The sequence below is a fragment of the Micromonospora sp. CNZ297 genome, assembly GCF_007827625.1.
This window is the reverse complement of record NZ_VISU01000017.1, coordinates 54,347-112,017: the sequence shown is the minus strand read 5'-3', so window position 1 is coordinate 112,017 and position 57,671 is coordinate 54,347. Positions and strand designations below refer to the sequence as shown.

Genomic DNA, 57,671 nt, shown 5'->3' with positions numbered 1-57,671 from the left:
GGGCGTGCGGCAGCCGCATCGGCAGCGCGCAGGCCAGCGCCACCGCCTCCGCGTCGTAACGGTGCAGGTAGGACACCAGGTGCGCGGCCGGGACGCTGGCGCCGAGGAAGACGACCTGCCAGCCGCGCAGCCGCAGCACCTCGGCCACCAGCCGGGCCGGCAGCGCGTGCCACTCACCGTCCATGCAGGCCATCACGATCCGCCCGCGGGTCGGGCGGGGATCGGCGTACGCGGCCACAGCGGCCACCACCCGCTCGCTGATGTGGGTGGCGGCGTGCTCCTGGGCGACGCTCCACTCGTTGCGGGCCCAGCGTTCGCCCACCTCGGCCTGGGCCGGGGCGACCAGATCCAGCAGCACCCGCTCGGCCGGCACGCCCGCCTCCAGCAGCCCGCGGGCCACCGACACGGCGGCGGACTCGTCGGCGTCGGCCAGGCACTCCAGATAGCGGGGGAAGGCGTGGCCCGGGTCGGCCTCGACGGTCGGCACGGTCACGCGAACAGCTCCCTCGTTCGTTCGGTCACGGCCGGATCCGGCACCGCGTGCAGGTGCCGCGGCGCCCGCCCGGCCGGGCCGGTGGCCCGCAGCGCCAGCACGGCGATGTCGTCGTGGTCGCCGTGCGCGAGCCAGTCGCAGGTCACCTGCTCGACCCGCTCGGCGAGCGCCGGCGCGGGCATCCGGTGGCAGCCGGTCACCGCGTTGAGCAGCCGCTCGGCGCCGAACTGCTCGTCACCGCGCCGGCCGCCGCGCGCCTCGGTCACTCCGTCGCTGTAGAACAGGCAGGTCTCCCCCGGCGCCAGGTGCACCGTCACCTCGCCGATGCGGGGATCGGGCACCACACCGATCAGCATGCCGCGCAACGGCACCACCTCGACCTCGCCGGACTCCCGCAGCACCAGCGGCGGCAGGTGCCCGCCGCCGGCCAGGGTCAGCGTCAGGCCGCCGTCGCGGTGCGGCCGGGCCACGCCGAGCACCATGGTGGCGAACCGGCCCTGCCCGTGCGCCTGCGTGGTCTCCAGCAGCGCGTCGTTGAGCAGCTTCAGCAGCCGTCCCGGCTGGGTCTCGACCCGGTGCAACGCCTGGAGGCACTGGCGCAGCTGACCGGTGAACACGGCCGCCTCCACGCCCTTGCCCGACACGTCGCCGAGGAAGAAGACCGAGCCGCCGTCGGCGAGCCGGTGCGAGCCGTAGAAGTCACCGCCGATGCGCAGCCCGGCCTGCGCCGGCCGGTACGCGGTGCCCCACTGCACCCCCGTCGCCGAGGCCGGCTCGACCGGCAGCAGGCTGGCCTGCAACGTGTCGGCGACCTCGGCCTGGTCGCGGTAGAGCATGGCGGTGGTCAGCGCCGCGCCGGCGCGGGCCGCGAACGCGCGGACCAGGTCCACGTCGGCCTCGTCGTACCAGCGGTCGGCGCGCCGGGCCACCAGCAGGGCCCCGGCCGGCGCCTCCCGGCCGGGCAGCGGCACCACCCGGGCGGTGGCGCCGGAGGTGTCCAGGCCGGGCAGCCAGCCCGCCTCGGCGGCCTGCTCGACCAGCCAGTCCAGCTCGTGCGGCTCGGCGCCGGCCAGGCCGGCCTCGATGGCCACGGGGAGCGCCGTGGCGGGCAGCACCCCGCTGTCCACCACCGGCGGCCGGTCGTCCGCGCGTACCGCCCGCCACCAGCGGGCGCGGCCGGAGCGGGGGGCGAGGACGAGGACCGCCACGTCGGCCGCCGTGGGTACGGCCAGGCGCACCACGGCGGCGGCGGCCCGGTCCGGGTGCAGCGGGTTGCCGAGCTTCTCGCCGACCACGGCGAGGAACGCCGAGCGGGCCCGCTCGGCGAGCAGCGCGTCGGCCCGGCTGACGCTCTCGGTGACGTCGTCGACGTACCAGCAGCGCCGGCGGTGGGACAACGCCACCGGGCGTACGCGCAGCCGCCGCCCGTGGTGGGTGAACTCGGCCGGGCCGTCGCCGCGCAGCGGGACCGGGCCGGCCGCGGCCAGCAGCTCGCCGGGCGTCACCTCGGGGATCAGCCGCTCCGCGACCGGGCTCACGTGCTGGACGACACCGTCGGCGTCGCAGACGACCAGGCCCTCACGGAAGTGCTCGACCACCTCGGACCAGTTGGGAACGGTAAGGTCGTGGTCGGCTGCCAGCGGCGGCAGGGCGGACGGCACCGGCGCGGCGGCGGACCACGCCGGAGCCCGTGCGGCGCTCGGCGTGGAGATCCGTCCGTCGCCCGGGTCGGCACCCCTGACGTCGGCAGCAGTCACCAGCTGAGCCCCACTCTCCTCGTCGACACCCGGGGGCGCCGGACCCGGCGCCTGTGGTCACGTATCACCGCCCACCCTACGCCGGTATGCCGGGACCGCCACCCCACGGCGCTGCGGCCCGCTCGCGCATCCAGCGAGGTGATGGCGCTGTTGTTACGATCCTGTCAATACCGGCCCGACCGGCAACCCCGCGGAAAGGCGTGACGTGGTTCCTCAACGGAGAAGGCCCGAGGCGAGCCCGCTGAGCATCTCCGTGGATCGATCGAACCCGGCCGTCCCGGTGGTCGTCGTCGGCGGCGACCTGGCGTACGCCACGGCGGGCCCGCTGCGCGCCGAGATCGACCGGCTGCTCACCGCGCGTCCGACGACGCTGGTGTTCGACTTCGGCGGTCTTCAGTTCATGGACAGCACCGGCCTGTCCGTGATCGTGCACGCCTGGCGGGAGGGCCAGCACGCAGGCACCGCCATCGAGCTGCGGTCGGTCCCCCGGTTCCTGGAGACCATCCTCGACCTGACCGGCGTCACCGGTCTGCTCGACCGCTCGCCGGTCGACGACGCGCCGGGCCTCGCCGCGCCGGGTTCGACAGCGTCCGCGTGACCCCGGGGGTTTCCCGGCCGTGCCCGGCTGGGAACATGGGAACGTGCCCTCCCAGATGTTGACCATCGAGGTGGACCGGCTCGACGCCGGTTCCGCCCGGGTGCGGCTGGCCGGGGAGCTGGACTTCGACACCGCGCCGGAACTCGTCGACGCCGTGGCCGGACTGCGCCGCGACGGTCACCAGGAGCTGGAACTCGACTTCGCCGGGGTGGACCTCTGCGACTCCTCGGGCCTGAGCGCGCTCGTGGTGATCCACCGGGCCGGCACCGGGGCGATCCGCCTGCTGAACCTGAACCCGCAGATCAGGCACCTGCTGGACCGCACCGGCCTGGCCGAGTTGCTGGCCGCCCCGCCGCAGGAGCTGACCGGCGGCGCCCGCGAGGCGGGCTGACCCGGCCGGCGCCGCCCGCGAGACGGGCGGACGCCCCGCGGACAGGGGTGGCCCCCGACCCTGGGACCAGGGGCCGGGGGCCGGGAGGATGGCTCAGACGGCGGGCGCGGCCTGCCGGTGCGGTGCTTCGTCGCGCGACTGCCCCGCGACTGGAGGCTCGACGTCCTCCGGCGCGCCGGAATCGGGCGTCTGGAACAGATAACGGACGAAGTCCCCGCTCATGTCGTCGTCGTCCGCTCCGGGCCACTGCCCGACGCAGTCGACGCCGACCACCTCGCGTCCACTGCCGTCGTGGTGCTCCAGCAGCGCCCAGAGGGTCACCGGGTAGGAGCGGGTGTCGTCCGGGCCGATCCGCCAACGGGCGTACCAGCCGGGACGGGCGGGGACGATCTCCACGATCCGTTTCATGTCGACCTGCCCTTCCGCGTGCGTCGGAAGTTGTCCGGTCCGTCCGAGCCTGCCGCCCGCCGGGGTGAGCGCTCCTCACCCGCAGCGAATGAAGCGTCCGCCGGGCGGTCCGCCGTTACCTTCCCGGCAGCGCCGGGAACGCGGTCGGCGCAAGCGCAACCGACCCAGGAACGAGGTGCGACAATGCGCAAGCAGATGGAGGGCGACAACCAGCGCCGCCGGGCCCTGGCCCGCGAGGCCCGCGAGCGAGGGCTGCGGCCGAGCCAGACCGGCGCCAGCCTCAGCGCGTCCAAGCAGGTCACCTCGCTGGACCAGCACGACCGGTCCGGCCCGCCGCCGGCCGGACGGCACAAGCCGGACACGACCCGGGGTGGCCCCGCGCCGCCGCCGGCCGCGGTCGCGGAGCGGCCGCGCCCGCTGCCGGACCCGACACCGTCACCCGGGGTCTCGATGGGCTACCGGGATCTCGTCGACGACGTGAGCCGGCGTGCGGGGGTGGACTTCTCCGCGGCCAGGGTCGCGGCGGAGGCCACCGTGCTGGCCCTGGCCCGGGCGCTGGACGAGACGGAACGGGAGCGGCTGCTGGAGGCGGTGCCGCTGACCCTGCACGACGTGGTGCCGGCGCACGGCATGGAACGCCGCCGCGACCTGCCCGGCTTCCTGGCCGAGGTCGGCCGGTACAGCCGCCTCACCCCGGAGCAGGCGCGGTACCAGGCCGAGGCGACGCTCGCCGCGCTCGCCGAGGCCGACGCGGATCTGGTCGAGTCGCTGCGCGTACCCGACGAGTTGCGTGACCTGCTCGGGCCGGCCGACTTCGGCGGCGGCCTGGTGGGCGCGTCCTCGGCCACCGCGCCGCTGACCGAGGCGGAGCTGCGCGACGCGCTCGCGACGCTGCCCTACTGGTCCAGTGACAGGCGTTCGCTCGTGCGCACGATCGAGCTCCCCGGCGGCAACCTGGACCGGGTGCTCGACCGGCTGGACCGGCTCAAGTCCGACGTCGGACGCTCGCCGCAGATCGGGCGTCCCGACCCGGACAACGCCGTGCTGACGGTCCGGACCCAGCAGGTCGACGGCGTGACGGCGGCGGACGTGGACCTCGCGCACCGGGTGGACGCGGCAGTCGACGAGGCCGGCGCCGGGATGGCGGCCGGCTGACCCGGCGGCGGAACGGCCCCGGTCCCATGCGGGCCGGGGCCGCCCGTGGCCGCGCGGTACCGTGTCCCGCCGTGGATCACGACGACACCGAGACCCTGGAGATCGTGGTGGACCCGGCCCGCCCGTCCGGGCGCACGCTGCTGGCCGACGGGGTCGAGCAGTCGTACGTGGACGTGGCCGACGCCCGGTACCTGCACTTCGAGTACGTGCGGCGGATCGCCGCCGCGATCGACCTGGCCGCCCCGCGCGGCGCGGCGCTGACCGCGCTGCACCTCGGCGGCGGCGCGCTCACGCTGCCGCGCTGGCTCGCGAGCACCCGGCCCGGTTCGGCGCAGCGGGTGATCGAGCGCGATCCGGGCGTGGTCGAGCTGGTCCGGCGGAAACTGCCACGGCTGCCACCGGAGGTGGTGGTGGCGCTCGGCGACGCCCGGGAGGCGGTCGCCGAGGAGCCGTCCGGGACGTACGACGTGGTGGTGGCCGACGTGTACCGGGCGGCCCGGATGCCGCCACAGGTGGCGGCGGTCGAGTTCGCGGCGCAGGTGGCCCGGGTGCTGCGCCCGGACGGCCTCTACCTGATCAACCTCACCGACCTGCCGCCACTGGCGCACACCCGGTCACAGGTGGCGACGCTGCGGGCGGTGTTCGCCGACGTCTGCCTGGTCGCCGACCGGCGGATGCTGCGCGGACGCCGCTACGGCAACGTGGTGCTCGCCGCCACGCCCGCGGCGGGCCGGATCCCGGTGATCCGGCTCGCCACCCGCGTCGCCGCCGACCCGGTGCCCGGAACGGTGCTGCACGGCGCGACGCTCGACGCGTTCGCCGCGGGTGCCCACCCGGTCACCGACGCCGACCTGGGCTGAGCCGGGTTTCCGTACCCCGAGCACGGGTAGCCGCGCCGGATGAGCGCCGCCGACGATCGGTCCATCGCGCGCCGGACGCTGATCGTGATCGGTCTGGTCCTCGCCACCGGGGTCGGGCTCGCGCTGGTCTGGGCCACCCGGCGGGTGCTGGTGTGGGGACTGGTGGCGGTGTTCTTCGCGGTCGCCCTCAAACCGCTCGTGGACCGTCTCGAACGTCGGGTACGCCGCCGCGCGCTCGCCACGCTGCTGGTGTTCCTGGCCGCGTTCGCGCTGTTCGCCGCCGTCGGCGCGCTGATCGTGGTGCCGCTGGTGGACGAGGTGGGCCGCTTCGCCGACCGGGCGCCGGACATCGTACGCGAGGCGCAGGCCGGGCAGGGGCCGCTCGGGCGGCTGCTGGACCGCTTCCACCTGCTCCGCTACGCCGAACCCGGCCAGCTGCGCCGGTACGGCGCCCGGCTCGGCGACCCCACGGTAGGGGTGGTCCGCAGCGTGGCCCAGGCGGTCGCCGCGCTGGTCACCGTGGTGGTGCTGGCGTACCTGATGGTCCTGGAGGCGCCGAAGATCGTGGCCGCCACGCTGCGGCTCACCGGCGACGGCGCGGCGGCGCGGCTGCGGCGGATCGGGCGTGACTCGTCCCGGATCGTCACCGGCTACCTGAGCGGCAACCTGCTGATCAGCGTGATCTGCGGCGGTCTGACGTTCGTCGTACTGTTCCTGCTCGGTGTGCCGTTCGCCGCGGTGATCGCGCTGACGGTCGCCGTGTTCGACCTGATCCCGCTCGTCGGCGCCACGCTCGGCGCGCTCGCCGCGGCCGGCGCGGCGTTCCTGCACTCCCCCACCGCCGGCCTCGTCGTGCTGGTCTTCTTCGTGGTCTACCAGCAGGTGGAGAACCATCTGCTGCAACCGGTCATCATGGGCCGCGCGGTCCGGTTGAACCCGCTGACGGTGCTGGTCAGCGTGCTGCTGTCGGTCGAGCTGGCCGGGCTGGTGGGGGCGCTGCTGGCGATCCCGGCCGCCGGCATCGTCCAGGTGCTGCTGCGCGAGTTCGCGCCCGCCGGGCGGCAGGCGCTGCCGCAGCCCGCCGACGGCGAACCGGCCGACCCAGGTGCGGCCGGTAGCGCCGGAGCACCGGAACGGCCGCCGGCCGGCGGGTGAGAGCCGGCCGGCGGGTGCGTGCGGCGATCAGTGGCGGCGGGCCAGCTCCGGTGACTCGCTCTCCAGCGGCACCGCGTTCGCGGGGACCAGCCCGAGCTGCACGGCGGGCCGGGGCAGCGTCGCGTCCAGCGCCCAGTCCGCCGCGACCCGGGGCCGGTTACCGGGCATGGCCAGCAGGTGGTAGCCGCGGGTGACGGCCTTGGCCGGCAGCCCTGCGAGCGGCACCTTCAGCGGGTTCGCCGCCGCGTCCTTGCCGCCCAGGTCCACCACCCAGCCCAGGTCATGGTGCTTGTACGACTTGCGCACGCCCTGACCGTACGAGGCGGCGATGTTGTGCGCGGCCAGCTTGCCCTGCCGCTGGGCGTGCTGCGCGGTCATCGCGCACACCTGCCCGGGGCGGGTCGGGTCGGGCACGGCGGCGGCGTCGCCGCAGGCGAACACCTCGGGGTAGCCGGGGACGTTGAGGAACTCGTCGACCACCAGCCGGCCCTTCTCGGTGCGCAGGCCCAGTTCGGCCACGAACGGGTCGGGGCGTACGCCCACGCACCAGACGAGGCTGCACGTCGGGACGTACTCGCCGTCGGTGAGCATCACCCCGTCCGGGGTGGCCTCGGCGACCGAGGTGCCCATCCGCACGTCCACGCCGCGTTTGCGCAGCACCCGGTCGGCGGTGACCGACATCCGCCGGTCCAGTTCGGGCAGCACCCGGGGCGCCACGTCCAGCAGCATCCAGCGCGGCCGGACCTTCAGGTGCGGACGCTGGGCCATCAGCCGGTCGGTGAACAGCTGCCCGTGCGCGGCCACCTCGGTGCCGGTGTAGCCGGCACCGACCACCACGAACGTGGTGCGGGCCCGCTGCTCGGCCGGGTCCTGGGTCAGCTCGGCCAGCTCGACCTGCCGGACCACGTGGTCGTGCAGGAACAGCGCCTCGGGCAGGCCGCGGAAGCCGTGGGCGTACTCGGTCACGCCGGGGATCGGCAGCAGCTTGTTGACGCTGCCCACGCTGAGCACGAGCCGGTCGTACGCGAGCTGCCCGTGGTCGCCCTCGACGGAGCGGTAGCCGACCCACCGGTTCTGCAGGTCGACCCGGTCGGCCTCGCCGATCACCACGCGGACGCCGTCGAGCGTGCCGGCGAGCGGCACCGCGATCCGGGTCGGCTCGACCACACCTGCCGCCACCTCGGGCAGCAGCGGCAGGTAGAGGAAGTAGTCGGTCGTGTTCAGCAGGACGATCTCGGCCCGGTCGCGGGCCAGTCGGCGCAACGTCTTGGCCGCGTGGTACCCGGCGAACCCGGCCCCCACGATCACCACCCGTGGTTTCGTCATGCCTGCTGCCGTTCCCGGGCAGACCTGCGACAAACGTGCCCGTGATCCATCCATCAACGGCTATATGGACATTCCTCGTGATCGGCGCGAGGATGCCGGGATGGGAAACCACGAGACCGCCGAGGGTCGGCCCACGAGGTCCAGCCGGCGTACCTTCCTCACCGCCTCCGCCGCGGCCACCGCCGCCGCCGTCGCCACCCCGCTCACCGCCGCCCCGGCCGCCGCCGCGACCGGCACTCCCCCGGGCCCGGGCCGTCCGGCCCGGCCGCAGCGGCCCGGCCGCGAGCTGACCGCGCTGCTGCGCGAGATCGACGGCCGCCGGATCGAGGCCGTCGTGCGCCGGCTCGCCGCGTTCGGCACCCGCCACACCCTGTCCAGCCAGACCGATCCGGTACGCGGCATCGGCGCCGCCCGCGACTGGATCCACGCCCAGCTCTCCGGGTACGCGGCCGCGTCCGGCGGCCGGATGACTGTCGAACTCCAGTCGTACGTCCAGCAGCCCGCCTCCCGCATCCCCGTCCCGACCACCATCACCAACGTGGTGGCGACCCTGCGCGGCGACGTCACGCCCGAGCGGGTGTACGTCATCACCGGCCACTACGACTCCCGGGCGACCGACGTGATGGACGCGGTCAGCGACGCACCAGGCGCGGACGACGACGCCTCCGGCGTGGCGGTGGTGATGGAGCTGGCCCGGGTGCTGTCCACCCGCCGCACCGAGGCCACCATCGTGCTCGCCGCCGTCGCAGCCGAGGAGCAGGGACTGTACGGCTCGGCGTACCTCGCCTCGCAGTTGAAGGCGGCCGGCGCCGATGTCCAGGCCATGTTCAGCAACGACATCGTCGGGTCCAGCACCGCCGACGACGGCACGCGCGACCCGCGTACCGTGCGGTTGTTCGCCGAGGGCGTGCCGACCGCCGAGACCCCGGCCGAGGCGAGCGTGCGGCAGTCCGTCGGCGGCGAGAACGACTCGCCGTCGCGGCAGCTCGCCCGGTTCGTCACCGACGTGGCCGGGAACTCCGCCACCGGCATGGACGTGCGCGTCATCTACCGGCGGGACCGCTACCTGCGCGGCAGCGACCACATCTCGTTCCTGCGCGAGGGCTGGCCGGCCGGCCGGTTCACCGAGCCGAACGAGGACTTCGCCCACCAGCACCAGGACGTGCGGGTCGTCGACGGGGTGCAGTACGGCGACCTGCCGGAGTTCTGCGACTTCGGCTACATCACCCGGGTGGTCCGGGTGAACGCCGCGACGCTGTGGTCACTGGCCCAGGCGCCCGGCACACCCAAGGGCGTCACCGTGGTGACCACGAACCTGACCAACGACACCACGTTGCGGTGGCAGCGCGGGCCCGAGCCGGACCTGGCCGGGTACGAGGTGGTGTGGCGGGAGACCACCGCCGACCAGTGGCAGAAGGTGCTGCCGGTCGGCGACGTCACCGAGGTGACCATCGACCTGTCCAAGGACAACGTGTTCTTCGGCGTACGGGCGGTCGACCGGGACGGGCACCGCAGCCCGGTCGCCTTCCCGAAGCCCGGCAGCTGAGACCGGCCGGTCACCATCCTCCGGCGCCGCACTCAGTCCGGCGCCGGGGCGGTGATCGCCCAGCGTTCGTGGTCGCGCCACGCGCCGTCGATGAACAGGTAGTCCGGGGAGAACCCCTCCAGCCGGAAGCCGAGCCGGCGCGCCAGCCGCTTCGACGGCTCGTTGCCGGGCTGGATGTTCGCCTCCAGCCGGTGCAGACCGAGCGGCCCGAACGCGTACTCGATCACCAGCCGCACCCCGGCCGAGGCGTGCCCGGTGCCCGCGTACGGGCGGAACGCCGCGTATCCGAGGTAGCCGCCGCGCAGCGCGCCCAGCACGATGCCGCTGATGTTCGCGTATCCGGCGATCTGCCCGGTGGCCCGGTCGCAGAACAGGAACCCGGCGCTGTCCCGCCCCCGGATCTTGCGCAGGTACGCCGCGTAGCGCTGCGCGTCATCGGGCGCTGAGAGCCACGGATGGTGCAGGTCGCGGCTGCGCCGGACGGCGGCGACGAACTCCGCCTCGTCAGCCGGACGGGGACGGCGGATGGCGACGCGTCCGTCACTGCGCAGATATCGCACAGCGCCACTCTCCGCCACCGCGTCCACCCCACCGCATCCGGGGGTGCACTCCCCCTCCGCCACACGGCCCGCCGCGTCCGGAGTGCGCGTTTCCGCGCCGGCGCCCACTTCCGGCACGACCTCCCCGCCCCCTGTCCCGCCCCGACGTGAGGCGACCCGTCCCAGCCCGGACGTGAGGCCGCCTGCCCCGGCACCGACGTGAGGCCGCCCGCCCCGGCCCCGACGTGCCGCCCGTCCCGGCCGGTCCACCGCCCCGGGAAGGCGGGCCGCGACGCCGCTTCCGCCTCGCCCCAGGCGGGGCCCGTAGATCTTGGTAGGAAACGGCCCTCATGGGGGCCCTTTCGTACCAAGATCTCCCCGGCTCCCATGATGTGGCCTGCCGATCTCATTGTGCGGGAACGACGCCTTGTAGCCCCGCACGGCACCTTTTGGCTCCTGTGCGGCACAGGTGACGGACCGACGTGCCCACTCGATCTTGCACTTGGCGCCCCAGGTATGCCCGCTTTGCGAGGTTCGCCGGGCACCAAACCAAGATCGCGTGGGCGGGCGGGGTGGAGCTGTGACGACCGGCGTCGAGGCTGACCTCGGACGGATCCGTCCGCGCCTCGGACGGGACCATCGGCACCCGGTCGGGTGGTTCGGTCCGCGGTGTCCGGTTCGCTGCGCTGAGCCTGGCGGGGCTGTGGTCGGTGCCACCGTGGGGGTGGAATCGGTGGCGGGCGCGAGGCGTTGTACATGGCTGACGGCCCAGGCACCAGGTCGAGCGCCGGGCACCGGCCCGCCAGGGGCGCCCGGATAGGTCAGGGAATCGGCCCGGCCCGGTCGTCGTTACATCCCCGGACGACGGGCACCCCGCCGTCCCCCGGAATGGCCGCCGGCCGGACGCCGTTACCTCCCCCAGGTCGTCGCCCCGGCCGAGAGCCACGGAATGACCCCGGCCCGCCGGTCGTTACATCCACCGGGCCGAACCGCGAGGCCACGCCGCCGGACAGGCCCCATCGGGCCGTACCGCCCCGACCGGGTGAGCCACGGTCGGCGGGAATGACCCCGGTCCGCAGGTCGTTACATCCCCGAGCCGCGTAGAGCAGGCCCTCCGAGCCGCCCGCGTGCCAGCCCTCTCTCCACGGGCACCCCCAAGACTTTCCCCCTCGCGGCATCCCCCCCTTTGCCGCGTCATCCCCCACTTCAGGGAGGCAACCATCATGGCTACCACTCTGCTGCGCAAGACCGTTCTGACCGCTGCTGGTGTCGTCGCCACCGCTGGTGGCATCGCCGGCCCCGCCATCGCCGCCCATGCCGCCCCCACCACCGGCACCACGAGCGTGGTGGCCGACCGCAAGGGCCACGGCGAGCGGGAACTCGACGTGCGCTACGAGGCGCAGCCCAACTTCTACTTCTGCGGCCCCGCCGCCGCCCGTAACGCGCTGAGCGTGCAGGGCAAGAACATCGACGTGCACGCCATGGCCGAGGAGATGGGCACCACCGAGGCCGGCACCAACTCCATCAACGACATCACCCCGGTGCTGAACAAGGAGACCGGTAAGGACGTCTACAAGTCCACCGAGATCCCCGTGGACAAGGCCCGCGACCGCGACAAGGTCGACAAGCTGCGCGCCGACGTGGTCAAGACCGTCGACGACGGCCGTGCCGTGGTGGCCAACATCGCCGGCACCGCCACCGACACCGACGGCAACGCCCACTCCTTCGAGGGTGGCCACTACATCAGCGTGGTCGGCTACCGCGACGGCGGCAAGGTCGTGACGATCGCCGACTCGGCCAACCCGAACCAGGCCTCCTACCGGATGGACGTCGACGAGCTCGCCCGCTGGATCGCCAGCCGCGGCTACAGCTCCTGACCGAACGACCATGACGAAGGGCCCGACCCCCACCACGGGGTCGGGCCCTTTCGCGCGTATCCAACGGCTGCCTTCCGGTCACCTCGCCGTCACGCCGGTGTCGTCACCCGGACGGCTCGCTCCACCACGCTGGGTCGCGCCGGATCGTCCGGGCGACCGTGAAGGAGCAGCTGTGGCAGCCGAGGAGGCGACGCACCGCCCACCGACCACGCCCCGCCCAGCCGCGCCGAGCCGCCCCGACGTGAGCGTGGTCGTGCCTGTCTACAACACGCTGCGCTACCTGCGGTCCTGCCTCGACTCGGTGCTGCGGCAGACGATCGGGCCGGGCCGGATGGAGATCGTGGCGGTGGACGACGGGTCCACCGACGGCAGCGGCCGCCTGCTGGACCGGTACGCCGCGAAGCACCCCGGCACGGTGCGGGTGGTCCACCAGCCCAACTCCGGTGGCCCGGCGTCGCCCTGCAACCGGGGACTGGACCTGGCCACCGGCCGGTACGTCTTCTTCCTCGGCTCGGACGACCGGCTCGGTCCGGAGGCCCTCGAGCGTCTGATCGCCGCCGCCGACCGGTACGGCTCGGACGTGGTGCTCGGCAAGGTGGTCGGGGTCAACGGCCGGCACGTGTTCTCCGACGTGTTCGCCGACGGCAACGCGGTCGACGTGAGCCTGTTCGACTCGGCGCTGCCCTGGTCGCTGGCGAACACGAAGCTGTTCCGGCGCGACCTCGTGGACCGGCTCGGGCTGCGGTTCCCGGAGGACATGCCGGTGCTCAGCGACCAGCCGTTCACGCTCGCCGCCTGCTACCACGCCCGCCGGATCTCGGTGCTCGCCGACTACGACTACTACCACGCGGTGCGCCGGCTGGACGCCCGCAACATCACCTACCACAGCCGGGTCGAGCAGCGCCTGGTCAGCGTGGAGCGGCTGTTCGCGTACGTGGCCGACCTGATCCCCGCCGGGGAGCGCCGGGACGCGGTGCTGCGCCGTCACGCCGGGCTGGAACTGGCGAACCTCGTCGGCGACGACTTCCGGCACCTGGACCGGGCCGCGCAGGAGCGGGTGCACGCGACGGTCGCGCGGCTGGTGCGGCGGCACGTCACCGACGGTCTGCGGGACCGGCTCGACATCGAGGCCCGGCTGCGCCTGGGCGCGGTGACCGCGGGCGGAGTCGACGACCTGCTGGCGGTGATCGAGCAGGACAGCGGCCGGGGCGTGCCGGCGACGGTGTTCGCCGGTGACCGCTGGCACGCGGGCTACCCGGGTGCCCCGGCCCGGTGGACCGACGTCACCGACGTGCGCGCCGACTGGCTGGCGCGGCTGGACACCGTCGACGTGAGCTGGGTCGACGGGCACACGTTGACGGTGACGACGCGCAGCCCGTACCCCCGGTTCGCCACGGAGGCCGGGCCGGTGCGGATGCTGGCCGGTCCGGTCGTGGGCGCCACCCGGATGGACGCCGGCGATCCGACCGGCCGCACGCTCCGCACGGACTTCGCACTCGACCGGCTCCTGGCGGCAAGCTCCGCCAGCGGGCAGCGCCATCCGGTCCGCGCCGAGGTGGACGGCGGTCACGGGCGCGGCGGGGCCGCGGTGCGCGCGCCCCGGCTCGCCGCCGGGCGGCCCCGGCTGCTGCGGCACGGCGCCCGGCTGTACGGGGTGGCGGCGACAGTCGACCCGCGCAACGGTCAGCTCGTGCTCTCCGTGGTGCCGGTGACGGTGGGTCAGCTCGTCGGGCGGCTGCGCCGGCGCGGCAGGCGCGGTCCAGTAACGGCGCAGACGTCAGGGCGCGGCCCGGAAACCCTGCTCGGCCGGCATGGGCACCTGGAGGTACGTGGTGCCGCGCAGGTCCAGCCAGGCCCGCTGCGGCGCGCGGACCAGCCGCACCATCACCCCGGTGCAGGCGGGGCAGCGCCCGACCAGGCCCGGGGCGTGCGAGTAGACGTGTAGCCCGGCCATCGGGCCGGTCGTCCCGCAGGTGTCGCAGCGGCCGGTGGTGGCGCTCAGGTCGACGGCGAACAACTCACGCAACGGCCCGTCGAGCATGTTGCCGTCCACGTAGGACAGGTCGGTCATACGCCCTCCTCGGGTTCTCAGCCGGTCGGGCCGAACCGTTCGGTCCGCACGCGCCGGGTCGGGTGACCCAGCCCCACCAGCAGGTCGGCCACGGTCTCCACGAATCCGGTGGGGCCGCACACGTAGCACAGCGGCTCCAGGTCGGGCGGCCAGCCGTGGCTGTTCACGTCGGCCAGGCCGATCCGGTGCGGCTCGCCGCGCCAGCCCTCGGGCGCGGACCTGGTGTAGACGTACGCGACGTCGAGGCCCTGGTCGTCGCGCGCGCGGCGGCGCAGCTCGTCGGAGTAGATGACGTCGTCGGGGGTGCGCACCGAGTAGACGAGCCGGAACGGCGTGCGGCTGCCCGCGGCGCGGCGCGCGCGGATCATCGCCATCAGCGGCACCACGCCGGATCCGCCGCCCACGAGCAGCACCGGCGCGGTGTCGTCGGTACGCCAGACGAACCAGCCGCCGACCGGGCCGCGTACCTCCAGCGGATCGCCCTCGGCGTAGGTGTCGGTCAGGTACGGCGACACCTCGCCGTCGGGCACCCGCTGCACCGTCACCTCGATCCGCTCGCCGTCGGCGGGGCCGGCCAGCGAGTACGACCGGGCGGCCTGGTAGCCGTCCTCGGCGGTGAGGCGCAGGTCGACGTGCTGCCCGGGCAGGTGCCCGGGCCAGCCGGGCACGTCCAGCACCAGCGTCTGCGCGGTGGGCGTCTCGATCCGCCGCTCGACCAGCCGGGCGACCCGCCACATCAGCGGCGCGACGCGGCGGCCCTCGGCCTGGGCCGTCACCTCAGTCGCCCTGGTAGCGCTGCTCGCGCCACGGGTCGCCGTAGTCGTGGTAGCCGGCGGTCTCCCAGAAGCCGGGCCGGTCGTCGGCGAGCAGCCGGATGCCGTGCACCCACTTGGCCGACTTCCACAGGTACAGGTGCGGCACGAGCAGCCGCGCCGGTCCGCCGTGCTCGGCCGGCAGCGGCCCCCCGTCGTACGTGTGCACCACCCAGGCCCGACCGCCGCGCAGGTCGTCGAGCGGCAGGTTGGTGGTGTAGCCGCCGTAGGAGTGCGCCAGCGCGTACCGGGCCTCGGTGTCGACGCCGTCGAGCAGCGTGTCCAGGGAGACGCCCTGCCAGGTGGTGCCGAGCTTGGACCAGCGGGTGACGCAGTGCAGGTCCACAGTCGGGGTGTCCTGCGGCAGGCCCATCATCTCGTCCCAGGACCAGCGGTACTCCGCGCCGGTCTCGCTGGTCAGCACGAACTCCCAGGTGTCCAGCGGCACGCGCGGCGTCGGGCCCGCGGAGAGCACCGGGAAGTCCTCGGTGAGGTACTGCCCCGGCGGCAGGTCGGGCGCGGACGTACGGGGCCGGCCCTGGAAGCCGGGCGAGACGATTCCCACCCGTCAGTCGTACCACCGCCGGTCCCGCCGGGGCAGGGGTTCCCACCGAGTCAGGCGGAACCTCCACCCTGCACCTCGTGCACGACGGTGCGCTTGCCGTCGCCGCTGTTGCGGGTGGCCCGCAGGCTGGTGATGGTGACGATCACCAGGACACCGATGATCACGCCGAGCGAGGCGAGCGTCGGGATCTCCGGCACGCCTTCCCAGATGCCGTGCGCCCAGTGCAGGCCGAGCTTGACGCCGATGAACGCCAGGATGGCGGCCAGGCCGTAGCTGAGGTGCACGAGGCGGCTCAGCGCGGCGTGCAGCACGAAGTAGAGCGCCCGCAGGCCCAGCAACGCGAAGGCGTTGGTGGCGAAGACCAGGTACGGGTCCTCGGTGATGCCGTAGACGGCCGGCACCGAGTCGACGGCGAACACGATGTCCGTGGCCAGCACGGCGACCACGACGAGCGCGAACGGGGTGAGCGCCCGCCGGCCGCCCTGCCGGATCGTCATCCGGGTGCCGTGGTAGTCGTCGACCACCGGCATGATCTTGCGGAGCAGGCGTACCGACCGCATCTTGTTGATGTCGACCTCCTGCTCGTGCCCGGAGAGGGCGTCGCGCAGCAGCTTGACCGCGGTGGCGATCAGGATGAGCGCGAACAGCAGGAAGGCGAAGTCGAGCGTCTGGAGCGCGGCGGCGCCGAGCGCGATGAACACACCGCGCAGCACCAGGGCGCCCGCGATGCCGTAGAGCAGCACCCGCTGGGCGAGCACGGCGGGCACCGCGAACGCGGCCAGCAGCAGCATGAAGACGAACAGGTTGTCGACCGAGAGGGACTTCTCGACCAGGTAACCGGTGAGGTACTCGATGCCCTGCTGGCTGCCGTAGCGGGACCAGATCCAGGCGCCGAAGGCCAGCGGCAGGGCGATGTAGAAGGCCGACCAGCCCAGGGCCTCACGGATCGAGACCTCGTGCGGCTTTCTGGTGACCAGGAAGTCGAGCACCAGCAGGACGAGCACGCCGACGATCGTCACGACCCACAGCGTGGGCGTGCCGACAGACGACAACCCGGCCGCGGCCAGGGGCGACAATTCGGGCATGGAGCCTCCTCGAACACCGTGTCATGTTCGAGGTCTCCTTCACCCACGTTTTCGTGGGCAACCACCCGGGGCTCGCCTCGGCGGCTTGCCGTACTGACCGGAATGATTCGTGGGAAGTACTCCCCTCGCCTGCACAAGGCTAGGTCACCGCCGGACCGGACGCCAAGTCGGGACACGGTTGATTGCCCTGGTCAACCGCTGTGCGGTGGTGGAGGGCATGGCGCCAGGTCACCGGGCACCCTATGGTGACGCGGGTGACCAACCAGGGACCACTGACCGGCGTACGGGTGATCGAGCTGGCCGGGATCGGCCCCGGTCCGTTCGCGTCGATGATGCTGGCCGACCTCGGCGCCGACGTGGTGCGCGTCGACCGGCCCGGCGGCGGCGGGTTCGGCGCCTTCCCCGGCGACCTGCTGAACCGCAATCGCCGCTCGATCGCCGTCGACCTCAAGCAGCCCGAGGGGCGTGACCTGGTGCTCGACCTGGTCGCCGGCGCGGACGCGCTGGTGGAGGGCTTCCGGCCGGGGGTGACCGAACGACTCGGCCTCGGCCCGGACGACTGCCTCGCCGCCAACCCCAAGCTGGTGTACGGGCGGATGACCGGCTGGGGGCAGGACGGGCCGCTGGCGCAGCGCGCCGGGCACGACATCGACTACCTGGCGCTGACCGGCGCGCTGCACGGCGTGGGCCGGGCCGGGGAACGCCCGGTGCCGCCGATGAACCTGCTCGGCGACTACGGCGGCGGGGGCATGATGCTGGCGCTCGGCGTGGTCGCCGCGCTGTACGCGGTACGCGGCGGCGCACCCGGCCAGGTGGTCGACGCGGCCATCGTGGACGGCGTGTCGGTGCTGGCCACCCAGATCCACGCGCTGCGCGGCATCGGCCTGTGGCAGGACCCGCGCGGGGTGAACCTCCTCGACGGCGGCGCGCCCTTCTACGACACGTACGAGTGCGCCGACGGGCGGTACGTGGCGGTGGGCGCGCTGGAGCCGCAGTTCTACGCCGAACTGGTCCGGCTCACCGGCTTCCCGCCCGACGGCGGCGACGGCCCGCAGGACGCCGGCGCGGCGGTCGGCGGTGAGGCGCTGGACCGGGACGATCCGGCGAACTGGCCGGCGCTGCGGGCGGCCTGGGCGCGGCTGTTCCGCACCCGTACCCGGGACGAGTGGACGGAGCTGCTGGCCGGCACGGACGCCTGCGTGGCGCCGGTGCTCGACTGGGCCGAGGCACCGGAGCATCCGCACCTGCGGGCACGCGAGGTCTTCGTGGCGCCGGACGGCGTCACCCAGCCCGCTCCCGCACCGCGCTTCTCGGCCACCCCGACCTCTGTCCGGCGCCCGCCACCGTCGCCGGGCGAGCACACCGACGAGGTGCTCGCCGGTGCCGGGATCGACGCCGGCCGGATCGCCGCTCTGCGCGCCGCCGGTGTGATCGGCTGACCGGCCGCCGGTTCAGCGGCGCGCGGCGGCCGGGGCGAGGGCCGGTTCCACCATGTCCCGGTAGTCGCGCGGAAACTGGACCACGACCTCCTGGAACTCCCCGCCGCGGATCGCCTCGCGCATCGTGACGAACACCGCGCGTACCGCGTCCCGGGCGGTGTTCTCGTCGCAGTCGGCCCGGCGGGCGACCCGGGCGACGAACTCCGCCGCGCCGAACCGTTCCGCGGCCTCGTCGCGCGGATACGGGCTGAGCAGCCCCTGGAGTGGCTTCGGCAGCTGCGCGGCCAGGTCCAGCACCTCGCCGCCGGTCAGCCGCTCGGCGAACGTCTCCAGTGTGGCCCCGGTGAGCGTGGCGGCCCGGTCCTCGCTGGTGCCGGTGAGCCGGGCGACCCGGCTCACGAAGGTCAGGTAGTGCATGCGTGGTACCCCCTTCGGTGCGCCCACCGCGGCTACCCGCGACGGCGCGCCGGAAACGGCGCCGGTCACCGGCGCGAGACGGGGGCGGGATTTCCGCGCTCGCGGGCGTGAGCGGCGGCGCGACGGGTAACCGCCGCCCGGTCATGACCCCGACTACTGCCACGAGGAGCCCGACCCATGGCGAGTTACACGGATGTCCTTGATTACCTGTCCGCGCTGGACTACCCGGCCGGCAAGGACGACGTCATCCGCGAGGCGGAACGGGAGGGCGCGCCGCCGGACGTGTTGCGGGCGCTGCGCGCTCTGCCCCCGGTGGACTACGCCAACGGCACCGAGGTGGCCCGGTCGGCCGGCATCGACGCGGCTCCCGAGGTGAGCCGGTCGCAGCGCGCGGCGCAGGCCCGCGACAACCACCCGCGCGTCTCGCAACACCTGCGCGGCATCTGAGTACGGCGTCGGGCCGGCGGGCGACACGGCCGCCGGCCTCTGCGCGTGCGGAAACAGGCCCGGCGTACGACTGTCGCGCGTGGGCGCTGCCCTGTGGCGGGTCGGCGTGCCCGGACAGGCGAGCGCCCCGGGTCACGAACCGCGACCTGGGGCGCCACGCAGCACCTGTCCTCCGCGGTTCACGCCCGAACCGGGTCGCGACCGCGCAGCGGTGAGATGTTCGCCCGAACCGGGCGGGCATCGCTGCCACGATCATCATACGACGCGACATCAGCCGAACGGGTGAGAATCGCGGAAGTGTGTCCGGGCGCACGTGTGCGCTCAGGCGGTCACCTCGGCGTACCGCCGCTCCAGGTCCACTCGCGCCAGCGCTCCGACCAGCCACGACAGTTGCTCCGACTCGCCGCTGCCGGTCAGTCCGGCGAGGTCGCGCGCGGTACGGCCCAGCCCGAGCCGGCGGGCCGCCGCGAGCGCCCGCCGGTCGGCCACCGGCGCCGCCTCACGCCACAGCGCCTGCGCTTCGCGCAGGAACAGGTCGCACACCTCGTCGTCCACTCCGGGCAGCGCGGTCAGCAGCCGCCGTTCCTCGCCCGCATCCTGGTGCGCGGCGGTCCGCAGTCGGCGCAGGTCACCCCGGTACGTCTCGACGATCGTGCGGGCCAGGTCGCCGAGGGTGTCGGCGATCGCGGGCAGGTCACCGCGCAGTCCGGCGGCGCGCAGCACGCGTACCCGGTCCTCGTGGCGGGAGCGGGCCATCCGGGCCGCGGTGTCCCACCCGGCGTCGCGCAGCGCGGTGGCCGCGTCGACGGACCGGTGGAAGTCGCCCCGGCGGGCCAGCAGAACGGCCAGGTACAGCACCTGGAACAACTGGGCCGGGTTGTTGGTCACCCGGAACCCGAAGCACTCGGCGAACCCGCGGCCGTCTCCGGCGAGCCGGCGGGCGAGCCGCTTCTTGTCCGCGACGTCGCGCGGGGCGGTGGTTGTCGGCATGCCGCCGACTACCCCGGTGACGGCGCGGCATTCGGGGTACGACGGTCAGCCGCGGACGTCACCGCCGCGATCACGGGCCTTGAGCCGGGTGGTGGGCAGCGCGGGCGCGGGCAGCGGCGGCGCCGCGTCGTCGGCGACCACGCCGAAGCGGCGGCCGGCCATCCAGTCCTCCCGGGCGGCCACCACCTCCTCGTGCGAGCGGCCGACGAAGTTCCACCACATCACCAGCGGCTCCTCGAACGGGGTGCCGCCGAGCAGCAGCAGCCGGGTGCCCGGCTCGGCGCGCAGCGTCAGCGCGTTCCGGCCGAGGCCCAGGTAGAGCAGCGCGCCGGGGGCCAGCGCCGTGCCGTCGCACTCGGCGGCACCGGACATGGCCAGCAGCCCGTACTCGAAGTCCGGGCGCAGCGGCAGCGTGGCCGGCGCCGGCCCGCGGACCTCGATCTGCGCGCCGACCAGCGGGGTGTGCACGACGGCGGGCGAGCGTTCCCCGCCGAGGTCGCCGACGAGCAGCGTGACGTCCAGGTCGGCGTCGCGGAAGCGGGGCAGGTCGGCGTGGTGGGCGAAGTCCGGGTCACCGGCACGGGCCGGGTCGGGCAGCGCCACCCACAGCTGCACGCCGTGCATCAGCGGCGGGTGGACCAGCGGGGAACGCTCGGAGTGGGCGATGCCGCGCCCGGAGGTCATCACGTTGAGCTGGCCCGGGCGGATGGGCTGGACGTTGCCGAGGCTGTCGCGGTGCAGGATCTCCCCGTCGAGCAGCCAGGTGACGGTCTGCAGCCCGGTGTGCGGGTGCGGCGGCACCTCCATGCCGGGCCGGTCGGCCACGTCGTCGGGCCCGAAGTGGTCGACGAAGCACCAGGCGCCGACCATCCGGCGCTGCCGCTGCGGCAGCAGCCGGCGCACAGTGGTGTAGCGGCCGAGCGGGACGTCGTGGCCGGGCAGCAGCACGCTGCCCGGGTCGGTCGGGCCGACGCCCGGCGGGAGCGTCTGCGCGGGCAGGGATTCGGTGCGGTCCACCGCCCGACTGTACGCTCACTCCGCGGTGACGCTCACCGCGTTCGCGCCCCCGACCAGGTCGAGGTAGAGCCGGTCGGCAGCCCGGTCCCAGCCCGGTGAGCTGACCAGGTCACCGGCGGCGATCCCGCCGCGACGCTGGTCGTACAGGGTCAGGGAGCCGGCGCCGGAGGCCACCCGCACCCGGGCCGGCGGCCCGCCGGGCACGGTGACCGTGAGTTCGCTGACCCCGCCGGTCATCCGGACGGTGAGCGAGCCGTCGAGCCGGGGCAGCAGCAGCCGGGTACGCGACGCGCCGCCGACCAGGTCGATCCCGGCGAGCCGGGCCTCGCCCAGGTCGAGCCGCTGCTCGCTGACGCCGCCGAGCAGCCGCAGCCGCCAGGTGACCCGGGAGTTGAGCACCACCTCGACGGCGGCCGGGCCGGGGCGGCCGTTCTCCTCGATCCGCAGCCGGACCCGGTCGCCCACGAGCTGCGGGCGGGGCGTCACACCCGAGCCGTCCGGCGCGCCGATCCGGTAGAGGTCGTCGCCGAGGTCGGCGGCCCGCAGCGTGAACCGGGTCAGCCCGTCGACCAGCTCGAACTGGGCGCGCTGCCGGTTGTCGCGGGGCGCGGCGAGCGTCTCGGCGCCGGCCACCTCGGCGGCGCCCGCCCCGCCGGAGCCGCCGCCGGGAGCGGGCGACGGCGGGGCGCCGCCGGAGAAGACCACGCCGAGACGGGCCGGGTTGGACAGCGTCACCGCCACGGCCACCGCGCCGAGCACCACCACCAGCACCGCCGCCGCCGCGAGCAGCCGGGCTCCGCCGGACCAGCGGGGCCTGGCCAGGCCGGGGTCGTCCTCGGATGCGGTCATGGTCGTCCCCTCTCGCCGGTCCCCATCGGGTCATACGTCTGCGTCGGCGTCTCGGTTCATTCCCACTCCGGTACGCGAGCGCACCTTGCCGGCGCACGCGGCCAGCACGGCGTGCGCGTCCAGACCGAGGCTCTCGATGGCGACCAGCGCGGTGAACGCCACGTCGGCCAGCTCGGCGGCGACCTCCTCGCGGGTGTGCGTCACCCCCTTGCGCGGGTTCTGCCCGAGCAGGCCGATCCAGGCCGCGGCGACCTCGCCGGCCTCCTCGCCGATCTTGAGGATGCGACAGGTCAGTTCGGTGTCGCCGCGGCCGTTCGCGGCGTCGAGCCAGGCGCGCGCGTCCCGCGCCGTCGTCCAGATGGTGGCGTCCACGCGGACCAGTGAACCGCACCCCGCACACCGTTCGTATCCTGGGGCGACGCAGGCCGGAGGGCCTGCGTCCCAGGCGAGAGGAGGTGCCCGTGATGCCGGAGATCGTCGAATCGGTGTTCGCCGGCGTGGTCGCCCGGAACCCGGGAGAGCCCGAGTTCCACCAGGCGGTCCGCGAGGTGCTGGAGAGCATCGGTCCGGCCCTGGCCCGGCATCCGGAGTACGCCGAGGTGGTCGAGCGCGTCTGCGAACCGGAGCGGCAGGTCATCTTCCGCGTGCCGTGGGAGGACGACCGGGGCCGGGTGCGGGTCAACCGCGGGTTCCGGGTGGAGTTCAACAGCGCGCTCGGCCCGTTCAAGGGCGGCCTGCGCTTCCACCCGTCGGTCTACCTGGGCATCGTGAAGTTCCTCGGGTTCGAGCAGATCTTCAAGAACGCGCTGACCGGGCTGTCCATCGGCGGCGGCAAGGGCGGCGCGGACTTCGACCCGAAGGGCCGCTCCGACCGCGAGGTGATGCGGTTCTGCCAGAGCTTCATGACCGAGCTGTACCGGCACATCGGCCCGCAGACCGACGTGCCCGCAGGTGACATCGGGGTGGGCGGCCGGGAGATCGGCTACCTGTTCGGGCAGTACAAGCGCATCACCAACCGGTACGACGCGGGCGTGCTCACCGGCAAGGGCCTGGCGTACGGGGGCGCGCAGGTGCGCCGGGAGGCGACCGGGTACGGGGCGGTGTTCTTCGCCGACGACATGCTCCGCCAGGCCGGGGACAGCCTGGAGGGCAAGCGGGTCGTGGTGTCCGGCTCCGGCAACGTGGCCATCTACGCGATCGAGAAGGTGCACCAGCTCGGCGGCACCGTGGTGGCGTGCTCGGACTCCGGCGGCTACGTGGTCGACGAGAAGGGCATCGACCTGGCGTTGCTGCGCGAGCTGAAGGAGCAGCGCCGGGGACGGCTGGCCGAGTACGCGGAGCACGCGCGCAACGCGGTGGCGGTCGCGGACCGCAACGTGTGGGAGGTGCCCTGCGACCTGGCGCTGCCCTGCGCCACGCAGAACGAGATCGGCGGCGCGGAGGCGGCCGCGCTGGTAGCGGGCGGCTGCGTCGCGGTGGTGGAGGGGGCGAACATGCCCACCACGCCGGAGGCGGTGCGGATCCTCGGCCGGGCCGGGGTGCGGTTCGCCCCGGGCAAGGCCGCCAACGCCGGCGGGGTGGCGGTGAGCGGGCTGGAGATGCAGCAGAACGCCAGCCGCGACACGTGGACGTTCGGCGAGTCGGAGCAGCGGTTGCGCGAGATCATGCGGGACGTGCACGACAGGTGCTGGGCGACCGCCGAGGAGTTCGGCCTGCCCGGCGACTACGTGGCCGGGGCGAACATCCAGGGGTTCCGGCGGGTGGCCGAGGCGATGCTGGCGCACGGCCTGGTCTGAGCGGTCCGCGGGACGGACGCCGGCGGAGCGGTCGGTCAGCGATTGACAGCTCTCGACGCCCGGCCTAGGTTCAGGGCGCTACCGGCCGGTAGGCATCCGTCCCGCGTCGTCACCCCCGTCCCGGGGTGGCACCCGTCCCCCGGGGAGCAGCGATGCAGCCCTCACCCGTCCGTCGCCGGCTGCTCGCCGTCGGCGCGGCCCTCGCGCTGACGCTCGGCCTCACCGGCGCGGCCCCCGCCGCCGCCACCGGCCGCGACGACGGCAGCGGCCCGCTGCCCGGCTACACCATCGTCAACCCGCCGCTGCCGCCGCTCGTGGTCGGCGGGGCCGCCACCACCGTGCGGCAGGGCGTGCACGCCAACGCCGGGTACGTCATCGAGATCCCGGCGCGCTGGAACGGCGAGCTGGTGATGTGGGCGCACGGCTACCGCGGCCAGGGCACCGAGCTGTCGCCGGAGCCGCCCGGCTTCGACCTGCGGCAGCGCCTGGTGGCGCAGGGGTACGCGTGGGCGTCGTCGTCGTACGACCGCAACGGCTACGACGTGCGCTCCGGCGTTCGCGGCACCCGCGCCCTGGCCGACCTGTTCAGCCGTACCGTCCGGCGCCCGCACCGGGTACTGATCGCCGGCGTCTCGATGGGCGGTCACGTCATCGGCCGGTCGCTGGAGCAGTACCCGGGCTACTACGCCGGGGCGCTGCCGATGTGCGGGGTGCTCGGCGACCAGGAGCTGTTCGACTTCTTCCTGGACTACAACCTGGTCGCGCAGGCGCTGGCCGGGGTGCGCGCGTACCCGACGCCGCCCGACTACCTGACCTCGGCGGTGCCCCGGATCCAGGTCACGCTCGGCCTCGCCGGGCTGACCCCGGGCGGCGCGGACACCACCAATGCGCTGGGCAAGCAGCTGCGCGCGGTCACCGTGGACCGTTCCGGCGGGCCGCGGCCGGGCGCCGACGCCGCGTTCGCGGTGTGGAAGGACTTCCTGTTCGGCATCGCCGTCGGCGAGGCGGACGGCTCCCCCGCCCGGCGGCCCGGCCAGCTCGCCACGAACCTGTTCACCAGGTACACGCCGAACCAGCCGGTGAACCTCAACGCCACGGTGCAGCGGGTCGCGCCGGAGAACCTGCGCCAGCGGCTCGCGCCCGGCCTGACCGAGGTGCCCCGGATCGCCGGGCGGCCCACCGCGCCGGTGCTGAGCCTGCACGGGCTCGGCGACCTGTTCGTGCCGTTCAGTATGGAGCAGGCGTACGCCCGGGACGTGGCCCGGCACGGCCGGTCCCGGCTGCTCGTGCAGCGGGCGGTGCGCACCGCGCAGCACTGCGAGTTCAGCCCGGCCGAGGCCGGCGCCGCCTGGGACGACCTGGTCCGCTGGGTCCGCACCGACAAGCGGCCGGCCGGTGACGCGGTCACCGACCGGCGTGCGGTGGCGGCACCGGACTTCGGCTGCCGGTTCAGCGACCACGCCGCCCGGGCCGCCGGCGCCGGCACCCGCCCGCTCTACCCGCCGTGCTGACCCTGCCTCAGTCCTCCGCCCGGGAGTACCAGCCGCCCCGGTAGACGGTGCCCTGCGGGGTCGGCTGCGGCTCCGGCGGCGCCTCCGCCTCCTGCGGCACGTCCCCGGCGGTGCGGCGGGAGCGGCGGACGCGGCTGACCACGAACCAGCAGACACCGGCCACCACGGCCACGATGACGACCTTCTGGAACGTGCCCGCGTACGCCTCGACCACGTGCCACTGCTCGCCGAGCAGGTAACCGGCGAGCACGAACGTGGTGTTCCAGATCAGGCTGCCCAGCGCGGTGTAGAGCAGGAATACCGGAACCGGCATCCGTTCCACTCCGGCCGGGATGGAGATGAGACTGCGGAAGATCGGAATCATCCGGCCGAAGAACACCGCCTTGACGCCGTGGCGCAGGAACCACGCCTCGGTGCGGTCCACGTCCTCCAGCTTGATCAGCGGCAGCCGCGCGGCCAGGGCGCGCATCCGGTCCCGCCCGAGGGCCGCGCCGATGTAGTACAGCGCCAGCGCGCCCACGATCGACCCGAGCGTGGTCCAGAAGATGGCGCCGGCCAGGCTCATCCGGCCCTGGCTCGCGGTGAAGCCGGCCAGCGGCAGGATCACCTCGCTGGGGATGGGCGGGAACAGGTTCTCCAGGGCCACCGCGAGGCCGGCGCCCGGCCCACCGAGCCGTTCCATCAGGCCGGTGACCCAGCCGGCTACTCCGTCGCCGGACGGTTCCGCGGCCCGCGCGGTGCTCGCCCGGGGGACGGCGAGCAGCTGTGCGTTTCCGATCATCGGACCAACGTTACGGGGCGAAGCCGCGGACGACCACGCGTCATGGAAACCATTATCGTGTACGTCATGCGTACGCCGTTGCGGATCGCCGTCGCCCAGCCGCTGACCCGCTCCCACGACGTCGAGGGCAACGCCGCCCGGCACGCCGACGCGGTACGCGCCGCCGGGGCGCGCGTGGTGGTCTTCCCGGAGATGTCGCTGACCGGGTACGAGCTGACCGCCGCGCCGCTGGACCCGGCCGACCCGAGGCTCGCGCCTCTGCGGGCGGCCTGCGCCGAGACCGGCACGCTGGCGCTGGCCGGGGCGCCGGTGCCCGGCCCGCACATCGGGGTGCTCGTGATCGACGCGGAGGGCGTGCGGGTCGCGTACCGGAAGATGTTCCTGGGTGGCGCGGAGCCGCGGCACATGCGACCGGGCCGGGAGCCGGCGGTGCTCGATGTGGACGGCTGGCGGCTGGGGCTGGCGGTGTGCAAGGACACGGGGACGCCGGAGCACGCGGCGGCCACTGTGGCGCTCGGCGCGGACGCCTACCTGGCCGGGGTGCTCGAGTCGGCCGACGACGCGGCCGTGCCGGACGAACGTGCCCGCCGCGTCGCCGCCGAGCACGGCGTGTGGGTGGCGACGGCCAGTTTCGCCGGCTCGACCGGAGGCGGGTACGCGCGGGCCGCGGGTGGTTCCGGGATCTGGTCACCGGCGGGTGAGCCGGTGGTCCGCGCCGGCACGGGCATCGGCGAGGTGGTCACCGGGACGCTGCACTGACGGTCAGCCTTCGTCGGCGCCGCCGCCGCGCAGCCGTTCGTAGCCGTCGATCAGCTTGCGCAGCGCGGCGGCGGTGACCGGATCGATCTTGTCGTCCTCGGCCGCGTCCTCGATCTTCTCCCGCAGGTCCTCGACCCGCTTGTCGCGGTCCTTCGGCTTGCCCCGGTCCAGCTCGGCGGCCTTCTTCCGCAGGTCGTCGGCGGTCTTGCGGTCGATCAGCCCGATCGCCTCGGCCCGGTCGAGCAGCTCACCGAACCGGTCGCCGAGCTGACGCAGCGTCACCGGCTCGGCTGCCGCCGACGTCGGCGCGGCACTGCTGGGCTCCGGGGCGGGCGGTTCGGCGGCACGCGTCGACGGGCCGGCGGTGGGCGCGGCGGCCGGCGGCGTGCCGGAGCCGTCGCCCCACACCAGCGAGCCGACCACCGCGAGCAGCAGCACCACGGCACCGGCGACGAGCAGCCCGAGCAGCCGGTTCGACGAGACCGCCGGGCGCGGCGGCGCGACGGGACGTGCCGGCGGGACCGGGCGGGACGCGGCGGCCGGGGACCGCTCGACGAGGGTGGGCGGGTGCGCCACCGGCGCCACTGTGGGCAGGATCGCGGTCGGCGGGTCCACCGGGCGGCCCGCGCCGAGCCGGTCGGCGAGCCGAGCCGCGGTGGGCCGCCGCTCCGGGTCCGCCGCCAGGCAGGCCAGGACCAGGTCGGCGATCTCCGGCGGCAGGCCGGGCACCCGCAGCGGCGGGACCGGCGGCCGGTTGCGCCGCACGTCCAGCACGTCGTCCCAGCTGCGCACCGGCAGCGGCGCCTGACCGGTGAGGCTGCGGTACAGCAGCACGCCGAGCGCGTACACGTCGCCGGCCGGGTTCGCCGGGCCGGGGTCGAGCCGTTCCGGGGCGAAGTAGGCGGGAGTGCCCATCAGCAGCGCGCCGGTCTGCCCGGTGACCGGGTGCGGGCCGGCGGGCGCGGCGATGCCGAAGTCGAGCACCTTAGCGCCGGTCTCGGTGAGCATCACGTTCGCCGGCTTGACGTCGCGGTGCACCACGCCGATCCGGTGCGCCGCGGCCAGCGCCCCGGCGACCTGCCCGGCCGTGCGGACCGCGTCCGGCCAGGCCAGCGGCCCGCCGGCCAGCCGGTCGGCGAGCGTCTGGCCCTCCACCAGCTCCATCACCAGGTACGGGACCACGACGCCGCCGTCCAGCGTCGCCTCGCCGTAGTCGTACACCTGGGTCACGTGCGGGTGGGTGAGCCGCGCCGCCGCGCGGGCCTCGCGCTGGATGACCGCCCGCAGTTGCGGATCGGCGGCGAGCTGCCCGGCGAGGGCCTTGACCGCGACGGGCCGGTGCAGCACCTCGTCGTCGGCGCGCCACACCTCGGACATCCCGCCGAGGCCGATGCGTTCGCGCAGGACATATCGGTCGTGCAGGCGCAGGGCGGGCGTGAAAGGCGACATGATGCCTCCAGTCTGCCCGTCCGGTCCCCGTGCCCGTCAACCGCCCGTCGCGAGGGCCCGGGTCAGGGCTTGCGGGCGACCCCGCCGTACATGCTGACGTCGACCACCGACGGGCGCGGCTCGGGCTCGCCGTCGGCGCGCCATTCGGCGACCGAGCAGACGCCCGGCTCGACCAGCTCCAGGCCGTCGAAGAAGCGCACGACCTCCTCCCGGCTGCGCAGGTTGATCACGCCGTGCGGGCCGCCGCCGCGGGCCGCCGCCTTCGCCTCGGCGGCCACCTCCTCCGGCAGGTAGTCGTGGGTGGCGTGCGAGGCGGCCAGGTAACTGCCGGCGGGCAACGCGTCCAGCAGGCGGCCGACGATCGCGTACGGATCTTCACCGTCGGGCACGAAGTGCAGCACCGCCAGCAGCATCAACGCCACCGGCTGGGAGAGATCCAGCGTGCGGCGCAGGTCGGGGTGGGCGAGGATGCGCTCCGGGTCACGCAGGTCCGCGTCGAGGTAGGCGGTGGCGCCCTCGGGCGAGCTGGTGAGCAGCGCGCGGGCGTGGGCCAGCACGATCGGGTCGTTGTCGACGTAGACCACCCGGGCGCGCGGGTCGGTCGACTGCGCCACCTCGTGCGTGTTGTCGGCGGTGGGGATGCCGGTGCCGATGTCCAGGAACTGCCGGATGCCCGCCTCGCCGGCCAGGTGCCGCACCGCGCGACGCAGGAACCGCCGGTTCTCCAGCGCGCTGATCCGGATGGTCGGGAACCGGGCGGCCATCGCGTCGCCGGAGTCGCGGTCGGCCTGGAAGTTGTCCTTGCCGCCGAGCCAGTAGTTGTACCGGCGGGCGGGATGCGCCACCGTGGTGTCGATCCGGCCCGACTCGGGTGCCGTACCTGGTGCGTCGCTGGTCAAGGCCGCCTCCACGACTCGCGTGCCACCGTCCACTGTCTCCGGTCGCCGTCATGCTACTGCCCGGCGCCGCGCCGCTCAGGCCGGGTACAGCTCGTCGCGCATGCGGGCCAGCAACTCGGGGGTCCGCTCCGGCGGCGCGGCCTCCACGCACAACCTCTCCATCGCCTCGGCGTAGAAGTCGAGGTCGTCGCGCTTGTCCAGGTAGATCGCGCTGGTGAGCTGCTCGATGTAGACGATGTCGGGCAGGTCGGCGTCACCGAAGCGCAGGATGCTGAACGCGCCGCTGGCCGCGGCGTGCCCGCCGGCGGCGAACGGGACGATCTGCAACCGCACGTGCGGGCCCGAGGTCGCCTCGATCAGCGCGTCCATCTGCTCGCGCATCACCGCGGTGCCGCCGATCGGGCGGCGCAGCACCGCCTCGTCGAGCACCGCCCACAACTGCGGCGGGTTGGGGCGTCGCAGCAGTTCCTTGCGCTGCATCCGCAGCTCCACCCGCCGGTCCAGCTCCGCCGCCGACGCGCTGCGGTGGCCGAGCAGGATCACCTCCCGGGCGTACGCGGCGGTCTGCAACAGGCCGGGCACGAACTGCACCTCGTACGTGCGGATCAGCGCGGCGGCCGCCTCCAGGCCCAGGTACGACTGGAACCAGGCGGGGAGCACATCCCCGTAGCGGTGCCACCAGCCCGGGCTGTTCGCGTCCCGGGCCAGCTTGAGCAGCGCGTCACGGTCCTCCGGAGCGGTGACGCCGTAGAGCGTGAGCAGGTCGGCCACGTCGCGCTCCTTGAAGCCGACCCGGCCCAGCTCCATCCGGCTGATCTTCGACTCCGACGAGCGGATCTCCCAGCCGGCCGTCTCGCGGCTGACCCCGGCGCTCTCCCGCAGCCGGCGCAACTGCCCGCCGAGCAGCATGCGCAGCACTGTCGGACCGCTTGTCGGACCACCCTCGACGGGCACCGTCGCCACCTGACCGCCCTCGCATCCCGACGCCCCGGCCGGGCACCCTCCCGGACCGACGAGTAAGCATGCCATGAACCGACAGTGAGGTGAACTCCTCCGGACGGACGGAGTCAGTCCCGTGTACGGGACGGCGGGATCAGGTGGTCGAAGTCGCCGTCCCGGGCGCCGAGCACGAACGCGGCGATCTCGTCCACTGTGTAGATCAGTGCCGGACCCTCGGGGTGCCGGGAGTTGCGGACCGCGATGCCACCACCGCCGGGCAACTCGGCCAGTTCGACGCAGTTGCCGCTGGGGTTGCTGCGGCGGCTCTTCAACCAGCGCATCGGTGGCAACTCGGTCACGGGCACGCCGTTCGGGGGTTGCTGCATGGGCGTCCTTCGGGATGAGCCAGCCGAGGCCGCGGGAGGAGCGGTGGGTGGCGACGTCTGTCGACTGAGGAGTGAGATGCACGTGCATCTGCTATTGCATCTGCAATGGACAGAGAGCATGATAACCGAAATACGGTGTGCCGGTTCGTTCACGCACGGTGACCCGAGCCCGGCCCCGGGACGCCGCTCCGCGCGGCTTCGGGACTGCGGTGAGGAGGACGCGTTGGCGGATCCGATGACCATCGCCTCCGGCATCTCCGCGGCGGGCGCGCTCGTCTCCGCCTGGCAGTTACGCCGCCGCGCGCTGCGCGCCGAAGCCGAGATCGAGCTGCTCCAGGCCGAGCTGGCCGCCGAGCGGCACGCCGCCAGCCACGATCCGCTCACCGGGCTGCCGAACCGCCGCGCGTTCTTCCGGCTGGCCGCCGCCCTGCTCACCGACCCCGCCGGGCAGCCACTCGTCGCGGTGGTGCTCGACCTGGACAACTTCAAGCAGGTCAACGACCGCTACGGGCACGCCGCCGGAGACCAGGTGCTGGTCAGCGTGGCGCAGCGGCTCGCCGCGTTCGCCGGCCCCAACCTGGTGGCCCGGCTCGGCGGCGACGAGTTCGCCGGTCTGCTGGCCAGCCCGACCGCGGACCGCCGGTGGATCGAGCACGCCACCCGGCGGCTCTGCGAGGCGCTCGCCGCGCCGATCCCGCTGGGCGCGCGCAGCATCCAGGTCACCGCCTCGGTCGGGCTCGCGCCGGTGCACTGCCCCACCCAGCTCACCGACGCGCTCTGCCGCGCCGACGCGGCCATGTACGAGGCGAAGACGCTCGGCGCCGCCCGTCCGGCCCGCCAGCTCGTCGCGGAGTGCTGAGTCCGGCTCGTCCGTTAGCTCGTCGCGGGGTGCCGGGCACGGTCCGCCTTGCCTGCCCCAGCTCGTCGCGGGGTGCTGGGCGGCACGTCCGTCGCGGACCGCTGGGCCCGGTCCGCCTTGCCTGCCCCAGCTCGTCGCGGGGTGCCGGGGCGGGCTCCGTCCGGTGGGTCAGCGCCAGCCGTAGCCGGCGCGCAACGCCTGCCCGACCCGGTCGAACCGCGGCCGGTCCAGCACCGCACCCTCGCGGCGGATGCTGTCCTCGCGCATGGTGAGCACCCGGTCCAGGCGTACCCAGCTCGGCCGACTGTCCCGGTCCCACTCCCCCGGGCCGAGCGCCAGCCAGTGCCGCTGGCCGTCCCGGTCGCTCTGGCTGGACAGCATCAGCCCGAACAGCGTGCGGCTGTGCCGCCCCACCACCAGCACCGGACGGTCCTTGCCCTGGCGGGGATCGTCCTCGTAGGGCACCCAGGTCCACACGATCTCGCCCGGGTCGGCCTGCCCGTCCGGCTCCGGGGCGTACGACAACTCGCGGCGCTGCAACGCGCTGACCTGGCGGCGGCGCGCGACCTGCGCCGGGATCGGCCCGCCGGTGCGGGTGGGGGCGGGTACGCCCCGGGTGATCCGGCCGAGCTTCGACGCCACGTTCCTCAACAGACCTGCCACGGCGGGCAGCCTAGCGGCCGGGGTGCGACCGCCCGGGAATCGGGTCGCCGGGCCGGGTACGCGATGCCATCATGCGCCGGTGACGGTGCCCCGCCACCAGATCCGCGCCGCGTTCACCGCCGGCGCCGCCGGGCGGGGAGCCTCGCGAGGCGCGCTGTTAATAAGGGGCCCTTCTACTACCGGAGGCGTTAAGAAGGGGCCCTTCCTTACGCTGGGGGCGTGGAGTTGCCCGACGATCTGCCGCTGTTCGAGCGCAGCGCGGTGCGGCTGGTGGTGCTCGACGCCGCCGACCGCCTGCTGCTGTTCCACACCCGCGACCCGGACCACCCGGACCTCGGCGTGTGGTGGGAGCTACCCGGCGGCGGCCTGGACCCGGGTGAGACGTACCGGGAGGCCGCGTTACGCGAGCTGCGCGAGGAGACAGGTATCGCGATCGGCCCGGACGAGGTGGGCGCGCCGACGTGGCGGCGGCGGGCCAGCTTCCGGCACCGGCAGCGCCGCCACCTCCAGGACGAGGTGGTGGTGACGGTACGGCTGCCCGGCCCCGGGCCGGACGTGGACGAGGCGCTGCGGCTGGACTACGAGGTGGAGGACTACTTCGGGTTCCGCTGGTGGCCGCTGGCCGAGGTGCTCGCCGAGCGGCCGCGCTGCTATCCCGGGCGGCTGCCCGAGCTGCTGCCGGCGTTCCTGGCCGGGAAGGAGATCGACGAGCCGTTCGAACTGTGGTCGTGACCGGGACGTGCCACCGGGCGCGGCGGCGGGCAGAGTGGAGCCGTGACTCCTCTGCGCGCACCCCTGGCCCGTTACGCCGAGCGGCTGCACCGCGCCGCCGGTGACACCCACCACGTCGCCTCCCCGCTGGGCGCCTGGCTGCTGCTGGCGCTGGCCGGCCCGGCCGCCACCGGCGACGCCCGCGCGGCGCTGACCGAGGCGCTCGACGCCGACCCGGACGACGCCGCCGCCGAGGCCCGGGCGCTGCTCGCCGCGCCGCACCCGATGGTCGCCGCCGCCACCGCGCTGTGGGAGCGCACCCCGGCCGACGAGCTGGCCGCGTGGCGGGCCACTCTCCCGGAGGCCACCGAGCGCGGTCCGCTGCCGGACCAGGCGGCGCTGGACGCCTGGGCCCGGGAGCGTACCGGCGGACTGATCGACCGCTTCCCGGTCGACATCGCCCCGGACACCCTGCTGGTCCTGGCCAGCGCGCTCGCGACCCGGGTGTCGTGGGCCGACCCGTTCGACACGGCCCCGGGCACGGATCTGGGCGCGGGCAGCGCCTGGGCCGGGCGGCTGAGCCGGGTGCTGCGGACACCGCCGTTCGGGCACCGCTGCTGGGTGGCGGCCACCGACCGGGCCGGTGACGTGGCGGTGCACGCGGTGCCGGCCCGCACCGGCGACGACGGCGCGGGGATGCTCGTGGTGTCGGTGGCCGCCGCGCCCGAGGTGCCCGCGGCCGACGTGCTGGCCGCCGCGCAGGAGCTGGCGAGCGCCGCCGCGCTCATCCCGGACTCCGTGCCGGGCCGCCTGTCACTGTTCGACCTGCCGCTGGGCGAGACGCCGCTGTGGACGCTGCGGGAGAAGCCGGTCAACACGTTCGCCCCGGACGGCCGGGAGGAACGCGCCACGGCGGTGCTGCCCTGCTGGTCGGCGCGCAGCCGGCACGACCTGACCGCACCCGGGTTCGGCTTCGACGCGGCGGCCCGGGCGCTCGGCGAGCTGCTGGGCCTGGCCGGGCCGGGGTTCGACGCCGCGCAGTCCGCGGTGGCCCGGTTCGGGCGCTACGGTTTCGAGGCCGCCGCGGTGACGGCGTTCGGCATGGTGGCTGGCCTGCCGCCGGAGGGTGTCGCCCGCGTCGCCGAGCTGCGGTTCGGTCACCCGTACGCGGTCGTCGCGGTGACCACCGACCCGGCCGGTGGGCCGTGGCACGCGCTGCCTGTCTACTCCGCCTGGGTGGCCGACCCGGAGGAGCTGCCCGCCGACGAGGCCGGATAGGCGGCGAGCGCGCTCGTGAGCTGGTCCAGTCCCAGCGAGCCGAGTTCCAGCGCCCGGTTGTGGAACGCGCGCCGGTCGCCGGGGAACGCCGCGCGGCCGTCCCGCCACACCCGCTCCCCCACCTTGTAGGTCAGCGCCTGCCCGGGCCGGCCCAGGTAGCGGGCCAGTTCCAGTGGCGCGTACGGGCCCTGGTGGCAGCGCTCGCGCAGCAGGTCCAGCGCGGCGTCCGGCGTCCACCGCGCGCCGCCGCCGGAGGGCATCGGCAGCTTCAGGTGCAGGCCGATGTCGAGCACCACCCGGGCCGCCCGCAGCAACTGCATGAACAGGTGTCCCAGCCGGGCGCCCGGCTGCTCGTAGAGTCCCAGCTCGTCCATGAACCGCTCGGCGTACAGGGCCCAGCCCTCCTGGGCGCCGGAGAGCCCGCCGAGCAGGTTCAGCCGCTGACCGGGGCCGCCCCGGCACGCCTCCGAGCCGAGGTGCAGGTGGTGGCCGGGGACGCCCTCGTGGTACACGGTGCTGTACGCCCACCAGGTGGAGAAGTGCTCCCGGCCCTCGGGCAGCAGCCACGAGACCCGGCCCGGCCGGGTCAGGTCCCGCGACGGCCCGATGTAGGCGGTGCCGCCCGACGTGGTGACCCGTGACTCGATGCGCCGCAGCGGTGCCGGGATGTCGAAGTGCGTGCCGTGCATCCGCTCGGTGGTGGCCTCCAGCAGCTCCTGGAGCCAGGCGGCGAACGCGTCCCGGCTGCGCAGGACGCCGGGCGCGTCGGGACGGTCGAGCCGGTCCCGCACCTCGGGCACGGTGCCGCCCAGGGTTCTCGCCTCGGCGACCAGTTCCGCCTCGATCGCGGTGAACTCGTCCCAGCCCCACGCGTACAGCTCGCGCAGGTCCGGTTCCGCGCCGAGGAAGGCCCGCACCCAGAGGGCGTACCGCGCCGGGCCGAAGGCCTCGTCGTCGTGCGCCCGGGGCGCGAGGTCCGCGGTGAGCGTCGCGGCGAATCTCCGGTACGCCTCCCGCGAGCCCTCGACCGCCGCCTGCAACGAGGCGCGCTGCGGGCCGTCGCCGTACCGCTGCACCAGGGCGATGTCGTCGTCGATCCAGGCGCGGCAGCGCTGCGTCACCAGCTCCACCTGACGCCGGGCCGGCAGGTGACCGCGCGCTGCGGCGAGCACGAGGCTCCGGGCGTACCCGTCGAGTGCGGCCGGGATCGCGGCCTGGCGCGCGCCGACGCGGGCCCAGCCGTCCTCGGAGGCCGCGTGCCCGGCGTCGCGGCCCGGCACCGCTGATTCGACGCACTGCCGGATGAGCTGGAGCGGGCCGGTGGCCGCGGCGTGCAGTTCCCGCAGGTCCTCCCCGGCGTCGTGGAAGGCGATCCGGGCGCGCAGCCGTTCGGCGAGGTGGGCGTGCAGCGGGGTCGCGGGCAGCGCCTCGATCCGGCGCAGGGCGCGGGCGGCGAGGTCGGCGCGGGCCTGGTGACCGTCCGGGCTGTAGTCGGTGAGGCCGTCGGCGTCCTGCTCGCCGGCCTCGACCACTGCGGCGCACGGATCGAGGCGCCCCATCTCCCGCAACAGCGCGTCGGTGACGTCCTCGCTCATCGCACCGATGCTAGCCCCGGTGATCAAGGAGTTCGCGCCGGCCGGAAGCCCGGAACCGACGCGAATTCCTTGATCAACCTGATGGGAGGCGGGGTCAGACCGAGACGAGTTCCTTCTTCTCGGCCTTGGCGGCCAGGCGCTTCTCACGCTCCTGGGCGCCGATCAGGTCGTCCGGCAGGGAGTCCTCCACCTCCAGGTCGAACCGGCGCAGCAGCCGGATCGCGAACCCGCCCAGCGTGATGAGGATCAGCGCCGCGCCGAAGCAGATGTACGCGAAACCGATGCCCCGGCCCGGTCCGGTGCCGATCACCGCGCCCACCGAACCGGCCAGCGCCCCACCGGGTGCGAGCATCGGCTCGAACAGCGCGGTGGCGCCGGGCGCGAGCAGCGCGAACCCGATCGGCAGCGTCGACCAGGAGATGGTCTGGTTGAGGCTGAACACCCGGCCGTGGAAGCGCTGCGGCACCTTCACCTGGACGATCGTCGCGTAGATCGACTGCGCGGTGGTCATCGACATGGCCAGCCAGCAGAAGCCGACGCAGATCATCGCCACCGACGCGTCCAGGCCGATCAGCACGCAGCCGATCGCGGTGCCCAGGTTGCCGATCAGCACGCCGATCATCCGGCGCTTGCGCGGACCGCCCCACAGCGACATCAGCACGCCGCCGAGCACCGCGCCGACCGCCTCGGCCAGCGCCACCTGCGCCACCTGGGTCGGGCTGCCGAACGACAGCACCAGCGGCGTGATGAGCACCAGCGCGGGCGCCAGGAAGATGTTGCCCAGCGCGAAGTAGCCGAGCATCAGCCGGAACCCGCGGTGCCGCCACGAGTAGCGCATGCCGTTGGCGATGGCCACCAGCAGCCGTTCCCGGGGCCGCCAGCCCAGCGCGTCCGGGAAGCGGACCACGGCGAGGGTGAGCACCGCGAACACGTAGCTGGCCACGTCGACCAGCAGGATGCCCTTCAGCTCGATGGTGGCGAGCAGGCCGGCCGCGAACGCCGGCATGAGCAGCGTGGCCACACCGGTGGACAGCTGGGTGATGCCCATGGCGTGCCCGAGGTAGCGCTTGGGCACCAGCTGCGGCACCGCCGACTGGAACGCGATCCGCTGGAACGAACCGGCCACCGAACTGAGCGCCACCAGCATGTAGATGTGCCAGAGCACCAGGTTGTCGGTCCACAACAGGGCCGCCAGCACGAGCTGGACGGACCCGGCGAAGCAGCTCGCCGTCATCATGATCCGGCGCCGGCTGACCCGGTCGACAAGCGCGCCGGCCACCGGCAGCATGAGCACGCCGCAGATCAGCGCGAGCGCCCAGAGCAGGCCGAGGTTCGCCACCGAGCCGGTGCGGTTGAACAGCCAGATCGGCAGCGCGAACGCGGTCAGCGCGGAACCGGTGCTGGAGATGAGCTGACCGGTCGTGATGGCCATGAACCGGCCCATGCTCGGCTTGACCGTCTTGGTGGGCTTGCGGTCCTCGCCCACCCGCAGCGTGTCGGCCACCACCCAGCCGGCGTCCTCACCCCGGGCCTCCGGCGTCAGCGCGCTGACGTCACCGGCGACCACCGCCGGGTGCACCTGCGTGACGATCTCGGCCAGTTCCTCGGCGCGGTACTTGAGGAAGAAGTGCCCGGCCTGGTCGAGGACGACGAGGCCGAGCGTGTCGCTGAGGAACTGCCACTCGGCGTACCGCTCGCGGTAGTAGTCGGTCACCGGGTCCTCGGAGCCGACCACCGAGATGATCGGCGTCCGGAGCTTCGCCGCCTGCTGGTCCAGCAGCCGGGTGAAGTACTCCTCCGAGGCGCGGGAGTCGGCCCGCATGTTGCTGATGATCCGGTCGGCCTGCTCCGGGTCCAGCTCGTCGGTGTCCACACCCATCGACTTGAGCCAGCTCGCGGAGTGCCTGTTGCTGCTGAGCCGCTCGAGGCGGTCGCGGAGCGCCGCGATCACGCCCTTCGGGCGGGCGAACGGGAACATGGCGCCGATGTAGACGGCCTCCAGCTCCCGGCCGGCCGCCTCGACCTTGCGGGCCACGTCGGCGAGGATGGCGCTGCCCACGCCGCAGTGGCCGTACAGGGCGATCGGCCCCTCGACCCGCTCCAGGATCTCGTCGGCCACCCGGCTGGTCAGCTCGTCGAACGGCAGCGCGTCCTCGCTCAGACCCACGTCGTGGCCGGGGATCGCCAGCGACCACAGCCCGTACCCGGCCGGCAGCGCGTCGGCCAGCGGCTGGTAGACGATGGCGCTGCCGCCGCCGTACGGGACGCAGACGTACGTCAGCACCCGCTTACCCGCCGGGATCGGCTTGGTCAGCTCGTAGAGCAGCCGGCGTGGCCCTTCCTGCGCGGCGTCGCCGGAGATGAACGCGGCGAGGTCGCGGATGGTGCGCTGCTGGAACAGGTCCATCACGCCGACCGCCCGGCCGCCCAGCTCCGCCTTGCGGATCTTGGCGACGACCTGGGTGGCGAGCATCGAGTGCCCGCCCAGGTCGAAGAAGTCGTCGTCGATGCCGAGCGTGTCCACGCCCAGCACCTCGGACCAGATCGCGGCGAGCGCCCGCTCGGTGTCGTCGCGCGGCTCCACAAGCGCCACCGACGCCTCGCGGGTGACCACCGGCGCGGGCAGCGCCTTGCGGTCCAGCTTGCCGTTGGGGGTCAGCGGCAGCGCGTCGAGCGTGACGAACGCGGCCGGCACCATGTACTCGGGCAGCGTGTCCTTCAGCGCCGCCTTCAGCGCGGCGTGCTCGGCCTCCCCGACCAGGTACGCGGTGAGCCGCTTGTCGCCCGGGCTGTCCTCGCGGACGATCACCGTCGCCTCGGTGACGCCCGGCTGATCGCGCAGCGCGCTCTCGATCTCGCCCAGCTCGATGCGCAGACCGCGCAGCTTGACCTGGTGGTCGATGCGGCCCAGGAACTCGATCACCCCGGCGCCGTCCGGGCCGACGACCCAGCGAGCCAGGTCGCCGGTGCGGTAGAGACGGGCGCCCGGCTCGGCGGAGAACGGGTCGGGGACGAACTTCTCCGCCGTCAGCGCGGGTCGGCGGTGGTAGCCGCGGGCCAGCCCGGCACCGCCGATGTGCAGCTCACCGGCCACCCCGACCGGGCACTGCGCGCCGGACGGGTCGAGCACGTGCAGCCGCAGGTTGGCGATCGGCGCGCCGATCGGCACGCTCGTCACCTGCGCGAGCCGGTCCGGCTCGCACGCCCAGGCGGTCACGTCGATGGCCGCCTCGGTCGGGCCGTACAGGTTGTGCAGGCCGCACCAGGGCAGCCGGGCGGTGAAGTCGGTGGCCGAGGCCAGCGGCAGCTCCTCACCGGAGCAGATCACCCGGCGCAGCGCGGTGGCCGCCTCCACGCCGTCCTCGGCGAGGAAGACGGTCAGCATCGACGGGACGAAGTGGGCGGTGGTGATCCGCTCGGACACCAGCAGGTCGCGCAGGTAACCGGCGTCCTTGTGGCCGCCGGGCTTGGCCAGCACCAGGCGGGCGCCGGTGCGCAGCGGCCAGAAGAACTCCCACACCGACACGTCGAAGCTGGCCGGGGTCTTCTGGAGCACCGCGTCGTCGGCGCCGAGGCCGTACGTCTTCTGCATCCAGTCGAGCCGGTTGACGATGCCCCGGTGTGTGTTCGGCACGCCCTTCGGGCGGCCGGTGGACCCGGAGGTGTAGATGACGTACGCCAGGTTCTCCGGCCCGGCGGCCGGTGCCGGGTCGGTGTCGGGCCGGTCGGCCCAGACCGTGGCGTCGTCGAGTTCGAGCACCGTGGCGCCGGTGTCGGGCAGCACGTCGCGCAGGTGCGACTGAACGAGCACCACAGGCGCGTCCGCGTCGCCGACCATGAACGCGAGCCGGTCGGCCGGGTACTCCGGGTCCAGCGGCAGGTACGCGCCGCCGGCCTTGAGCACGCCGAGCAGGCCGGCGACGAGTTCCACCGACCGTTCCGCGCAGACCCCGACCAGGGTCTCCGGGCCGACGCCGGCCGCGCGCAGCCGGTGCGCGACGCGGTTGGCCTGCGCGTTCAGCTCGGCGTACGTGCGGCTGTGCCCGTCGATGGTGACCGCGACCGCGTCCGGGGTGGCCGCGGCGCGCTCCTCGATCGGGCCGTGCAGCGTCTCGGTGCGCGGGAAGTCGGCTGTGGTGTCGTTCCAGGCGGCCAGCAGGTCCCGCTCGGCGGCGGGCAGCAGCGGCAGCCGGGACACCGGGGTGTCCGGCGCGGCGACGACGGCGTCCAGCAGCGCGGTCCACCGCTGCGCCATCCGCTCAACTGTGGCCCGGTCGAACAGGTCGGTGTTGAAGACCAGCTTGCCCCAGAGCCCGTCGACGGTCTCCACCGCGTGCAGCTCGAAGTCGAACCGGGTGGCCTGCAACTCCATCGGGGTCCAGGAGAACGTGACCTCGTCGGTGCGGGACACGCCGCGGAAGCGGCCCATCTCGTAGTTCTGGAGCACGAACATGGTCTGGAACACCGGGGAGCGGCTGACGTCGCGCGGCAGGCCCAGCTCGTGGACCACCTTGGCGAACGGCACCTCGGCGTGCTCGAACCCGTCGAGCACGGTACGGCGGGTGCGCTCCAGCAGCTCGGCGAACGTCGGATCGTCGGCCAGGTCGGCGCGCAGCGGCAGCATGTTGATGAACATGCCGACGACGTTCTCCAGCTCCGGCGCGGACCGGCCGGCCACCGACGCGCCGATGGCGAAGTCGTCCTGGCCGGCGTGCCGGGCCAGCAGCACCTGGTACGCGGCGAGCAGCGTCATGAACAGGGTGCCGCCGCTGTCCCGGGTGAGCGCGTTGAGCGTCTCGGTGGCGGACGGGTCGAGCTGGAACTCGACGAAGTCACCCCGGTAGGTCTGGGTGGCCGGGCGGGGCCGGTCCAGCGGCAGTTCCAGCGGGGTGATGCCGGCCAGCTGCTGCTTCCAGTAGTCGACGTGCGCCCGGGCCTGCGGGCCGTCCAGCTCCTGGGCCTCCCAGACGGCGAAGTCGCCGTACTGGATCGGCAGGGCGGGCGGCTCGCCGCCCCGGTAGAGCGTGATCAGGTCGCGCAGCAGCACGTCCACCGACCAGCCGTCGCCGACGATGTGGTGCTGGGCGAGGAACAGCACGTGGTCGTCGGCGGTCAGCCGGATCAGCAGGGCCCGCAGCAGCGGTCCGTTGGCCAGATCGAACGGCTCGGCCGCCGCCGCGTCGACGAGCGCCTGCGCGGCGGCCTCGTCGGGCGCCTCCACCACTGTGAGCGGCACGTCGGCGGTGTCCGCGACGACCACTGTGGGACGGCCGTCGGCGTCGGCCGGGAAGCGGGTGCGCTGCGACTCGTGCCGGTCGGCGAGCGCGGTCAGGGCGGCGCGCAGCGCGTCCACGTCGAGTGGTCCGCGTACCCGCAGCGGCACCGCGATGTGGTACGCCGCCTCGCCCGGGGCGAGCTGGTCCATGAACCAGACCCGCTCCTGGGCGTAGGACAGCGGCACCTCCGCGCCGGACGGGCGGGGGGTGATCCGGGCCGCGGGGGCGGTCTGGCGGGCGCGTAGCCGTCGGGCGATCAGCGCCTGCCGGGCCGCCTCGCGGGCCGGATCCTTCAGGTCGGTCATCAGTTGGTTCCCTCTTCCGCCGCGAGCAGCGCGGCGACCTCGGTGTCGGAGAGCCCGTCGATTTCGGCGGCGATCCGCTGTTCGATCTGGGCGGCCAGTTCCGCCACCACGGGGCTGCTGAACAGCGCCCGCATGGGCAGGTCGACGTCCACCTCGGCGCGGATCCGGGCCATCGCCCGCATGCCGCGCAGCGAGTTGCCACCGAGGGCGAAGAAGTCGTCCAGGGCACCGACCTTCTCCACCTGGAGGATCTCGGCGTACACCTCGGCGACCAGACCCTCGGCCTCGGTGCGGGGCGCGACGTAGCTGTCCTGGGCCTGCTCGGCCGCCGCCGGGGCGGGCAGCGCGGCGCGGTCCAGCTTGCCGTTGGGCGTGAGCGGCAGCGCGTCCAGCCGGACCAGAGCGGCCGGCACCAGGTGCGCGGGCAGTTCGCGGGCCAGTTCGGCACGGACCGAGTCCTCGTGGGCCGGGCCCACCAGGTAGCCGACGAGCGTCGGCTCACCGCCGTCGGTGCGGACCGCAGCGGCGGCGGCGCGCACGTCCGGGTGGGCCAGCAGCGCCGCCTCGACCTCGCCCAGCTCGATCCGCATGCCGCGCACCTTGACCTGGTCGTCGCGGCGGCCCAGGTAGTCCAGCGTGCCGTCGGCACGCCAGCGGGCCAGGTCGCCGGTGGCGTACATCCGGGCGCCGGGCGGGCCGTACGGGCAGGGCAGGAACCGCTCGGCGGTCAGGGCGGGCCGGTCGTGGTAGCCGCGGGCGAGCTGGGTGCCGGTGACGTACAGCTCCCCCACCACGCCCGGCGGCACCGGCCGCAGCGCGGCGTCGAGCAGCAGCGCCCGGGTGTTCCAGGTGGGCGTGCCGATCGGCACCGGACCGGCCGGGACCGGCTCGCCCGGGGCGATGCGGGCCGCGACGCAGCCCACTGTGGCCTCCGTCGGGCCGTACTCGTTGATCACCGCCACGTCGGGGTGCGCGGCCCGCCAGGCGGCGAGCTGCTCCCCGGTCAGCGCCTCGCCGCCGATCACCAGGTCGGCCGTCGGCGACAGCTCGCCGTCGAGCAGCGGCAGGTGGCTCGGCGTGACCTTGAGGAACGCGGGCCGGCCACCGGCGCGGGCGGCGGGCTCGTCGATCGCGGCGAGCCGTACCGTGCCGCCGGCGGTGAGCGTGCCGAGCAGACCGGTGACGGTCAGGTCGAACGACACCGGCGAGTGCAGCAGCGCCACCCCGGCCAGCCCCGGGTAGGTGGCGCGGGCCCAGGCCAGGTACGCGGTGACCGCCCGGTGCTCGACCACCACGCCCTTCGGGCGGCCGGTGGAGCCGGAGGTGTGGAGCACGTACGCCGGGTGCTCCGGGCGCAGCGGCGCGACCCGGTCGGCGTCGGTGAGGTCGTCGCCGGACTGGTCCGAGCCGACCTCGCCGTCGAGCACCAGCGCGTCGCCGGGCACCAGGCCGGCCGTGTCCGGCGCGGTCACCACCAGCGCGGGCGCGGCGTCCTCCACGAGGTACGCGATCCGGCCGGCCGGATACGCGGTGTCCACCGGCACGTACGCGGCACCGGCCTTGAGCACCGCCAGCATCGCCACGACCAGATCGCAGGAGCGGGGCAGCGCCAGCGCGACCCGGGTCTCCGGGCCGGCGCCGCGCGCCACCAGCAGCCGGGCCAGCCGGTTCGCGGCGGTGTTCAGCTCGCCGTAGCCGAGCGTCACGCCGTCGCAGACCAGCGCCGCCGCGTCCGGGGTGGCGGCGGCCTGCCGCTGCACCTCGTCGACCACAGTGGTCACCGGCACGTCGTGGGCGGTGTCGTTCCAGGCGCCGAGCACCCGTTCCCGCTCGGTGTCGGTGAGCAGCGGCAGCGCGCCGACCGTACGCTCCGGCTCGGCGACGGCGGCGGCGAGCAGCCGTACGTAGCGGCGGACCACGGTCTCGGCGGTGGACCTGTCGAACAGCTCGGTGCGGTACACCAGGCGGCAGTCGCCGGTGGTGATGTCGAAGGCCAGGTCGTCCTTCGTCGTGCCCAGCTCGACCGGGTCGAGGCCGGAGTCCGGGATCCAGTTCAGCGCGGTCTGGAAGATCGGCTGCACCGACGGGTCACGCTGTGGATCGACCGCCTCGACGATCTTCTGGAACGGCGTCTGCCCGTGCTCCATGGCGTCGATCAGGCCGTTGCGGACGCGGCCCAGCAGCGCAGCGAACGCCGGGTCGCCGGAGACGTCGCAGCGCAGCGCCACCGGGTTGACGAACATGCCGATCAGCGGCGTCAGCTCCGGGTTGTCCCGGCCCGCGGTGGAGACGCCGACCACCACGTCGGCGTCGCCGGAGATCCGCGACAGCAGCGCCGCGAAACCCGCCAGCAGCACCATGTACGGGGTGGCCTGCGCGCCGGTGGCCAGCGCGCCGATGCGGTCCAGCAGCCCGTCGGGCAGCGTGAAGCGCACCTCGTCACCGGCGAAGCCGAGCTGGGCCGGGCGGGGCCGGTCCAGCGGCAGGCCGGTGACCGCCGGAGCGCCGGCCAGGTGACCGGTCCAGAACGCGAGCTGCCGGTCCAGCTCCTCGCCGGTGAGCTGCTGGCGCTGCCAGACCGCGAAGTCCGCGTACTGGATGGGCAGCTCGGGCACGGCGGGCTCGGCGCCGGTGCGCGCGGCCTCGCAGAACGCGACCAGCTCGGCGTGGAGCAGCACCGCCGAGTGGCTGTCGAAGACGGCGTGGTGCACCACGAACGCCAGCGCCAGCCCCTCCTCCATCCGGATCAGCCGGGCCCGCCACAGCGGCGCCGCGTCCAGCGGGATCGGCGTGCGGGCCATCTCGCCGCGGATGCGCTCGAACTCGGCCCGCTGCTCACCGGCCGGCAGGTGGGTGATGTCGGTGACGGGCAGCGGCGCCGGCTCGTGGGCGCGCACGACCTGCACCAGCGCGCCGTCGTCGGTCCGCAGGTGGGTACGCAGCGCCTCGTGCCGGGCGATGACCCGGTTGACCACGTCGCCGGCCGTGTCCGCGTCCACGTCGGCCGGGAACAGCCACGGGAAGGACACGTTGAACACCGGTGACCCGGCGTCGAGCTGGTTGGCCATCCACACCCGCTCCTGGGCGTAGGAGGCCGGGAAGGTCCACTCCTGCGTCATGAGAGGGCCTCGCGCACCGAGCGGGGACGCATGTCGGTCCAGACCTCGTCAACGTGGGCCAGGCACTCCTCACGGCTGCCGGCGAAGCCGGTGTCGTGCCAGCCGGCGGGCAGGTCCCGGTCGGCCGACCAGATCGAGTACTGCTCCTCGTCGTTGCGGACGACCAGGAATCGGGGTTCGGCCATGTCAGTTCGCTCCTGCGTTCTCGGGGGTGTACGGCTCGGCCATCGCCACGGCGATCTTGCGGGGACCGGTGAACGGTTCCCGGCCGTGCGCGGCGGTCATGTTGTCCACCACCAGCACGTCGTCGCGCTGGTAGTCGAAGCGGACCGTCGCGGCCCGGTAGGCGGCGCGCAGGTGGTCCATGACGTCGGCGGGGATCTCGCCGCCGTCGCCGTAGTAGGTGTTCGACGGCAGCCCGTCGGCGCCGAACATGGCCAGCAGCCCTTCCTGGTAGTCGGCAGGCAGGGTGCTGAGGTGGAAGAAGGTGGCGTGGTTGAACCAGCGCGGGGTGTCCGAGCCGGGCCGGTGGTGCACCGCGTCGCGGACCGCGCGGGTACGCAGGCCGTCCTTGCCGACCCACTCCACTGTGATCCCGTTGTCAGCCGCGTACGCCTCGACCTCGGCGCGGCTCTCGGTGTTGAACACCTCCTGCCAGCGGGTGCCGAAGTCGCCGTGGAAGTTGCGCACCAGCATCCACCGGCGGCGGACGAACTCCTCGCGGACCGCCGGGTCGATCAGCTCGTACACCCGGCGCACGTCGGCCAGCGGCGTGGCGCCCTGGGTCTGCGGCGGCGTGACGCAGTAGAAGAACAGCGTCAGCGGCCAGCGCGCCTGGTACGAGTTCTCGTTGTGCAGGAAGATCTCCTCGTCCGGCGGGTAGTCGGTCGAGGTGTAGACCCGGCCCTTGATGGAGTGCCGGGGCGAGGAGCGCTCGGTGTAGGTCAGCGGCTCGCCGGCCAGTGCGCGGACAGCCTGGTCGAAGCCGTCCACGCCGCCCACGTCGAAGCCGCGGAACAGCAGCCCTCCGCTCGCGACGAGGGTGTCCCGCAGCTCGGCACGCCGGGCCGTGATCAGGTCGGTCAGCGCCCGGCCGTCGCTCTCGACGACCACCGGCAGCGTCGTGGTTGTCTCGCTCATGGTGCGGTGTCTCCTGGTTCTGGTCGGGGGTGTCAGCCGCGGGGCAGCCGCGGGATGGCCGGGATCGCCGCCGGGGCGGCCGGTGCGTCGGCGGGCGCCTCGGCGCGCAGCTCCTCGATCCGGGCGGCCAGGCCGGCCACCGTGGGGGTCTCGAAGAGGCTGCGCATCGGCAGCCGTACGCCTGTCGCCTTGCGCATGGCGGCGATGAGCTGCACGGCCACCAGCGAGTTGCCGCCGAGGGCGAAGAAGTCGTCGTCCACGCCGACGTCGGTGACGCCGAGGCCGTCGCGCCACACCTGGGCGATCGTCTTCTCCAGCTCGGTGCCGGGCGCCGCCGAGCCGCCGCCGGTGACCCCGGCCGGGCCGGCCGGCGCGTCGGTCTCCTCGGCGAGGCTGTCGGTGGTGACCCGGGCCGCCCGGCGCCGGATGTCGGCGACGGTGCGGGTGGTGATCACCACCTGGGCGCCGAGGCCGGCGGCGAGGCTGCGGCGGAACGCCTCCGCGCCGTCGACCGGGCGGATGTCCTCGGTGACCGGTGCCGCGGCGTCCGCGTCCGCCGCCGGGGCCTCGGTCAGGTTGCCGGTGACCGCCTCCTGGTCGACCCGGCGCAGCACGAAGTCGCTGATCGCGACCAGCTCCCGCCCGTCCGGGTCGCGCAGCGACAGGTCGGCGGCGACCACCTCGTCGGTGGCGGCGGGCCGGTGCCGCAGGTGACTGTGGAACGTCCCCGGCAGCGCGCCGCGCACCACGATCCGGCCGTACGACAGCGGCAGGTAGGTGCCGGAGCCCTGCCCGCGGCCGAACGCGGTGGCCACGTCCAGCAGCGCCGGGTGCATGCCCCAGGAGGGCAGGTCGCCGACCGCGGCGGCGGGTGCCTGCACCCGGGCCAGCTCCTCGCCGTCGGCGAGGTGGTGCTCGGCCAGCGCCGCCCAGCGCGGCCCGAACGTGAGCATGCTGGTGCGTCCCCGGCCGAACGAGGCGTCGTCGTCGACCCGCCGCCCGTTCACCGCGGGCACGGCGGCCGGCGGCGCCGCGTCGGTGGTCCACCCGGCGGTGCCGCGGACGTGGGTGCGCGCCTGGCCGGCGGCGAGGCTGGCGACGGCGAAGTCGGTGCCGTCCTCGGCCGGGGTCAGCTCGACCCGGTACTGGGCCACGGTGCCGTCCGGCACCGAGAACGGCTCCAGGAACACCACGTCCCGCAGCTCCACCGCGGCGTCCGGTCCCGGCGCGGGCAGCGCCGCGACCACCGCGGCGCGCACCGACTCCAGGTGGGCGGTGCCCGGCACCACCGGCACCCCGCCGATCCGGTGCTCGTCGAGCAGCCAGTGGGTGTCGGCCGAGACCAGGCCGTGCAGCACCGTGCCGTCCGGACCGGCCACCATCGTGGTGAGCACCGGGTGGGCGACCGCCGTGGTGACGGTGTCCCGCCCGGCGGCCCGGAACGCGGCAGGCGCGGCGGTCTCCACCGCCATGCCGACCTCGGCCCAGCCGCCCCAGTTCTGCGACACCACCGGCGCGCGGAACCCGGTGCCGGAGCGCGCGAAGGCGTCCAGGAAGTTGTTCGCGGCGCAGTAGTCGACCTGGCCGAACCCGCCGATCACCGCGGTGATCGAGGAGCAGAGCACGACGAAGTCCAGCGGCAGGTCGCCGAAGACCCGGGCCAGCGCCAGGGTGCCGGCCAGCTTCGGGGCCAGCACGCGCCGCGCCTCGTCGCGGTCCTTCACCTCGGCCATGCCACCGCCGGGCAGACCGGCGGCGTGCACGATGCCGTCCAGCCCGCCGAACCGGCGCTCCGCCTCGTCGCGGACCCGGCGCAGGTCGTCGGCGTCGGTGACGTCGGCGGCGAGCACCAGCACCTCGGCGCCCGCGGCCTCCATCCGGCGGATCGCCGCGATGGCCCGCCCGGCCCGGTCGGCGCCGCCGTGCACCGCGAGGTGCGCGTCCCACTCGTCCCGCTCGGGCAGCCCGGAACGGGCCAGCAGGACCAGCTTGGCGCGGACCCGGCGGGCGAAGTCCTCGGCGAGGGTGACGCCGATGCCGCCGAGACCGCCGGTGATCAGGTACCGGCCCTCCTCGCGCAGCACGCCCGGCTCGTCCTCGGCGGCAACTGTGACCTGCTCGTAGCCGGCCAGCCAGCGGCGGTCGCCGCGCAGCGCCACCTCCGGGTGCTCGGCGTCGACCGGGCTGCGCAGCTCGGCCACCAGGGCGGCCACGCCGCGCGCGGCCGGGTCGGTGTCGAGCAGCCGCACGGTCAGGCCGGGCAGCTCGGCCGGGAGCACCCGGGCCAGGCCGGCCAGCGTGGCGTGCTCCGGGCGGGTCAGGTCGTCGCCGCGTACGTCGCCGATGCCGGCGGTGACCAGGTCCAGGCGGACGCCCGCCTCGTCGGCCGTCACACCGGCGCCGGCCAGGGCCTGCACCAGGTGCAGCGCGCCGAAGAAGCCGCGCTCCTGCGCCGCCCAGGCGGCCGCCGCGTCGGTGCCGGCCGGCTCGCCGTCGAGCGCGAACGCGTGCACGATCCGCCGGGGCAGGTCGGCGCCGAGCGCGGCGACCAGTTCCTCGGCGTCGGCGCGTACGCCGGGGCGCAGCCGGAAGCCGTTCGCGGTGGCGGTGAACGCGTCGCCGGCGCGTACCTCGACCGGGTCGTCGCCGGCGGAGCGCAACGCGGCCACGAGCGCCTCGCCGCGCGGGCCGTCGGCCAGCACCAGGCAGCGGCCCAGCGGCTCGGCCGTGCGGACCGGCGGGGCCTGCCGCCACGCCGGCACCGCGAACCACTCCGGCAGCGGGCGGGGGCCGGTCTCGACGGGCGCCGCGGCCAGCTCCTGCTCCGGGTCCGGGTCGATCCAGTAGCGGCGCCGCTCGAACGGGTACGTGGGCAGCGGCACCCGCCGCGCGTGCGGGTCGGCCGGGACGCTCACCGGCACCCCGGCGCACCACAGCGCCCCGGCCGTGCCGAGCAGCGCGGCCACGTCACCGGTCTGCTCGCCGGGGCCGGGCAGGCTGCCCAGCGGGGTCAGCGCGCGCTGTGCCTCGCCGGCCTTGGCGATCTGCATCCGGGCCAGGTTGGCCAGCTGCCGGCCGGGGCCGCACTCGACGAGCGCCCAGGTGCCCTCGGCGAGCAGCGTGGCCACGCACGCGCCGAAGCGGACCGGGCGGCGCAGGTGCGCGGCCCAGTACGCCGGGTCGGTGGCCTGCGCCTCGGTGATCCAGGTGCCTGTCACGTTCGAGACGAACGGCACCGCCGGGGCGCGCAGCGGCACTGTGGCCATCAGCGCGGTGAACTCGTCCAGGATCGGGTCCGTCATCGGCGAGTGGAACGCGTGCGAGGTGCGCAGCAGCTTCGCCTTGTTCTTGCCGCCGAGGCTCGCCGCGAACTCCTCCACGAGCGCCGTCTCACCGGCGACCACACAGGTGCCGGGGCCGTTGACCGTGGCCACCGACAGGCCCTCGGGCAGCTTGCCGGTCACCTCCGACTCGTCGAGCGTGACCGCCAGCATCGAGCCGGCGGGCAGGGAGTGCATGAGGCGGCCCCGGGCGGCCACCACGCGCAGCGCGTCGGCGAGGTCGAGCACCCCGGCGACCGTCGCGGCGACGTACTCGCCGATGGAGTGGCCGATCATCGCGGCCGGGGTCACACCGGCGGCCCGCCAGGCGGCGGCGAGGGCGTACTCGACTGTGAACAGGGCGGGCTGGGTGTAGCGGGTCTCGGTGAGCTTGTCCGCCGCCTCCGGGTCGCGGCCGAGGATCAGGTCGCGGATGTCCAGGCCCAGCTCGGGGCGGAGCAGTTCGGCGCACTCGTCGACGGCGGCGGCGTACGCGCTGTCCTGCCCGTACAGTTCGGCGCCCATCCCGGCGTACTGCGAGCCCTGGCCGCTGAACAGGAACGCCACCCGGGGCGCGGGGCCGTCGGCGACGCCCCGGTGGCCCTTGCGCCGCTCGCGCAGCGCGGCGGCGGCGGACGCCGGGTCACCGGCGACCACAGCGGCGCGGTGGGCGTACACCTGGCGGCCGACGCGCAGCGTGTGCGCCACGTCGGCGAGCGCCACGTCGCTGCCGCTCTCCAGGTGGTCGGCGAGCCGCCGCACGGCGGTGTCCAACGCGGTCGGCGTCTTCGCCGACACCTGGAGCAGGTGCGCCGGGCGGGCGGACGGCTCGTGCCGCCCCGCGGCCGGGGCCTCCTCCAGCACCACGTGGGCGTTGGTGCCGCCGATGCCGAAGGAGCTGACGCCGGCCCGGCGCGGTCCGCCGTCGGTGTCCCACTTGGTCAGCGTGTTTGCCACGTAGAACGGGGTGTCGGCGAAGTCGATGGCCGGGTTCGGCGTCTCGTAGTTGATGGTCGGCGGGATCAGCCCGTGCTCCATCGCCAGCACCGTCTTGATCACGCTGACGATGCCGGAGGGCTGGCTGAGGTGGCCGATGTTCGACTTCACCGAGCCGATGCCGCACCAGCCGCGCTCGTCGGTGTCCTTGGTGTAGACGGCGGACAGCGCGGCGACCTCGATCGGGTCGCCGAGCGCGGTGCCGGTGCCGTGCGCCTCCACATAGCTGATGCTGCGCGGGTCGACGCCGGCCAGCTCGACGGCCTGGGCGACGGCCTCCATCTGCCCGTCGATGCTGGGGGCGGTGAAGCCGACCTTCCCGGCGCCGTCGTTGTTGATCGCGTTGCCGAGCACGACCGCGCGGATGGTGTCGCCGTCGGCGATCGCGTCGGAGAGCCGCTTGAGCAGCGTCACGCCGACGCCGCTGCCCCACACCGTGCCGTTCGCTCCGGCGTCGAACGGCCGGCACCGCCCGTCCGGCGAGGTGAAGCCGTCCATGCCGAGGTAGCCGACGTGCGGCAGCTCGATGTTGACGCCGCCGGCCAGGGCCATGTCGCACTCGCCGTTGCGCAGCGCCTCGCAGGCCAGGTGGAACGCCACCAGCGAGGTGGAGCAGGCGGTGTGCACTGTCATGCTGGGCCCGCGCAGGTCCAGCCGGTACGACACGTTCGTGGCCACGTAGTTCGGCGAGTTGCCGGTGGCGAGCGAGACGGCGCCGTGCGGATTCCCCCCGACCCGCTTGTTGCGGAACACGTTGCGGTGCAGGTACGTGTTGCCGCCGGTGCCGGCGTACACGCCCACCGCGCCGTCGTAGCGGCCCGGGTCGTAGCCGGCGTCCTGCAACGCGGTGTAGCAGGTCTCCAGGAACAGCCGGTGCTGCGGGTCGGTGATCTCGGCCTCGCGGGCGGTCATCCCGAACAGGCCGGCGTCGAACTGGTCGTAGCCGTCCACCAGCGGGGCGCGGTTGACCCAGCCCGGGTCGTCGACCTCCTGCGGCTGGGCGCCGCGGGCGAGCTGCTCCTCGCGGGTCAGCTCGGTCGTCGACTCCACGCCGTCGACCAGGTTGCGCCAGAACTCGTCGACGTCGGCCGCGCCGGGGAGGCGGGCGGCGAGCCCGACGATGGCGATGGGCTCGACGCCGTCGTCGGCGGGAATGTCGTTCTGCATGGGAGTTCCTTCATTCACAAGGGATCGCGTCACGGGTGAGGTCGGCGTGGTGGCGGGGTACGGCGGGCGCGGCCCCGCCGGGCGGCGGCGCGCATGGCGGCGCGGGCCAGTTCCGGCCGGTCGGCGGCCCCGTCGAGGCTGGCGGCGAGCGCCCGTACGGTCGGGTGGCGGAACAGGTCGAGCATGGTGATCGAGCGGCCGGTGGCCTCGGTGAGGCGGGCGTGCACGGCGGCCAGGGCCATCGAGTGGCCGCCGATGTCGAAGAAGTTGTCGCTCACGCCGACCGCGTCGCGGCCGAGCACGTCGCGCCAGATCCCGGCGATCAGCTCCTCGGTCGCGGTGAGCGCGTCCGACCCGGCGGGCAGCGGCGCGCGGGCCGGTTCGGCGGTGGCGACGCTCATCGCGCCGAGCGCCGCGACCCGTACCGCCGGGCGGGGCAGCTCGGGCGCGACCTCGGCGGCCGGGGCGTCCGGGTCGGCGGCGAGCGCGCCGACCAGGGCGGCCAGGTCGGCCAGCAGCGCTTCGATCCGCTCGCTCTCGAACAGGTCCGGGTTGTGCACCACCTCGACGCCGGCCCGCCCGTCGCGCTCCACCACGTAGACGGTCAGGTCGAACGGCGACCCGGGCTTCGGTACCGGCACCGGCTCGACGGCCAGGCCGGTCAGCGTCAGCCGGGGCGCGACGAAGTTGAGCACGTTGAACAGCACCTGCACCAGCGGGGCGCGGGAGGTGTCCCGGCCCACGCCGAGCGCCTCGACGATGCGTTCCAGTGGCGCGCCCGGGTGGGCGGTGACCTCGTGCAGTTCGGCGGCGGCCCGGTCGACCTGCTCGGCGAAGCTCGCGCCGCCGGAGCGGACCCGCACCGGCACGGTGTCGATGAAGAACCCGATCACCTCGTCGAACGCGGCCAGCCGCCGGTCGGCGACGATCGCGCCGAGCACGTGCTCGTCGCCGCCGGTGACGCGCCGCAGCAGCTCACCGAACGCGGCCAGCAGCACCGCCGCGACAGTGCTGCCGCGCGTCGCGGCCAGGTCGCGCACGGCCAGGTCGGCGGTCTCGTCCAGCCGTACCGCGGCCTCCGCGCCGGCGTACGTCTGCACGGCCGGGCGGGGACGGTCGCGGGGCAGGTCCAGCACCGTCGGCGCGCCGGCCAGGTGCGCGGTCCACCAGGCCAGGTCCGTCTCGCCCCGGCGCCGGTCCCGGTCGGCGCGCCACACCGCGTAGTCGGCGTACGTGGCGGGCAGCGGCGGGCGGCCCGGCACCGACCGGCCGAGCGCGCGGGCGTACGCGAGCGCCAGCTCGTCGTAGAGCAGCGCCTCGGACCAGCCGTCGAAGACCGCGTGGTGCACGGTCACCGCGAGCACGTGCTCCTCGGCGGCGAGCCGGAACACGGTCACCTGCCAGGGCGGGCCGGTGGCCAGGTCGAACGCGTGCCCGGCGCCGGCCGCGAGCATGCCGGCCAGTTCGGCGTCCGGGTCGGCGGCGCCGGTCAGGTCGACCACCGGCACCGCCACATCGGTGGGTTCCTCGCGGACCGCGTACGGCACCCCGCCGTTCTGCGGGATGCGCCAGCGCAGCACGTCGTGCCGTTCCGCCACGGCCCGCAGCGCGGCGCCGAGCGCGGTGACGTCCAGCGGCCCGCGCAGCCGGTGCGCGACGGCGATGTTGTACGGCGCGCTGGACGGGGCGAGCTGGTCCATGAACCACAGCCGCCGCTGCGGCGGGGACAGCGTCGGCGGATTGCCTGTGGTGAGCCCGTCGGCGTCGGCGGGGTCGGCGGCGCGGACCCGGTCCACGAGCGCGGCGAACGTGCGGTCGGCGAACAGCACCCGCGTGTCCACCTGCCGGCCCAGTTCCGCGCGCAGCGCGGCGACCAGCCGCATCGCGGCGACGGAGTTGCCGCCGGCGGCGAGGAAGTCGCTGTCCGGGGCGGGCGCGGCGCCGAGCAGCCGGGTCCAGACGCGCCGGACCGCCGCCGTCACCGGGTCGTCGTCGGCGGACGCGTCGGCCACGGCGGCCGGGGTGGCCGCGGCCAGCTCGCGCAGCGCCGGCCGGTCCAGCTTGCCGGTGGTCGCGCTGACCGGCAGCGCGTCCAGCCGCACCGTCCGGGCCGGCAGCATCGCGGTGGTCAGCCGCGTCGCGGCGTACGCCCGCAGCTCGTCGTCGTCGGGCGCGCCGGCCGGGGTGAGGAACGCGACCAGCTCGGCGCCGGCCGGGCCGGGTACCGCCTCCACCGCGACGCGCTCGACGCCCGGGTGGGCGGCCAGCACCGCCTCGATCTCGCCCAGCTCGATGCGCTGGCCGCGGACCTTCACCTGGCGGTCGGCGCGGCCGAGGTAGACGATCCGGCCGTCCGGGCCCTGCCGGACCAGGTCACCGGTGCGGTAGAGCCGCTCGCCGGGGACGTCGCCGAACGGGTCGGGCACGAACCGCTCGGCGGTGAGGCCGGGCCGGTTGAGGTAGCCGTCGGCCAGGCCGGGCCCGCCGATCAGCAGTTCGCCGGTCTCCCCCGCCGGCACCGGACGCAGGTCGGCGTCGACCACGTACGCCCGGTGGTTGGGCAGCGGCCGGCCGATCGGCATCGGGTCGGTGTCGGCCGGGGTGAGGTCGCAGGTGACCGCCAGCACGGTGGTCTCGGTCGGGCCGTAGCCGTTGAGGAACCGCCGGCCGGGCGCCCAGCGGGCGACCAGCTCGGCCGGGACCGCCTCGCCGCCGCAGAGCAGCACCCGCCACGACGGGAACCCGGCCGGGTCCAGCAGCGACAGCACGGTCGGGGTGATGAAGCCCCAGGTGACCTCGTGCTCGGCGACGAACCGGGCCAGCCGCACCGGGTCGGCCCGGTCGTCGGCGCCGAGCAGCTGCACCGCGCCGCCGAGCGTGAGCGGCACGAACAGGTCCATGGTGGCCGCGTCGAAGCCGAGCGAGGCGATGCCGAGGCTGCGGACCGACGCGTCGGCGCCGGTCAGCGCGCTCACCCCGGTGACGAACTCGACGGCGTTGCGGTGGGTGGTCAGCACGCCCTTCGGGCGGCCGGTGGAACCGGAGGTGAACAGCACGTACGCCGGGTCGCCGGGGCGGGCCGGGCAGGGCGCGAGCGGGGCCGGGCCGGGCAGGCCGAGCGCCGTCACGCCGGGCTCGTCGCCGAACTCGGCCGCCGCCGCGTCACCGACCACCACGCGTACGCCCGCGTCGCGGGCGATCCCGCGCAGCCGGGCCCGGGGGCCGCCCGGCTCCAGCGGCACGTACGCGGCGCCGGCGAGCAGCACGCCCACCACGGTGACCACCAGGTCGGGGGTACGCGCGCCGCACACGCCGACCCGGTCGCCCCGGCCGACGCCGTGCTCGCGCAGCGCGGCGGCCACCCCGGCGGCCCGGTCGACGAGCTGCCGGTAGGTGAGCCGGGTGTCCCACTGGCGCACCGCCACCGCGTCCGGGGTACGGGCCGCCTGCGCGGTGACCAGGTCGGCCAGGGTGGCGTCCGGCCACGGCAGGTCCGGGCCGTGGACGGCGCTGACGGTCAGGGTGTCGGTCACCGGAGTGCTCCAAGCTGCTCGGCCGGGTCGGTGATCTGGAGGCGCAGTTCGCTGACGTAATTGCGCCCCCGGGCGTCGGGCACCCACGCCTCGGTGGGTGCGGGCAGCAGTTCGGAGACCACCACCGGCACGTCCGGGCCGGTACGCAGCGCGGCGTCGACCATCGCGCACAGCGACTGCGCGTACAGCGGGCCGGTCAGGTCCACGTAGCAGGGCTTGATCTCGGTGCCGACCTTGACGAACACCCGCTCGGGCAGGCCGGTCCCGGCGCGCCAGCGGCGTACCGCCAGGTAGCGGGCGGTCTCGTCGGCGTGGCCGCCCAGCCCGCACGCCCCGGCCGTGGTGCGCCAGGTACGCCGGGCCACGACCAGCCGGTCGATGGTGATGCGGGGCGTGTACGCGGCGGCGCCGAGCAGCTTGAACGCGTCCAGCAGCAGCGAGCCGAGCAGCGTGGCGAACACCTCCATCAGCGGCCAGCGGGCGCCGTCGGGGAAGACCGCGGTGAGCTGGTCCCCGGTGCGTTCGACCACCACGGCGGTGGCCGGAACCAGGCGGTCCACGTCGGCGCCGTGCGCGGTGTCGATGCCGAGCTGACGGTCCGCCGGGCCGGTCAGCGCGTACGTGGTGCGGGTGGTGCGGCGGGGGAAGCTGTCCGGCCAGAGCACCCGCAGCCGGACCGGACCCAGGTCGGCGTCGAGGTCGGCGCGCAGCGCGGCCGGGTCCGGGTGGAACGGGCTGAGCACCGCGCTGTCGAACGCGACCGAGGCCGGGTGCAGCTCGCCGAGCACCAGCAGGAAGTCGCCGCGCTCGACGGCCTCCGGCGAGGCCGCACTGAGCTGCACGTCCGGGTTGTGCAGCCGGGCCGACGGCCAGCCGGGCCGCTCGGCCGGGAAGAGTTCCCGGGCCCGTTCGGTCAGGTCCGCGGCGCGCAGCCGCAGCTCCGCCTGCCCCTCGGGCAGGTCGGCCAGGCCGAACAGCTCGGCCCAGCGCGCGGTGAGCGTGGCGCCGGCCCGGCCGATCGGGCCGTCCGGGGCCACGAGCGTGCCCTGGGCCAGCAGCCACAGGTCGGCCAGCCGCACCGGGCCGTCGGCGGCCAGCTCCTCGTGCAGCTCGGTGAAGAGCTCGCCGCAGCGGGCGGCGACCTCGCCTGTGAACCAGCGGGCGGTACGCAGCACCACCGCCATCGGCTCGGCCAGCGCGTCGATCACCGCCGACCCGATCCGGAACTCCAGGTCGCGGGCGGTCTCCTCGTAGCAGACCGTGCGGGCGGCGTACATCTGTCCGCTGTGCCGGGTGGCCGGGCGGCCGGTGACGGCGGTGAACTCGGCGTTGAGCGCGGCGAGCGCGGCACCGAGCCGGTCCGGGTCGCCGGCCGCGGCGGTCACCTCGTCACGGGCGGCGCGGAGCCGGCCGAACTCGGCCGCCGTCGCGGCACGGACCGGTTCGTCGCCGATCGCGGCGATCCGCGCGGCGAGCACCTGCTCGGCGTCGGGCGCGATCGGCAGGTTGGCGCCCCAGCTGAGCCGCCCGCGCTCCACCCACCGGTCCAGCAGCAGGTAGACGTCGTCAGGACTGTGCACCTCACCGGCGTCGCAGAGCCGGTGCGCCAGCTCCAGCGCCGGGGTCCGCCCGTCGCAGGCGCCGAGCAGCAGCGCCTCGACCGGGGTCAGCGCGATCGGCGGGTGCAGCGGCGCCCGCAGTTCCCGTCCGGCGACGGTCAGGTGCGGTTGCAGGGCGGGTGCCCACCAGCGGCGGACCGCGAGGTCGTCGGCGAGCCGGTCGGCGTACGCGATGAGCGCCCACGCCTCGAAGTACACCCGCCGCCGGTGCACCAGCGCCGCGCCGGGCGCGGTGTGCACGCCGGGCCGGGTGGCGTCGAACGTGCCCCAGCAGACCGGGCCGAAGAAGCCGATCGTCTCGGCCTTGCCGCAGTAGCGCTGCCAGTAGCGCAGCAGGCTCAGCTCGCGCTTGCGGCGGCGGACGTTGCGGACCTGCGGGTCGGTGCGCAGCAGCCCGTCCAGCGCGATGAGCATGTCCGGGTTCTGCCAGGTTACCGCCTCGCGCAGCAGCGGGTCGGCGGCCAGCTCGCCGGCCACCGCGGAGGACTCGGCGAACGCGTCGCCCAGCGCCTTGCCGAACACCTCGGGGCCGGTGTCGCCGGCGAGCAGCGCGTCCGCGGCGGCGGCGCAGTCCGGCGCGGCGAACCGGTCCAGCCCGGCGGCCGGGAAACCGGCGGTACGCAGGACCACGTCCCGCCACACCGACCAGCCGGTGTCGCCCAGGGGCAGCAGATGGCTCACCGGTGGTCCTCCCGCCGGGCGTCGGTGATGTGCAGGCGCAGCTCGCTGAAGTAGCGGCGGCCCTGCCCGTCGGGCACCCACGCCTGCTCCGGTGCGGGCAGCATCTCGCTGACCGTGAACGACACGTCGTCGCCGCCGTCGACCCGGGCGGCGCGCACCATCGCGCACAGCGTGGTGGCGAACGCAGGCGCGGACAGGTCCACGAAGCACGGCTTGGTCTCGGTGCCGAGCTTGACGTACACCTGCTCGGGCAGGCCGAGGCGGCGCCGCCAGTCCCGGACGGCGAGGAAGCGGGCCCGCTCGCCGTCGGGCACGGCGAGGCCGCTCTCGCCCACCGTGGTCCGCCACGTCTGCCGGGCCAGCACCAGCCGGTCCACGGTGATCCGGGGCGTGTACGGCGCGGCGGCGACCAGCTTGAACCCGTCCACGGCGTGCGCGCTGAGCGGCTCGGCGAAGACCTCGACGAGCGGCCAGCGCTGCCCGTCCGAGGCGGTGGCGACCAGCTCGCCGTCCACCTCCTCGACGACCAGGTCGACTGTGGGCAGCACGCGGGCCGGGTCGGCGCCCGGGGCGTCGAGGAACGCCAGATGCCTGTCGGTCGGGCCGGTCAGCGACTCGGCGGTACGGCTGGTGCGCCGCGGCCAGTCGGCCGGGAACAGCAGCCGCACCCGCCGCTGCCCCATGTCCACCGCGAGCGCGTCGCGTAGCCGCTCCACGTCCGGGTGCGACGGGGTGAACACCGCGCAGTCGAACGACGACCAGGCGGCGTGCAGCTCACCGAGCACCACCGTGTAGTCGCCGCGCCGCAGCGCGTCCGCGTCGGTGGCACAGATCTGCAGGTCGGGGCTGTGCATGGCGGCGTTGGACCACCCCGGACCGTCGCCGGGGAACACGGCGTCGATCCGGCCGGCGAGGTCGGCCGCGCGCAGCCGTACGTCGGTGGTGCCGGCGGGCAGCGTGTCCAGGCCGAACAGTCCGGCCCACCGGGCCGCGAAGTCCGCCGCCACCGCGTCGACCGGCCGGTCCCCGTCGCCCCAGAACATCCCCTGGGCCAGGAACCACAGGTCGGCCAGCGGCACCGGGCCGCGGGAC

Annotated in this window: 44 protein-coding genes and 1 pseudogene (2 of these 45 running past the window's edge); 16 read left to right on the top strand and 29 right to left on the bottom strand. The window is 74.7% G+C overall.

Annotated features, from left to right (window positions below; all coding sequences use genetic code 11):
• Positions 1 to 493: the beginning of a cobalamin B12-binding domain-containing protein gene (locus tag FB454_RS25450; RefSeq protein ID WP_145752488.1), read on the bottom strand. It extends 554 nt beyond the left edge of the window; 493 of the gene's 1,047 nt are visible here — the first part of the coding sequence; it begins with the start codon at positions 491 to 493; its stop codon lies off the left edge, out of view.
• A complete protein-coding gene (locus FB454_RS25445) occupies positions 490 to 2,250 on the bottom strand; it encodes a PP2C family protein-serine/threonine phosphatase (RefSeq protein WP_053065524.1) in 1,761 nt (586 codons plus the stop codon). Before FB454_RS25445 ends, FB454_RS25450 begins: the two co-directional genes overlap by 4 nt.
• 253 nt (positions 2,251 to 2,503) lie before the next feature.
• On the opposite strand from FB454_RS25445, the gene FB454_RS25440 reads away from it, so the two are divergent.
• Both FB454_RS25440 and FB454_RS25435 read left to right on the top strand, forming a co-directional pair.
• Positions 2,504 to 2,848 (top strand): STAS domain-containing protein, encoded by a 345-nt coding sequence (locus FB454_RS25440; RefSeq protein ID WP_013285986.1) that lies wholly within the window; start codon positions 2,504 to 2,506, stop codon positions 2,846 to 2,848.
• 43 nt (positions 2,849 to 2,891) lie between these two features.
• Complete coding sequence (locus tag FB454_RS25435) at positions 2,892 to 3,239, top strand: STAS domain-containing protein (RefSeq protein WP_225319670.1); 348 nt, start codon at positions 2,892 to 2,894, stop codon at positions 3,237 to 3,239.
• 93 nt (positions 3,240 to 3,332) lie between these two features.
• Here FB454_RS25435 and FB454_RS25430 read toward each other — a convergent pair whose 3' ends face one another.
• Positions 3,333 to 3,647: a hypothetical protein gene (locus FB454_RS25430; RefSeq protein WP_013285984.1), complete on the bottom strand. Its 315-nt coding sequence runs from the start codon at positions 3,645 to 3,647 to the stop codon at positions 3,333 to 3,335.
• Between the two features lie 183 nt (positions 3,648 to 3,830).
• Between FB454_RS25430 and FB454_RS25425 the strand changes: the two genes are divergently transcribed.
• Genes FB454_RS25425 through FB454_RS25415 form a run of 3 tightly spaced genes read left to right on the top strand, consistent with a single transcriptional unit; the run spans position 3,831 to position 6,817 of the window.
• Positions 3,831 to 4,802 carry a DUF2267 domain-containing protein gene (locus tag FB454_RS25425; protein WP_145823649.1) on the top strand — a complete coding sequence of 324 codons (972 nt, stop codon included), beginning with the start codon at positions 3,831 to 3,833 and terminating at the stop codon, positions 4,800 to 4,802.
• A gap of 26 nt (positions 4,803 to 4,828) precedes the next feature.
• Complete coding sequence (locus FB454_RS25420; protein WP_145823648.1) at positions 4,829 to 5,662, top strand: fused MFS/spermidine synthase; 834 nt, start codon at positions 4,829 to 4,831, stop codon at positions 5,660 to 5,662.
• 39 nt (positions 5,663 to 5,701) lie between these two features.
• Positions 5,702 to 6,817: an AI-2E family transporter gene (locus tag FB454_RS25415; protein WP_091328359.1), complete on the top strand. Its 1,116-nt coding sequence runs from the start codon at positions 5,702 to 5,704 to the stop codon at positions 6,815 to 6,817.
• 27 nt (positions 6,818 to 6,844) lie between these two features.
• Here the strand turns inward: FB454_RS25415 and FB454_RS25410 are convergent, their stop codons facing one another.
• The gene (locus tag FB454_RS25410) at positions 6,845 to 8,143 is read right to left on the bottom strand and encodes an NAD(P)/FAD-dependent oxidoreductase (RefSeq protein WP_013477041.1); all 1,299 of its coding nucleotides are present in this window, start codon (positions 8,141 to 8,143) and stop codon (positions 6,845 to 6,847) included.
• Between the two features lie 100 nt (positions 8,144 to 8,243).
• Between FB454_RS25410 and FB454_RS25405 the strand changes: the two genes are divergently transcribed.
• Positions 8,244 to 9,689: a M20/M25/M40 family metallo-hydrolase gene (locus FB454_RS25405; protein WP_145823647.1), complete on the top strand. Its 1,446-nt coding sequence runs from the start codon at positions 8,244 to 8,246 to the stop codon at positions 9,687 to 9,689.
• A gap of 32 nt (positions 9,690 to 9,721) precedes the next feature.
• On the opposite strand, the gene FB454_RS25400 is transcribed toward FB454_RS25405, so the two are convergent.
• Positions 9,722 to 10,249 carry a GNAT family N-acetyltransferase gene (locus FB454_RS25400; protein WP_236619305.1) on the bottom strand — a complete coding sequence of 176 codons (528 nt, stop codon included), beginning with the start codon at positions 10,247 to 10,249 and terminating at the stop codon, positions 9,722 to 9,724.
• Positions 10,250 to 11,451: 1,202 nt separating this feature from the next.
• On the opposite strand from FB454_RS25400, the gene FB454_RS25395 reads away from it, so the two are divergent.
• Positions 11,452 to 12,105, top strand: a complete 654-nt coding sequence (locus tag FB454_RS25395; protein ID WP_013285977.1) for a C39 family peptidase — start codon at positions 11,452 to 11,454, stop codon at positions 12,103 to 12,105.
• A gap of 172 nt (positions 12,106 to 12,277) precedes the next feature.
• Positions 12,278 to 14,050 carry a glycosyltransferase family 2 protein gene (locus tag FB454_RS25390; RefSeq protein WP_013285976.1) on the top strand — a complete coding sequence of 591 codons (1,773 nt, stop codon included), beginning with the start codon at positions 12,278 to 12,280 and terminating at the stop codon, positions 14,048 to 14,050.
• Here the strand turns inward: FB454_RS25390 and FB454_RS35515 are convergent.
• The 4 genes and pseudogenes from FB454_RS35515 to FB454_RS25375 all read right to left on the bottom strand — a co-directional run.
• Positions 13,976 to 14,146: pseudogene (locus FB454_RS35515) on the bottom strand (DUF6510 family protein); the annotation flags it as partial. The gene FB454_RS25390 and the pseudogene FB454_RS35515 sit on opposite strands and share 75 nt — an antisense overlap.
• Before the next feature lie 47 nt (positions 14,147 to 14,193).
• Positions 14,194 to 14,913: a ferredoxin reductase gene (locus FB454_RS25385; RefSeq protein ID WP_174361792.1), complete on the bottom strand. Its 720-nt coding sequence runs from the start codon at positions 14,911 to 14,913 to the stop codon at positions 14,194 to 14,196.
• 40 nt (positions 14,914 to 14,953) lie between these two features.
• Positions 14,954 to 15,553, bottom strand: coding sequence for a sulfite oxidase-like oxidoreductase (locus FB454_RS25380; RefSeq protein ID WP_013285974.1), 600 nt, complete (start codon positions 15,551 to 15,553; stop codon positions 14,954 to 14,956).
• Positions 15,554 to 15,603: 50 nt separating this feature from the next.
• Positions 15,604 to 16,638, bottom strand: coding sequence for a TerC/Alx family metal homeostasis membrane protein (locus tag FB454_RS25375; protein ID WP_013285973.1), 1,035 nt, complete (start codon positions 16,636 to 16,638; stop codon positions 15,604 to 15,606).
• Between the two features lie 242 nt (positions 16,639 to 16,880).
• Here FB454_RS25375 and FB454_RS25370 point away from each other — a divergent pair, with 242 nt between their 5' ends.
• Entirely contained in the window at positions 16,881 to 18,077 is a 1,197-nt protein-coding gene (locus tag FB454_RS25370; protein WP_013285972.1) for a CaiB/BaiF CoA transferase family protein, read from the top strand.
• 12 nt (positions 18,078 to 18,089) lie between these two features.
• Here FB454_RS25370 and FB454_RS25365 read toward each other — a convergent pair whose 3' ends face one another.
• Positions 18,090 to 18,494, bottom strand: coding sequence for a DUF2267 domain-containing protein (locus tag FB454_RS25365; protein ID WP_013285971.1), 405 nt, complete (start codon positions 18,492 to 18,494; stop codon positions 18,090 to 18,092).
• Between the two features lie 177 nt (positions 18,495 to 18,671).
• On the opposite strand from FB454_RS25365, the gene FB454_RS25360 reads away from it, so the two are divergent.
• A complete protein-coding gene (locus tag FB454_RS25360) occupies positions 18,672 to 18,941 on the top strand; it encodes a DUF2795 domain-containing protein (RefSeq protein ID WP_013285970.1) in 270 nt (89 codons plus the stop codon).
• Positions 18,942 to 19,262: 321 nt separating this feature from the next.
• On the opposite strand, the gene FB454_RS25355 is transcribed toward FB454_RS25360, so the two are convergent.
• Genes FB454_RS25355 through FB454_RS25340 form a run of 4 tightly spaced genes read right to left on the bottom strand, consistent with a single transcriptional unit; the run spans position 19,263 to position 22,169 of the window.
• The gene (locus FB454_RS25355) at positions 19,263 to 19,931 is read right to left on the bottom strand and encodes a hypothetical protein (RefSeq protein ID WP_013285969.1); all 669 of its coding nucleotides are present in this window, start codon (positions 19,929 to 19,931) and stop codon (positions 19,263 to 19,265) included.
• A 45-nt stretch (positions 19,932 to 19,976) separates the two neighbouring features.
• Positions 19,977 to 20,948, bottom strand: coding sequence for a pirin family protein (locus FB454_RS25350; protein WP_013285968.1), 972 nt, complete (start codon positions 20,946 to 20,948; stop codon positions 19,977 to 19,979).
• 15 nt (positions 20,949 to 20,963) lie between these two features.
• Positions 20,964 to 21,797 (bottom strand): hypothetical protein, encoded by an 834-nt coding sequence (locus tag FB454_RS25345; RefSeq protein WP_013285967.1) that lies wholly within the window; start codon positions 21,795 to 21,797, stop codon positions 20,964 to 20,966.
• A 30-nt stretch (positions 21,798 to 21,827) separates the two neighbouring features.
• Positions 21,828 to 22,169, bottom strand: coding sequence for a MazG-like family protein (locus tag FB454_RS25340; RefSeq protein WP_013285966.1), 342 nt, complete (start codon positions 22,167 to 22,169; stop codon positions 21,828 to 21,830).
• 92 nt (positions 22,170 to 22,261) lie between these two features.
• Between FB454_RS25340 and gdhA the strand changes: the two genes are divergently transcribed.
• A complete protein-coding gene (gene gdhA / locus FB454_RS25335) occupies positions 22,262 to 23,593 on the top strand; it encodes an NADP-specific glutamate dehydrogenase (RefSeq protein WP_013285965.1) in 1,332 nt (443 codons plus the stop codon).
• Between the two features lie 152 nt (positions 23,594 to 23,745).
• Positions 23,746 to 25,104: an alpha/beta hydrolase family protein gene (locus FB454_RS25330; RefSeq protein WP_013285964.1), complete on the top strand. Its 1,359-nt coding sequence runs from the start codon at positions 23,746 to 23,748 to the stop codon at positions 25,102 to 25,104.
• Between the two features lie 7 nt (positions 25,105 to 25,111).
• Here the strand turns inward: FB454_RS25330 and FB454_RS25325 are convergent, their stop codons facing one another.
• Positions 25,112 to 25,885 carry a DedA family protein gene (locus FB454_RS25325; RefSeq protein ID WP_013285963.1) on the bottom strand — a complete coding sequence of 258 codons (774 nt, stop codon included), beginning with the start codon at positions 25,883 to 25,885 and terminating at the stop codon, positions 25,112 to 25,114.
• A 66-nt stretch (positions 25,886 to 25,951) separates the two neighbouring features.
• On the opposite strand from FB454_RS25325, the gene FB454_RS25320 reads away from it, so the two are divergent.
• Positions 25,952 to 26,644 carry a carbon-nitrogen hydrolase family protein gene (locus FB454_RS25320; RefSeq protein WP_145823646.1) on the top strand — a complete coding sequence of 231 codons (693 nt, stop codon included), beginning with the start codon at positions 25,952 to 25,954 and terminating at the stop codon, positions 26,642 to 26,644.
• Between the two features lie 3 nt (positions 26,645 to 26,647).
• On the opposite strand, the gene FB454_RS25315 is transcribed toward FB454_RS25320, so the two are convergent.
• The 4 genes from FB454_RS25315 to FB454_RS25300 form a co-directional block, all read right to left on the bottom strand.
• On the bottom strand, positions 26,648 to 28,093 hold the full coding sequence (locus FB454_RS25315) for a serine/threonine-protein kinase (RefSeq protein WP_030269108.1): 1,446 nt from the start codon (positions 28,091 to 28,093) through the stop codon (positions 26,648 to 26,650).
• Positions 28,094 to 28,155: 62 nt separating this feature from the next.
• On the bottom strand, positions 28,156 to 28,992 hold the full coding sequence (locus FB454_RS25310; RefSeq protein ID WP_030269106.1) for an SAM-dependent methyltransferase: 837 nt from the start codon (positions 28,990 to 28,992) through the stop codon (positions 28,156 to 28,158).
• A gap of 75 nt (positions 28,993 to 29,067) precedes the next feature.
• On the bottom strand, positions 29,068 to 29,955 hold the full coding sequence (locus FB454_RS25305; RefSeq protein ID WP_030269104.1) for a helix-turn-helix domain-containing protein: 888 nt from the start codon (positions 29,953 to 29,955) through the stop codon (positions 29,068 to 29,070).
• A 104-nt stretch (positions 29,956 to 30,059) separates the two neighbouring features.
• Positions 30,060 to 30,317 carry a DUF397 domain-containing protein gene (locus FB454_RS25300; RefSeq protein ID WP_013285958.1) on the bottom strand — a complete coding sequence of 86 codons (258 nt, stop codon included), beginning with the start codon at positions 30,315 to 30,317 and terminating at the stop codon, positions 30,060 to 30,062.
• Between the two features lie 223 nt (positions 30,318 to 30,540).
• Here FB454_RS25300 and FB454_RS25295 point away from each other — a divergent pair, with 223 nt between their 5' ends.
• Positions 30,541 to 31,176 carry a GGDEF domain-containing protein gene (locus tag FB454_RS25295; protein WP_030269102.1) on the top strand — a complete coding sequence of 212 codons (636 nt, stop codon included), beginning with the start codon at positions 30,541 to 30,543 and terminating at the stop codon, positions 31,174 to 31,176.
• Positions 31,177 to 31,344: 168 nt separating this feature from the next.
• On the opposite strand, the gene FB454_RS25290 is transcribed toward FB454_RS25295, so the two are convergent.
• Positions 31,345 to 31,839, bottom strand: a complete 495-nt coding sequence (locus tag FB454_RS25290) for a type II toxin-antitoxin system PemK/MazF family toxin (RefSeq protein WP_013477056.1) — start codon at positions 31,837 to 31,839, stop codon at positions 31,345 to 31,347.
• A gap of 219 nt (positions 31,840 to 32,058) precedes the next feature.
• Here FB454_RS25290 and FB454_RS25285 point away from each other — a divergent pair, with 219 nt between their 5' ends.
• Both FB454_RS25285 and FB454_RS25280 read left to right on the top strand, forming a co-directional pair.
• Positions 32,059 to 32,571 carry an NUDIX domain-containing protein gene (locus FB454_RS25285; protein WP_145823645.1) on the top strand — a complete coding sequence of 171 codons (513 nt, stop codon included), beginning with the start codon at positions 32,059 to 32,061 and terminating at the stop codon, positions 32,569 to 32,571.
• A 42-nt stretch (positions 32,572 to 32,613) separates the two neighbouring features.
• On the top strand, positions 32,614 to 33,828 hold the full coding sequence (locus FB454_RS25280) for a serpin family protein (protein ID WP_145823644.1): 1,215 nt from the start codon (positions 32,614 to 32,616) through the stop codon (positions 33,826 to 33,828).
• On the opposite strand, the gene FB454_RS25275 is transcribed toward FB454_RS25280, so the two are convergent.
• From FB454_RS25275 to FB454_RS25235, 9 genes are all read right to left on the bottom strand, one after another.
• Positions 33,774 to 35,423, bottom strand: a complete 1,650-nt coding sequence (locus tag FB454_RS25275) for a DUF885 domain-containing protein (protein WP_145823643.1) — start codon at positions 35,421 to 35,423, stop codon at positions 33,774 to 33,776. The two genes, FB454_RS25280 and FB454_RS25275, sit on opposite strands and share 55 nt — an antisense overlap.
• A gap of 94 nt (positions 35,424 to 35,517) precedes the next feature.
• The gene (locus tag FB454_RS25270; RefSeq protein WP_145823642.1) at positions 35,518 to 41,004 is read right to left on the bottom strand and encodes a non-ribosomal peptide synthetase/MFS transporter; all 5,487 of its coding nucleotides are present in this window, start codon (positions 41,002 to 41,004) and stop codon (positions 35,518 to 35,520) included.
• Positions 41,004 to 44,123: a non-ribosomal peptide synthetase gene (locus tag FB454_RS25265; RefSeq protein ID WP_145823641.1), complete on the bottom strand. Its 3,120-nt coding sequence runs from the start codon at positions 44,121 to 44,123 to the stop codon at positions 41,004 to 41,006. The genes FB454_RS25270 and FB454_RS25265 overlap by 1 nt, the downstream gene beginning before the upstream one ends.
• Positions 44,120 to 44,308 (bottom strand): MbtH family protein, encoded by a 189-nt coding sequence (locus FB454_RS25260; RefSeq protein ID WP_013285950.1) that lies wholly within the window; start codon positions 44,306 to 44,308, stop codon positions 44,120 to 44,122. The genes FB454_RS25265 and FB454_RS25260 overlap by 4 nt, the downstream gene beginning before the upstream one ends.
• A 1-nt stretch (position 44,309) precedes the next feature.
• Positions 44,310 to 45,263 carry a TauD/TfdA family dioxygenase gene (locus tag FB454_RS25255; protein ID WP_013285949.1) on the bottom strand — a complete coding sequence of 318 codons (954 nt, stop codon included), beginning with the start codon at positions 45,261 to 45,263 and terminating at the stop codon, positions 44,310 to 44,312.
• 32 nt (positions 45,264 to 45,295) lie between these two features.
• Positions 45,296 to 50,746, bottom strand: a complete 5,451-nt coding sequence (locus FB454_RS25250; RefSeq protein ID WP_145823640.1) for a type I polyketide synthase — start codon at positions 50,744 to 50,746, stop codon at positions 45,296 to 45,298.
• 29 nt (positions 50,747 to 50,775) lie between these two features.
• Complete coding sequence (locus tag FB454_RS25245) at positions 50,776 to 54,279, bottom strand: non-ribosomal peptide synthetase (RefSeq protein WP_145823639.1); 3,504 nt, start codon at positions 54,277 to 54,279, stop codon at positions 50,776 to 50,778.
• Complete coding sequence (locus tag FB454_RS25240) at positions 54,276 to 56,579, bottom strand: lantibiotic dehydratase (protein ID WP_145823638.1); 2,304 nt, start codon at positions 56,577 to 56,579, stop codon at positions 54,276 to 54,278. The genes FB454_RS25245 and FB454_RS25240 overlap by 4 nt, the downstream gene beginning before the upstream one ends.
• Positions 56,576 to 57,671 carry the final stretch of a thioesterase domain-containing protein gene (locus tag FB454_RS25235; protein WP_145823637.1) on the bottom strand. Its footprint extends 2,012 nt past the window's final position, so only the last 1,096 of its 3,108 coding nucleotides appear in the window; the start codon falls outside the window, past its right edge — the gene reads right to left on this strand; its stop codon occupies positions 56,576 to 56,578. Before FB454_RS25235 ends, FB454_RS25240 begins: the two co-directional genes overlap by 4 nt.

Excerpts from the sequence above, each read along its gene's own strand:
- FB454_RS25370 (WP_013285972.1), top strand. The coding sequence starts at position 16,881 with ATGGTGACGCGGGTGACCAACCAGGGACCACTGACCGGCGTACGGGTG.
- FB454_RS25365 (WP_013285971.1), bottom strand. The coding sequence starts at position 18,494 with ATGCACTACCTGACCTTCGTGAGCCGGGTCGCCCGGCTCACCGGCACC.
- FB454_RS25405 (WP_145823647.1), top strand. The coding sequence starts at position 8,244 with ATGGGAAACCACGAGACCGCCGAGGGTCGGCCCACGAGGTCCAGCCGG.
- FB454_RS25260 (WP_013285950.1), bottom strand. The coding sequence starts at position 44,308 with ATGGCCGAACCCCGATTCCTGGTCGTCCGCAACGACGAGGAGCAGTAC.
- FB454_RS25375 (WP_013285973.1), bottom strand. The coding sequence starts at position 16,638 with ATGCCCGAATTGTCGCCCCTGGCCGCGGCCGGGTTGTCGTCTGTCGGC.
- FB454_RS25355 (WP_013285969.1), bottom strand. The coding sequence starts at position 19,931 with ATGCCGACAACCACCGCCCCGCGCGACGTCGCGGACAAGAAGCGGCTC.
- FB454_RS25385 (WP_174361792.1), bottom strand. The coding sequence starts at position 14,913 with ATGTGGCGGGTCGCCCGGCTGGTCGAGCGGCGGATCGAGACGCCCACC.
- FB454_RS25300 (WP_013285958.1), bottom strand. The coding sequence starts at position 30,317 with ATGCAGCAACCCCCGAACGGCGTGCCCGTGACCGAGTTGCCACCGATG.
- FB454_RS25420 (WP_145823648.1), top strand. The coding sequence starts at position 4,829 with ATGCGGGCCGGGGCCGCCCGTGGCCGCGCGGTACCGTGTCCCGCCGTG.
- FB454_RS25255 (WP_013285949.1), bottom strand. The coding sequence starts at position 45,263 with ATGAGCGAGACAACCACGACGCTGCCGGTGGTCGTCGAGAGCGACGGC.
- FB454_RS25270 (WP_145823642.1), bottom strand. The coding sequence starts at position 41,004 with ATGACCGACCTGAAGGATCCGGCCCGCGAGGCGGCCCGGCAGGCGCTG.
- FB454_RS25345 (WP_013285967.1), bottom strand. The coding sequence starts at position 21,797 with ATGACCGCATCCGAGGACGACCCCGGCCTGGCCAGGCCCCGCTGGTCC.
- FB454_RS25325 (WP_013285963.1), bottom strand. The coding sequence starts at position 25,885 with ATGATCGGAAACGCACAGCTGCTCGCCGTCCCCCGGGCGAGCACCGCG.
- FB454_RS25330 (WP_013285964.1), top strand. The coding sequence starts at position 23,746 with ATGCAGCCCTCACCCGTCCGTCGCCGGCTGCTCGCCGTCGGCGCGGCC.
- FB454_RS25315 (WP_030269108.1), bottom strand. The coding sequence starts at position 28,093 with ATGTCGCCTTTCACGCCCGCCCTGCGCCTGCACGACCGATATGTCCTG.
- FB454_RS25425 (WP_145823649.1), top strand. The coding sequence starts at position 3,831 with ATGCGCAAGCAGATGGAGGGCGACAACCAGCGCCGCCGGGCCCTGGCC.
- FB454_RS25395 (WP_013285977.1), top strand. The coding sequence starts at position 11,452 with ATGGCTACCACTCTGCTGCGCAAGACCGTTCTGACCGCTGCTGGTGTC.
- FB454_RS25415 (WP_091328359.1), top strand. The coding sequence starts at position 5,702 with ATGAGCGCCGCCGACGATCGGTCCATCGCGCGCCGGACGCTGATCGTG.
- FB454_RS25250 (WP_145823640.1), bottom strand. The coding sequence starts at position 50,746 with ATGCAGAACGACATTCCCGCCGACGACGGCGTCGAGCCCATCGCCATC.
- gdhA (WP_013285965.1), top strand. The coding sequence starts at position 22,262 with ATGCCGGAGATCGTCGAATCGGTGTTCGCCGGCGTGGTCGCCCGGAAC.
- FB454_RS25265 (WP_145823641.1), bottom strand. The coding sequence starts at position 44,123 with ATGACGCAGGAGTGGACCTTCCCGGCCTCCTACGCCCAGGAGCGGGTG.
- FB454_RS25320 (WP_145823646.1), top strand. The coding sequence starts at position 25,952 with ATGCGTACGCCGTTGCGGATCGCCGTCGCCCAGCCGCTGACCCGCTCC.
- FB454_RS25430 (WP_013285984.1), bottom strand. The coding sequence starts at position 3,647 with ATGAAACGGATCGTGGAGATCGTCCCCGCCCGTCCCGGCTGGTACGCC.
- FB454_RS25275 (WP_145823643.1), bottom strand. The coding sequence starts at position 35,423 with ATGAGCGAGGACGTCACCGACGCGCTGTTGCGGGAGATGGGGCGCCTC.
- FB454_RS25410 (WP_013477041.1), bottom strand. The coding sequence starts at position 8,143 with ATGACGAAACCACGGGTGGTGATCGTGGGGGCCGGGTTCGCCGGGTAC.
- FB454_RS25360 (WP_013285970.1), top strand. The coding sequence starts at position 18,672 with ATGGCGAGTTACACGGATGTCCTTGATTACCTGTCCGCGCTGGACTAC.